Raw genomic sequence first — 48804 nt, forward strand, 5'->3', positions numbered from 1 at the left:
ATGCGGCGAATGCGCGCCAGCAGTGCGTCAGTCAATGGGATAACGTCATCCCCTTGGCGGACATGGCGGCAAATAGACAGCATTTCTTCCAATGCGCCTTTGCAGATTAGCTCGTGATAATCCGATTTGTCCTTGACCACCACGGACATGCGGCGGCGCTCAAAATCAAATGGAATTTCATCGATTTTGCGGTAACCCGCCAGTGTGTCGGCAGATTGAGATTCTGCGGTGGCGGAATCCCTCATGGATGAAAGTACCGCTACATCCAGTAGGTTTTTTAGCCCGGTTTGATAGTAACTATTGAGCCAGACATAGCGCAGTACCCGCTCACAATTGGCGCCAAACACGTCGGTGTGGCTCTCCAGCACAATCTTATCTTGGGTCAAAGTACCGGTCTTATCAGTGCACAAAACATCCATTGCACCAAAGTTTTGGATAGCATCCAGCCGTTTGACGATAACTTTCTGTTTTGACAGCTTCACCGCCCCTTTTGCCAATGTCGATGTGACGATCATTGGCAGCATTTCTGGGGTCAAACCCACGGCGACCGAGAGGGCAAACAGCGCGGCCTCCCACCAGTCACCTTTAGTAAACCCATTGATCAGCAACACAATTGGCGTCATAACCAACATAAAGCGGATCAACAACCAACTGACTTTACTGATGCCGCTTTGGAAAGCATTGGGTTGCTCATCCTGATGAGTTACGCGCTCAGCCAGTAAGCCAAAATAAGTTTGGTTACCGGTGCCGATGACGATGGCGAGCGCAGAGCCACTCACCACATTGGTGCCCATAAAGCACAGGGTATCCCGCTCCAATGGGTTCTGCTCATCACATTCACGGCATTGCGCGACTTTCTCAACCGGCAGGGATTCTCCCGTCAGGGCGGCCTGGCTGATAAACAGGTCTTTTGCCACCAGAATACGGAGATCCGCCGGGATCATGTCGCCGGCAGACAGTTTGATAATATCGCCCGGCACTAACTGGGAAATAGGTAGCTCGCGATGTTCACTTTTTCCAGTATGAGCATCACTGCGCAGCACCGTGGCGGTATTACTGACCATGGCTTTCAGGGTATCTGCTGCGCGGTTAGAGCGGGCTTCCTGAATAAAATGCATCAGGGTAGAAATCAATACCATGGCACCAATCACCAGTGCGGCGGTAAGATCTTCCGTGGCGTAAGAAATCAGAGCCAGAATGGTCAATAGTAAGTTAAAAGGATTGCGATAACAGTGCCATAGATGAACCCACCAAGGGGTAGCTTGCTGATTTTCAATCAGATTACTGCCACTGTTTAGGCGAATGGCCTCGGCTTCCTGCTCAGTCAACCCCTCGGGGTGACTCTGAAAACGTTGATAAAGTTGCTGGGGCGTTTCATTGGCACACTGCAAACGCTGTAGAGTCAGGTCTGCCGGAATATGGGCCGCACTTCCCGCAGAAAGCCCGTCTAGCATGGTTTCCCGGCGGATCAGGCGGCGGGGCAGGTTACGGCTCAATATATTGAGCAATTGCCGAGTGAAATTTTTAACTTGCATGGTTCAAACCTTACTGTCACGCCCTGAAGTTTTTATTGAATGAACTTCAGGCTGTACCCACGGCAAATCTGCCGTAGAAAGGGCAAAATATCATCAGCAGAAACCAACGCAGGGGGGAGATGCGCAGTGACTGCCTATCGGATTGTTATTATCCAATAAGGCAACCACGTCAGACGGAGGATGACCTTATCGGTACACCCAAAGGGTGCAGATCGAGGGAGCAGGGTCCACTGGGTAATTAACCTCCGGTGAGTGAAGAATCGTTTTGCTTAAGTTTTAGCACTCAAGCAGCTATACAAGCAGTAAACAGAATGACTCTTGTTGGTATGGAAAAATGTTGGTATGGCAAAATGTTGCCACGACAAAAATTACCCTGACGGAAATTTCATCCGTTAAGGTAATAATATGTTGCCAGTCATGGAGATATCATGCGCTGAGTCTGATTCTGTGCATGGTATGCTTCCCACTGTTCTGCTAAATATAAATAATACGGCAGCTATCAGTAATAAGTTTATTATATGTATTCAAACCTAAACATTAGGTAAACCATGCAAAACCGTTTGACCATTAAGGACATTGCCCGCATGAGTGGAGTTGGAAAATCCACGGTTTCGCGGGTCTTGAATAATGAAAGCAGTGTCAGCCCACAGACTCGCGAGCGGGTCGAGGCGGTTATTCGTCAGCAGGGATTTACCCCATCGAAATCGGCCCGCGCGATGCGGGGTCAGAGTGATAAAGTGGTGGGGATTATTGTCTCGCGTCTGGATTCCCCGTCTGAGAATCAGGCGGTGCGCACCATGCTGCCGCTGTTCTACCAGCAAGGTTACGACCCTATCTTGATGGAAAGCCAGTTTGACCCCAATTTGGTCAGCGAGCATTTGCATGTTTTACAACAGCGCTATGTCGATGGTGTCATTCTTTTTGGTTTCACCGGCTTAACCGCAGAAATGCTCGCGCCATGGCAGGAAAAAATGGTGGTATTGGCGCGAGAATATGCCGGTTTTTCTTCGGTTTGTTATGACGACGAAGGTGCGGTGCGTCTCTTGATGGATAAACTACGTCAGGCCGGACATCGCCATATCAGTTATATCGGGGTGCAGCCCTCGGATGCCACTACCGGTATGCGCCGTCACCAATCCTATCTCGATTACTGCCAGCAATATGGCCTGACCCCGATTGTCGCGTTGGGTGAATTGAGCTATCAGAGTGGCTTTCTGCTCGCGCCTCAAGTCATAAAACCGGATACCTCCGCGCTAGTTTGTGCCTCTGATACCATAGCCATGGGGGTTAGTAAGTATTTGCAGCAGCAAGGGCAGCAAAATATCCAGGTTTGTGGCATCGGGAATACCCCGCTGTTGAGCTTTTTGTTTCCTAATAGCCTGTCAGTTGAGCTGGGTTACGGTAGCGCCGGTGTGAAAGCGGCATCGCAACTGCTTGATCAACTTAATAATAATCAACCCATTCAACAAATTATCATTCCCGGTCAATTAGCTTGATACTTCTTTTCCCATCGTGATGCTCTCTGCCATTTAATCTTGAGGGGCATTTCTGGCGCGGGTAGATTCTTGACGAAAAATCACACAAAAAATTATCAAATTGTGATCTTGAACCCAAGTTGGGAACGTTCCCATTTCATAAAAATAAATACCTAGCTAATCTTTAATTAGCTGAATATATAATCAGCCTATTATTTTTGTGACCGACGTTTATTTTTAATTTGTTTTTTTGTTCAAGACAGAATGGACAGATTTTTTTAAAAAAAACTTACAATTCAATACGCTATCTCACCTTTACGAAAGGTATGTTGAAATGAGCAAAGTAAAACAACAAGACATCGATCAATTGATCGTACTGGTGGGAGGCAGAGAAAATATTGCCACCGTCAGCCATTGCATTACCCGGTTACGTTTTGTGCTAAATGATCCTGCGAAAGCCTTTCCGAAAGAAATAGAAAAACTGTCTATGGTCAAAGGCTGCTTTACCAATGCCGGGCAATTTCAAGTGGTTATCGGGCCGGAAGTCGATGATTACTACCAAGCGCTGATTGCTAAAATTGGCCAGAATGAAGTAGATAAAGAACAAACCAAGCTGGCTGCGCGGCAGAATATGACCTGGTTTGAGCGCGGTATTTCTCACTTTGCCGAGATTTTCTTCCCCCTGTTACCTGCATTGATCAGCGGCGGCTTGATCCTCGGTTTCCGTAATGTGATCGGCGACATCCCGATGTCCGAGGGCAAAACGCTGGCGCAGATGTACCCAGCGTGGCAAACCATTTACGACTTCCTTTGGTTGCTGGGCGAAGCCATCTTCTTCTACCTGCCAGTGGCTATCTGTTGGTCAACGGTGAAGAAAATGGGCGGTACACCAGTCTTGGGGATTGTACTGGGGATTACGTTGGTTTCTCCGCAGTTAATGAATTCCTATCAACTAGGGCAACAAATTCCTGAAGTTTGGGACTTCGGCTGGTTCACCATCCAAAAAGTGGGCTATCAAGCGCAGGTTATCCCCTCTATTCTGGCTGGTTTAGCTCTGGGCTGGATTGAAACCAATCTGAAAAAAATTATTCCCGCTTATCTCTACTTAGTTATCGTGCCGGTAGTGTCCTTGTTGCTGGCCGTGTTCCTTGCTCATACTTTGATTGGGCCATTTGGCCGCATGATTGGTGATGGTGTGGCATGGATTGTGAAAATGGTGATGACCGGCAGTTTTGCTCCTATTGGTGCCGCACTGTTTGGTTTCCTGTATGCGCCACTGGTGATTACCGGTATACATCAGACCACGTTAGCCATTGATATGCAGATGATTCAGAGTATGGGTGGCACACCCGTTTGGCCATTGATTGCCTTGTCTAATATTGCGCAGGCTTCTGCGGTATTGGGCATTATCATCATCAGCCGTAAGATCAATGAGCGCGAAATTTCTGTCCCAGCGGCGATTTCCGCCTATCTCGGTGTGACTGAACCCGCCATGTACGGTATTAATTTGAAATACCGTTTCCCGATGCTGTGCGCCATGATTGGTTCTGGACTGGCGGGCCTGATTTGTGGGCTAACCGGGGTGACGGCCAATGGTATTGGCGTCGGTGGGTTGCCGGGTATTTTGTCCATCAAACCACAGTTCTGGGCGATTTATAGTTTGGCAATGTTAGTGGCGGTTGTGGTGCCGTTGATTCTGACCATTTTGGTTTATAAACGCAAAGACAGTCGCGGCGAATTGCCGGTCTGAATCCTGAACCTCCGCCAGGGATTATTCTCTGGCGGAATTATATTCAGGTGAAGCTATTTCCTAGTGAACTTAATTTCTCAATTTTTTCGGTTTTTTCTACAAATAAGAGTCTGTTATGAATAATCCCATCCCTTGGTGGCAAAACGGCGTCATTTATCAGATTTACCCGAAGAGTTTTCAGGACAGTACCGGTAATGGCTACGGCGATTTGGCAGGGGTGACGCAACGGCTGGATTATCTGCAAAAGCTGGGGATTGATGCCATCTGGCTGACGCCAGTTTATGTCTCGCCACAAGTGGATAATGGCTATGACGTTGCGGATTATTGCGCCATTGATCCGGCTTACGGCACCTTGGATGACTTCAAAACGCTGGTGGAACAAGCCCATCAACGGGGCATTCGTATCGTGATGGACATGGTATTCAACCATACGTCCACTGAACATGCTTGGTTTAAAGCATCGCAAGACCGCAACAGCCCTTACCGCCAGTTTTATATTTGGCGCGATGGAGAGGGCGACAATTTGCCCAATAACTGGCGCTCTAAATTTGGCGGTAATGCCTGGCAATGGCACGCGGCCAGTGGTCAGTATTATCTGCATTTATTTGCCACCGAACAGGCTGATCTCAACTGGGAACACCAACCAGTCCGCGACGAACTGAAAAAAGTGTGTGAGTTTTGGGCTGATATTGGCGTAGATGGTTTGCGTCTGGATGTGATTAATTTGGTATCCAAACAGCAAGACTTCCCGAATGATTTCGATGGAGATGGCCGCCGTTTCTATACTGATGGCCCGCGTATCCACGAATTTTTACAAGAAATGAGCCGCGATGTGTTTCAGCCACGTGGCCTGATGACAGTAGGGGAGATGTCTTCCACCCGCCTTGAGCATTGCCAGCGCTATGCCGCATTGGGCGGTGACGAATTGTCGATGACCTTTAATTTCCATCATTTGAAAGTGGATTATCTCAAGGGTGAGAAATGGTCGCTGATGTCGCCGGATCGTGTCGAACTTAAACAGATTTTTAACCAGTGGCAGCAAGGGATGCATAACCGCGCGTGGAATGCGCTGTTCTGGTGTAATCACGACCAACCGCGCATTGTGTCGCGTTTTGGTGATGAGGGTGCGCTGCGTTTGCCTGCCGCCAAGATGCTGGCGATGGTGCTGCACGGTATGCAGGGCACGCCCTATATTTATCAAGGCGAAGAGATTGGGATGACCAATCCAAACTTCAGCTCGATTGATCAATATCGTGATGTTGAAAGCCTGAATATGTTTGCTGAATTAAGTGCCAAAGGCCGTGAGCCTGACGAATTATTGGCAATCTTGGCGACCAAATCCCGCGATAATGGCCGCACTCCCATGCAATGGGATAGTCGCCCTAATGCCGGATTCAGCCAAGGGACGCCGTGGATCGAGCCTTGCAGTAATTACACCAATATTAACGTCGAAACTGCGTTGGCAGATGCCGATTCGGTATTTTATGCCTATCAATATCTAATAGCTCTGCGCAAGCAGCACGATGTGTTAACTTTTGGTGATTATCAGGATCTTTCCCCACAACACCCTGATTTATGGTGTTATTTACGGAATTGGCGAGGTAAGAAATTGCTGGTGGTCGCGAATCTGAGTAGTGAATCACGGCAATGGCAGCCGGAGGGCATCGAGCTGGATGGTAACTGGCAATTGTTGATGAGCAGCTATGGCGAAAGCGCTTTTCAGCCGCAGGAGATGGAATTGCGGGCCTATGAAGGGATTTATTGGGTTAGAGAAGATTGATACCCGTCATACTTCAAGCTGCATATGTGTTGGCTGCCTTCGCTCCCCCGGGTCATTGATTGGCGGAAACTCAAATTATTTAGGGTATATACCCATGTAAATGGTAGGTATATACCCATGCAAACGGCGGGTATTCACCCGCTGTGACGCAATGACATCAGAATTAACGACGTACCGCGATAGCTTCGATTTCGATTTTCACATCTTTCGGCAGACGGGCCACTTCGACACATGAGCGCGCAGGGAATGGCGCATTGTGTTCTGCGAAGAAAGCTTCGTAAGTGGCGTTAACGGTACTGAAATCATTCAGATCTTTAACGAATACTGTGGTTTTCACGATATCGGCTACTTTTAGGCCAGCAGCTTCGACAATAGCTTTCACATTTTCCAGTGATTGACGTGCCTGAGCTGAAACGTCATCGGCTACCAGACCGGTTTTCGGATCAACTGGGATCTGGCCGGAAGTGATGATCATGCTGCCCAGATCGACACCTTGAACATAAGGGCCAATGGCGGCAGGGGCGAGTTCAGTGCTGATAATGCGTGACATGGTGACTCCTGGTTATCAAATATCATAATTAATTATCCCCATCATTATAAAGATGGGGCGAATTACAGCAACCCGCGCGCGTCAACTTTGCGGCTAATCTGCTTGTCACTAATCTGCTTGTAACACCACCTGGTGATCAAACTCTTTCTCGCAATATTTGCATTTAAGGTGAATTTCACCCTGCTTGGCTTTCACTTTAAAGCTGGAGTCGACTGGCTCATTGTGGCTGATACAGTTGCTATTAGGGCAGGTGAGTACGCCGTCGATATGCTCCGGTAGACTAAGCGTCAGCTTTTTGACCACTTCATAATTATCAATGCGGTTGACGGTAGCATCCGGCGCATACATCGCTAATTGGTTGGCTTGTTGCTCTGTCAGGAAGGTATTTTCTATTTTAATCAAATCCTTACGACCTGAACGCTTAGAAGGTAAGTTCAACCCGATGGTAATGCGCTGGTCAGTCGCAGTCAGTTTGAACAGCGACAGCAATTTAAACCCGATTTGCGCCGGAATATGGTCAATCACGGTGCCGCATTTAATTGCCTCAACCTGTAGTTTGTAATCCTGAGTCATGTTCAATCCCCCTTAAAGAGCCAAATCTGCGTTGAGTACCAGCGCCAACAGCGCCTGACGTGCAAAAATCCCGTTACCTGCTTGTTGGAAATAGTAGGCGTAAGGGGTTTTATCAACATCGGTGGTAATTTCATCAATACGTGGCAGCGGGTGTAGCACTTTGAGATTATCTCGCGCACCATTCAAATCAGCCGCACGTAGGACAAACTGTGCTTTGACGTTGGCGTATTCTGACGGGTCAAGGCGCTCTTTTTGTACGCGGGTCATATAGAGAATATCCAGCTCTGGCACCACTTCTTCAATGCTTTCGTGCAAGCTATATTCAATACCTTTTTCTTCCAACATTTCAAGAAGATAAGCTGGCATTGCCAGTGCATCCGGGGCGATAAAGAAGAAGCGATTGCCATCGAATTTAGCCAGCGCTTGCGTCAGCGAGTGCACGGTACGGCCATATTTTAGGTCGCCGACCATGGCAATATTGATGTTATCCAGCCGACCTTGGGTTTCCTGAATTGTGAATAAATCGAGCAGTGTTTGGGTTGGGTGCTGGTTGGCTCCGTCACCGGCATTGACCACCGGCACATGGCCAGAGAATTGGGCGGCAAGGCGCGCAGCCCCTTCTTGCGGATGGCGCATGACAATGGCATCGACATAGGTGCTGATGACTGACATGGTGTCAGCCAGCGTCTCGCCTTTCTTACCCAGCGAAGTGTTGCTGCTATCCGAAAAACCGACAACGGATGCGCCAAGGCGGTGAATAGAGGTTTCAAATGACAAACGGGTGCGGGTTGAGGCTTCGAAAAAGCAACTGGCGATCACTTTGTGTTTTAACAACTCAGGTTGCGGATGGCTTTTTAGACTGGCGGCAGTGCGTAATACCAGTTCCAGCTCCTCGCGACATAAGTCGTTAATTGAGATTATATGCTTGTGATACAATGGGTTGACCATTTCGCTCTCCTCTGTGACCCGTCATGCTTCAAGCTGCATGTGCGTTGGCTGCTTTCGCTCATCCCAGTTACTTACTGGTCGTTGACCTTAAAATCAGTAGACTCTTGGGGATTTGCTCAGTTGCCGCCTTCCTGCAACTCGAATTATTTAGGGTATATATTTTAATTGGTGATAATGCTTAATTTGGTGCCGATCGGCAGACAAAAAAAAGCCCCTCAATGAGGGGCCTTTCAGGATCGGTTTAGCAACGGGAGAAAGAACGGCAGTTGGCTGCCTGCTGGCAGTCTATTTTGTCGGCCATCAATAGGGCCATTTTCAACAAAACGACGATGTTTAGCAAAATCCAAGCAGCTTTTCATCATATCTCCCGGCAAATTGTGGCGAATTATACTCGCGTGGGATTTCTCTGCAAGGGGGAAAAGCCGCATTTTTTATGATTAGCAAACGATTACCCAGTACATTTTGATTTCAAATATCTTAAGTTGGGTAATGTTTGTTTAGATGTGATTTGTTCAGTGACTGGTTTGGTTGTTGACGCTGCGGATCATCTTTCGGTTGATAGTCGTTCAGTTATTACCTTACCTCAGCGGCCTCAACCGAGCAGGAGGGCAGGCCGGCCCTCCTGCACCTGCGGCTTGCGCGAAATATTACTGCTTTCGCAGTCTCCTCCGGCAGCCGCTGGCCTTATCGAGCCAGCGCGAGCCGTGCTTGAGCAGGAGGCGAATCACGGCGGTCCGTCAGCCGAAACGATGAGTGAGGGAACCCACGCAGTGGGCAGGCGATACGTGCAAAAGCGCGGGATTCCACAAGGGGGCCGCTGCCCCCTTTGGCGGTTGGTTCATCGGAGATTAAGTAGGCAATGAAGTTCTAACAACCGAACCGGATCACAAATCGAATATCAACTGAACCGCAAAATAAAAACTTAATCTTCATCAAATCCAGAATTAAATAACTCAATCACTGCCGCCAAAGCCTGTATCTCATCAGGCCCGGTCGCCTCAACCTCAATTTGGCGGCCTTTGGCGGAATCGAGCATCAGCAGTGCAATAACACTGCTGGCTTCGGCTTCGGTCCCACTGTCATTGCGTAACATCACTTCTGCATCAAAACTTTGGACCAGTTCGAACAATTTCATTGCGGGTCTGGCATGCATCCCCAACTTGTTTTTGATCTCAACTGTCTGTTTGACGGTCATTATTTACGCTTTTCCAGAGTACGATGACGTGATTGGACATTCTTCCCGCGAGCGCGGAAGTAATCGGCCAGTTGTTCCGCAACGTAGACTGAACGGTGCTTACCGCCAGTACACCCAATGGCAACCGTCAGATAACTGCGGTTATTGGTTTCCAGCATCGGCAACCACAGTTCCAGATAGCTGCGGGTCTGATAAATAAAGTTGTGCACTTCTGTATGGCGATCGAGGAAAGAAGCTACCGGCTTATCCAAACCTGTCATGGGGCGTAATTTCGGGTCCCAGTGCGGGTTTGGCAGGAAGCGTACGTCGAAGACATAATCTGCATCAATGGGAAGGCCGTGTTTAAAGCCGAAAGACTCAAACACCATGGTCAGCTCACGCTCACGTTTACCCAGTAGACGGGTGCGCAGCATCTCAGCCAACTCATGCACTGACATTTCAGAAGTATCAATAATCAAGTCGGCCCGTGAGCGCAAAGGCTCTAACAGGTCGCTTTCTTCATCAATAGCACTTTCTAATGACAGATTTTTGGTCGACAGCGGATGTAACCGACGGGTGTCACTATAGCGACGAATCAAGGTATTGCGATCAGCATCCAAAAACAGCAACTGCGGTGAAAAGCTGTCCGGCAGTTGGGTCATGGCATGTTCAAATACCTCAGGAGATTCAGGCATATTGCGCACGTCTATGCTCACTGCGGCAGAGATGTTCCTATCGGCGAGTGTACTCGCCAATTGCGGCAGCAGAACCACAGGCAAGTTATCGACGCAGTAGAAACCCATATCTTCCAATGCGCGCAAAGCAACAGACTTCCCTGAACCGGAACGGCCGCTGACAATCATCAGCACCATGTGAGTGACTCCCTCTATAGAACCCTATATTCCCGGCCACACAAGCCGGGCATAGCGAATAAAACGGATGTTTCCCAGTGAATTACGCTGTTTCTGGCGGTAATTCAGTCATGATTTGATAAAGCTCATCATCACTTTGCGCCGCCCGTAAACGACGACACACTGTTTTATCAGCTAATCGTTTGGCTACTAAAGACAAAGTGTGTAAGTGAGTTTTACATTGATCTGCTGGAACCAACAAGGCAAATAATAGATCAACCGGTTGATTATCAATAGCATCGAAAGCAATAGGTTGGTCCAAGCGGATAAATACACCTACAGCGCGCAGTGTATCTTCCTCCAGCTTGCCATGAGGTATCGCGATGCCACTACCAATGCCTGTACTGCCCATGCGTTCGCGGGTTAACACAGCATCGAAAACGATCTGTGACGGCAGGTTCAGCTGTTTGGCAGCTAACTCGCTGATAATTTCCAAAGCCCGTTTTTTACTTGAGCAATGTACGGAGCTTTTGGTGCACTCGATATTTAATACCGAGCTTAATTGCAATGCTGGATCGTTGATCATCTCATCTTTCACTTAAGCGCTGTTTTACGCCTGATGCCAGCGGAATATTCTTCTCTGCTGGCATCAGGTTGTGTAGCGAGTGTAGAACCTTTGCTGTGTACCGTCATACTTCAAGCTGCATGTGCTTTCCTGCAATTCGAATTATTTAAGGTAGATAACAGCAACAAGGGCCCCTAATGTTGTTTTAGCTTATCTTTATGTTTGTTCAACTGGCGAGCCAGTTTATCAACCAAAATATCAATTGCGGCGTACATATCCTCCTGCTCTGAGCTTGCGTGCAACTCACCCCCATTCACATGCACCGTTGCTTCTGCAATTTGTTTTACTTTTTCGACACTTAAAACCACATACACTTGGTTAATGCGATCAAAATATTGCTCTAGTTTGGCAAATTTAGTGGTAACAAACTCGCGTAATGCTTCGGTTATTTCGACATGATGTCCGGTAATATTGAGTTGCATAGTGTCTTCCTTCTCAGTTCAGGTCAAACCAACTGTTTCCGCTGGTTTGACGGCGGGATGGATAACGACTCTCGGTACTTCGCGACAGTACGCCGCGCCACCATAATGCCTTGTTCGCATAATAGCGTGGTCAGCTTACTGTCACTCAGTGGTTTGGCAGGATTTTCTGCCGCAACCAATTTTTTCACCAGTGCACGGATTGCAGTGGAAGAAGCTTCCCCCCCGCTTTCGGTATTGACGTGACTGGAGAAGAAATACTTCAGCTCGAAAATACCCCGAGGACTGTGCAGGAATTTCTGCGTGGTCACACGGGAAATTGTCGACTCATGCATATCCACGGCTTGGGCTATGTCTGCCAGTACCATGGGTTTCATAAATTCAGGCCCATTCTCAAAAAAGGCCACTTGCTGCTCTACGATGCAGCGCGCCACTTTTAACAGCGTCTCATTGCGGCTTTCAAGGCTTTTTATCAACCATTTTGCTTCTTGCAGATTGCTACGGATAAACTGCCCATCACTGTCATTACGGGTGCTGCTGCCCATTGCCGCGTACTGTTGGTTGATTTTCAGGCGTGGAATGCTATCGGCATTCAGCTCTACCGTCCAGTGTCCTTTGTCTTTACGCACCAGAACGTCCGGTATGACATACTCAGATTCCCCGGTATTGATGGACTGGCCAGGGCGCGGGTCCAGTGATTGAATCAGAGCAATGGCTTCTTTCAGTGTATCTTCTTTTAGCCGACTTAAACGGATCATCGTGCGGAAATCATGGTTGCCTAGCAAATCCAGATAATCACTAATAACCAAGCGCGCTTCGGCCAGATAAGGCGTGTCTTTAGCATATTGCGACAACTGCACCAATAGGCATTCCCGCAAGTTTCGCGCCGCGACACCAATGGGATCAAAGTGTTGTATCCGCTTAAGCACCGCCTCAACTTCATCCAACCCGACGTTTTCATCTCCCATACTTTCCAGAATGTCTTCCAGTGGCACAGTAAGATAACCGGTTTCATCAACCGCATCGACGATAGAAGTCGCAATCGCAGCATCAGTTTCAGAAAAGGGGGTCAAGTCCACTTGCCACATTAAATAGTCTTGTAGCGTTTGGGTGGTTTCCCCTTGATAGACCGGTAGCTCGTCGTCACTGTAATCATTACCCATACCGGATGGTGTGCCTGCGGTGTAAATTTCATCCCAGGTCGCATCCAGTGGTAACTCTTCCGGCATATCTTTTTGTTCCAGCGCTTCGCGGGTATCAAGCGCTTCACTGTCTACCGTTTCTTTTGCATCTATCTCTTCGTGAAGATCGGTTTGCTCAAGCAGGGGGTTACTCTCCAGCGCTAACTGAATCTCCTGCTGGAGCTCTAGCGTAGAAAGCTGCAACAGGCGAATAGCCTGCTGTAGCTGCGGAGTCATTGCCAGTTGTTGGCTGAACTTGAGTTGCAAACCTTGCTTCATAATGCAGTATCAATTTTCCTGGTGGCTAACAAAATCATCAACAGCGTTTCAGAATGAGAAAATTAAAGACGGAACTCTTCACCCAAATAAACACGTTTAACTTGTTCGTCAGCCAAAATTTCCTGTGGTGTTCCGTGAGCGATTAAACGCCCTTGGCTTACAATATAAGCCCGCTCACAAACGTCGAGTGTCTCGCGCACGTTATGGTCGGTAATCAGGACACCGAGGCCACTGTCGCGCAGGTGCTCAATTATTTTTTTGATATCAATAACAGAAATCGGGTCAACCCCAGCAAACGGCTCATCCAGCAGAATAAATTTAGGATTAGCTGCCAGCGCACGGGCGATTTCAACCCGGCGACGTTCACCGCCAGAAAGTGATTGGCCCAGACTGTCACGTAAATGAGTAATATGGAACTCTTCCATTAACTCATCAGCCCGCTCTTGGCGCTGCTCAGATGAGAGGTCTTTACGGATTTCCAGCACCGCCATCAGATTGTTAAAAACACTCAGGCGGCGGAAGATAGAAGCTTCTTGCGGTAAATAGCCAATTCCGCGCAGGGCGCGTTCATGCAAAGGCAAAAGGCTGATATCTTCGTCATCAATCACAATACGCCCGGCGTCACGCTGAACAATGCCGACGACCATATAAAAAGTGGTGGTCTTACCGGCACCGTTCGGCCCAAGTAAACCGACAATCTCACCGGACTTTACTTTCAAGCTGACGTCTTCGACCACTTTACGGCCTTTGTATGCCTTAGCCAGTTTTTCTGCGATTAATGTTGCCATAAATGATTAGTTACTCTTCTTTTGGCCTGAAGCTGCTGGCCCTTTATCTTGTAATTGGGACGGTAATAGCACGGTGGTGACGCGCTTGCCTTTATCACTGAAGGCTTCCATCTGCTGTTTTTTCACCAAATAAGTGATGCGATCACCTTTGATATTGCTATCAAGCTGCTCCAGATAGGCATCACCGGTCAACACGACAAAATCGTTAGCGACTTCGTAACGCAGTTTCTGTCCATGGCCTTTCACGGGCTTACCACTGTCTTGCATCTGATAGAAAGTGACCGGATTACCAAAACCTTCAATGACCATTTTGCTCTGATCACCACCCGGGCGGGTAACCACCACTTTATCAGCTTTAATCTCAATGGTGCCTTGCTTGATAATCACATTATCAGTAAATGTGATGGTATTCGCTGCCATATCTAGCGCTTGTTTGGCTGAGTCAACCTTGACGGGCTGCTCAGTATCACCCGTTAAAGCCAATGCTGGCAGACTGGCGGCCAAAAGTGAGCTGGCAAGCAAAAAATGACGAATTTTATTTTTGGATTTCATAAGAGGTTTTAACCTTTTCAATCAGCTCGGCGGTTTTATCCCGCAAGTTGCCACGCATTTTCATGCCGTTAGAGGTAAATCCAACACCAAAGAGGGTCACTTCATCATCAGAGGAGACATCCTGAGTGATCAAATTAACTTGGGCGTTATCAGTTTTAATTTTTTGTAACTGTGCGTCTGGGGTTAGGCTATCAACCTCAACATGACCATACAAATAAAGCATCTTATCATTGGTCAGCTTGGCACGGTCCGCACGTACTGACCACGTGGCGACGGCATTCTCATCAAACATTGTCATCACTGGCCGGGTAAACCAGGTCAGCTCTTGTTCGCTGAAATTCTGGACTTCTTCCGCCACCAGTTTATAACTCAACTGCCCAACTGGATTAAAAACCACGGTAACAGTATGTTGGCTTTGCGATGAGGGTTCCTGATCATTCGCCACATTTTGTCTACCTTGTTGATTAAAACCGGAAAAATTCCAGCCAATCAAAGCTAAGGCAATCAGTGCTAAGGATATTGTTATCCATAGTCTTGTTTTACTCATATCGACAATCCTTTAGCACCTTCGAGTTTACCTTGGGCTAATAATATCAAATCACATAACTCGCGTACTGCACCGCGCCCGCCCTTGATTTGCGTGACATAATCCGCTTTGGGAATGAGTAATGGATGGGCATCCGCCACGGCGACAGATAAGCCCACTTGCGCCATTACGGGCCAATCAATCAAATCATCACCAATATAAGCAACGTGCTCAGGCAGACATTTTAATGCGGCCAATAACTCATTATAGGCAACCAGCTTATCAGATTGCCCTTGATAAAGGTGGGTAATGCCTAAGGTGTTGGCACGGTCTTCCAGTAATTTAGCATTGCGGCCAGTGATAATTGCCACCTCAATACCCGAGGTTATCAGGCAGCGGATACCATAGCCATCCCGCACATTGAAAGCTTTCAGCTCTTCTCCCTGATTACCCATGTAAATCAGGCCATCGGACATGACACCATCAACATCACAGATCAATAAGCGAATGTTGGCTGCACGTTCCATAACGTTGCTAGCGACTGGGCCATAGCATGTGTCCAGATATACTGTGCTATCCATAATTTACCTTTTATTAAACAACACCGGCTCTCAGCATGTCATGCATATGCACCACACCCAGTAATTGGTCACCATCGGCCACTAATACCGCAGTAATATGACGTGATTCCATCAGGTTGAGCACATCTACTGCCAACAGGTTTGGACGCACCCGAATACCGCCTTTGGTCATCACATCCGCGATTTTCGCGTTATTTAAGTCAATGCCCATATCGAATACCCGGCGCAAATCCCCATCGGTAAAGATACCTTTAATCATCATCAAATCGTCACAGATTACGGTTAAACCCAGATTTTTCCGAGTAATCTCCAGTAATGCATCGCGTAATGAAGCATCAGGGCTGACGTGAGGAATCTCCGCACCGGTGTGCATAATATCGCTGATCCGCAATAATAATTTGCGCCCTAGTGCGCCGCCCGGATGGGAGAGAGCAAAATCTTCCTGAGTGAAGCCCCGCGCCTGCAGCAAAGCCACCGCGAGGGCATCACCCATCACTAATGTGGCGGTGGTGCTGGTGGTCGGGGCCAGCCCCAGTGGGCAAGCTTCTTGCGGCACCTTGATACACAAGTGAATGTCAGCCGCTTTGCCCATGGTGCTTTCTGGGTTGCTGCTCATGCAAATAAGCTGGATTTTCTGGCGTTTGAGGACGGGGATCAACGCCAGAATTTCGTTGGACTCCCCTGAGTTGGAGATGGCGAGCACGATATCTTGCGGCGTGATCATCCCCAAATCGCCATGACTGGCCTCGCCGGGATGGACAAAAAATGATGGGGTGCCGGTGCTGGCGAAAGTCGCAGCAATTTTGCACCCAATATGGCCAGATTTACCCATCCCCATAACGACCACTTTACCGTGGCAGTTAAATATAGCCTCGCAAGCTCGGGAAAAATCGTCATTAATGTATTGATCGAGTTGCGCCAATCCTTCGCGCTCAATCTGTAATACTTGTTTACCCGCCTGTTGAAAATCAACTTTTGGCTGCAAATCAGAAAAAGACATTCTTGGTTCCCGCTCAATGTTGGTAGGCAATATGGGTTAGGCCGCAGCCAAGGGCAGCCAAAATAGCACCGCCAGATACGCGATAAACCCGCATAATAACAGAGCGCCCGCCATATGGCCGATTCGATGTGTACGCCCCAGACAAAGCACAGTAAATATCACACTAACAGCGAGCATGACCCAATAATCTCGCTGAAAAGCCTCGGGGTTGATATCACCCGGAGACAGCAATGCGGGAACGCCTAACACAATGACAATATTAAAGATATTTGAACCGATGATATTGCCAACCGCCATATCATTTTCACCTTTTAACGCGCCGGCGATAAAGGTGGCCAGTTCAGGTAAGCTGGTGCCAATGGCAATGACGGTTAGCCCGATAACTAACTCACTAACACCGGCGACTCTGGCGATGACCGTGGCATTGTCGATAATCATTTTGGCTGACAGTGGCAAAATAATGAATGCCAGCACCAGCCATAATAATGCGACAGTATTACTGCTGTCTTGTGGTAGCTCAGCCAATTGCTCGCGGGTGAGAATATCATTTCCTTGCGAATGGGCCAGGCGTGCGATTTTTAGTATCAGAATAATAAAAGCCACGGCTGCCAATAGCAAAATAACACCATCTCCCCGGCTAAGATGATTATCAGCCAGCAGGAAACCACATAATATCGTTACGACTAACATCAAGGGCAATTCGCGGCGTACAATCTCTGAGCGCACGGTCAGCGGGCGTATTAGGGCGGCACCGCCCACTATCAGCAATAAATTGGTAATATTGGAGCCCAACACGTTCCCGACGGCCATATCTGTTTGGTTATTTAGAGCTGCGGTTACTGATACAATCAGTTCCGGCAGCGAAGTGCCAATGCCGACAATGGTCATCCCAATAATGAGTGGCGGGATACCGAAAGAGCGGGATAACACGGCAGCGCCATAAACTAATCTATCGGCACCGTACACCAATAAAACCAAGCCAATGATTAATAGTGTTATCGCAAGAAACATGCAGAGTCCTTTTTTCGATATAATCCTGAACCATTGGCAGAAGTTGGCTGTCGGTAAATGTGAGTCGATAGGCAACAATGACTAAAAATACATTTTTTATGTTTTTTTTACTTACCCCCTAATTTTGACTGTGAGTGCCAGAAAAGTAAAACGTATGGCAACTTTGGCTACGAAAAAACGTCAATAAGTTGCCAGAATACTTCTCAATTGCGCTCGCTAGCGCCATTTGCTGTAACATTGGCGGTATACTCGTCAGACTTCAAGCTGCGTGTGCGTTGGCTGCTTTCGTTCACCCCAGTCACTTACTTGTGTAAGCTCCTGGGGATTTACTCAGGTTGCCGCCTTCCTGCAACTCGAATTATTTAGAGTATAAATGAGTCATAAAAGGCCTAAGGGACGAATGATAATGAACCAATTGGCGTCGAATTTGATAGAGATCCGTGGGATGAGTTTTACCCGTGGTGAGCGCCCGATATTCGCCGATATCAACATGACAGTCCCGCGCGGCAAGGTTACGGCGATTATGGGGCCTTCGGGGATTGGTAAAACCACTCTGTTGCGCTTGATTGGCGGGCAACTGGCACCCGATACCGGTGAAATCTGGTTTGATGGTGATAATATTCCGGCTCTTTCTCGTCAGCGTTTGTATGATGTGCGCAAGAAAATGAGCATGTTGTTTCAATCGGGTGCGTTATTCACCGATTTAACAGTATTTGAGAATGTGGCTTTCCCATTACGTGAACATAGCCGTTTACCTGAAGAACTGCTGCATAGCACGGTGATGATGAAGTTAGAGGCCGTAGGGTTGCGTGGTGCGGCTAACTTAATGCCCGCTGAGCTTTCTGGCGGTATGGCGCGCCGCGCGGCACTGGCGCGGGCAATCGCCCTTGATCCCGAATTGATTATGTTCGATGAGCCTTTTGTTGGTCAGGACCCTATCACCATGGGCGTACTGGTAAAACTGATTGATGAGCTGAATCATGCACTGGGGGTCACCTGCGTGGTGGTTTCCCACGATGTACCGGAAGTGCTGAGTATTGCTGATTATGCTTATATTGTTGCCGATCAGCATGTGATTGCTGAAGGAACACCTGAGCAACTACAAGCCAATGACGATAAGCGGGTGCGTCAGTTCCTCGATGGTATTGCCGACGGGCCGGTGCCTTTCCGTTTCCCGGCGGGCGATTATAAAACTGAGCTGTTAGGTTAATGGATGGAGTATTCATGTTAGTACAGGCATTGGCGTCTTTAGGCCGCCGGGGCATTAATGTCTGCGCATCCTTTGGTCGCGCGGGTTTAATGCTGTTTAATGCGCTGGTTGGGCGGCCTGAACCGCGAAAACAGTGGCCATTATTGGTCAAGCAACTGTATAGCGTTGGGGTGCAATCCTTACTGATTATCGTGGTTTCCGGCCTATTTATCGGTATGGTTTTGGGCTTGCAGGGCTTTTTAATCCTCACCACATACAGCGCAGAAGCCAGCCTCGGGATGATGGTTTCTTTATCATTACTGCGAGAATTGGGGCCTGTAGTGACGGCGCTGCTGTTTGCTGGCCGTGCCGGTTCTGCCCTGACGGCAGAGATTGGCCTAATGAAAGCGACTGAACAGATTTCTAGTTTGGAAATGATGGCGATTGACCCTCTAAGACGAGTGGTTGCTCCTCGGTTCTGGGCTGGGCTTATCAGTATGCCATTATTGACGGCTATTTTTGTCGCGGTGGGCATCTGGGGTGGCTCCGTGGTTGGTGTTGACTGGAAGGGGATTGATAGCGGTTTCTTCTGGTCTGCAATGCAAAGTGCCGTCGAATGGCGCACAGATTTACTGAATTGCCTGATTAAGAGCCTGGTATTTGCCATTACCGTGACTTGGATTGCGCTGTTCAATGGGTATGATGCGATCCCAACATCTGAGGGGATTAGCCGGGCAACGACCCGTACTGTGGTGCATTCATCACTGGCGGTATTGGGATTAGATTTTGTGCTGACAGCACTGATGTTTGGGAACTGAGTCGATGCAAACGAAGAAAAGTGAAATCTGGGTAGGGGCGTTTATACTGATTGCTATTCTGGCGGTCGTATTCCTCTGCTTGAAAGTGGCAGATATCAAATCAGTGGGTAATCAGCCGACATATCGGATTTATGCTAATTTTGACAATATTGGTGGCCTGAAAAACAATTCGCCAGTCAAAATTGGTGGGGTTGTGGTTGGCCGAGTGGCTGATATTACGCTGGACACCAAAAATTACAGCCCCCTTGTGGCGATAGATATCCAGCAGCGCTATAACCATATCCCGGACACCAGTTCCCTGGCGGTGCGCACTTCCGGTTTATTGGGCGAACAGTTCCTGGCGCTTAACGTCGGTTTTGAAGACCCGGATATGGGCACCAGTATTTTGAAAGATGGCGGCGTCATCCAAGACACTAAATCTGCTTTGGTTCTGGAAGACCTTATCGGTCAGTTCTTGTACAAAAGTGGCGGTGATGGTAATTCTGATGCACCAGCCAGTGAACCGGCTGCGGCACCTGCGGCAGCAAATGGCAGCTTGCCAGCAACTCAACATCCTTAAGAGGGTATCGAATGTTTAAACGTTTACTTATGGTCGCGTTGTTGGTGGTAGCCCCATTGGCTAATGCCGTCGATCAAACTAACCCATACCGTCTGATGGATGAAGCTGCGCAAAGAACCTTTACGCGCCTGAAAAATGAACAAGCTAACATTAAGCAAAATCCCGAATATTTACGCACTATTGTCCGCGAAGAATTATTGCCATTTGTTCAGATTAAATATGCAGGTGCATTGGTGCTGGGCAGCTATTACAAAGCCGCCACTCCGGCACAGCGTGAAGCTTACTTCAATGCATTCAGTCAATATCTGGAACAGGCATATGGCCAAGCATTGGCGCTATATCACGGCCAAACTTACGATGTCGCACCAGATCAGCCATTGGGTGATGCCAATATCGTCGCCATTCGCGTGACCATCCTTGACCCTAATGGCCGCCCACCGGTACGTTTAGATTTCCAGTGGCGGAAAAACAGCCAAACCGGCAATTGGCAGGCGTATGACATGATAGCCGAAGGGGTTAGCATGATCAGCACCAAGCAAAATGAGTGGGCCTCTATTTTGCGTCAAAAAGGTGTTGATGGCCTGACCCAACAGTTGCTCATTGCAGCGAAACAGCCAATAACCTTAGATAAGTAGTGATTATGGCGGATGAACTGAAATGGCAGTCACAACAGGAAACACTGATACTGCAAGGTGAATTGGATCGCGCAACGCTGTTACCCCTATGGCAACAGCGAGAAGCATTGTTGGCCGATAAGACGCGCATTGATGTCAGCCAATTACAGCGTGTTGATTCCTCCGGTCTGGCGCTGTTGGTTCACTTTCGTGAACTGCGCGGCAAGCAGGGTGTCTCATTAGCGATTACCGGTGTCAGCGATCGCTTGTCTACCTTGATTGAACTGTATAATTTGCGGGAAGTCATCCCGGTAGAAACAGTTATCTCGGTAAAAACGGCCAGTATCTAGCGATTAGAATTATGTTAGTGGCCTTTTGTGTCGCCTATTGCTAAAGCAAAAAGCTAAAGTTTTTAAGCCCCTGAGCGTAATAACGAAACAGGGGCTTTTCTTTAGTTTCAGAGAAAGCCGTATTCTACTAATATGTTCAACTGATTACGATCCTCTTAAAATAGAATGAATCTTATGGATACTAACGAAATTAAAGACGTGCTGATGCAAGCATTGGCATTACAAGAAGCGCATGTTACCGGTGATGGTAGCCACTTTCAGGTGATTGCTGTGGGTGAGTTATTTGCCGATATGAGTCGAGTGAAAAAGCAGCAGGCAGTGTATGCGCCGCTGATGGAATATATTGCTGATAACCGCATTCATGCCTTATCCATTAAGGCCTATACGCCGCAAGAGTGGCAGCGGGATCGCAAACTAAACGGTTTTTGATGCTGTTGGCTTCTGAATTGCCTACAGGTTTGTCAGGCAGTTTCTTAAGCGGGCAGTGAATTCGAATTTGCCGATCAGTATTTTGACAACGATCAGTATTTTGACAACCAGTATTTTGACAACAAAGAGTGGTCACAATGGATAAGTTTCGTGTGCAGGGGCGGACTCGCCTAAGCGGTGAAGTCACCATTTCCGGAGCGAAAAACGCAGCATTGCCGATAATGTTCGCGGCGTTATTGGCAGAAGACCCGGTCGAGTTGCAAAATGTCCCAAAGCTAAAAGACATTGATACCACTATTAAATTGTTGAGCCAATTAGGCACCAAAATCGAACGTGATGCTTCCGGCTCCGTTTTTGTTGATGCCAGTGGTGTGGATGAGTTTTGTGCACCTTATGATTTGGTTAAAACCATGCGCGCCTCGATCTGGGCTTTGGGGCCACTGGTTGCTCGCTTTGGTAAAGGGCAGGTTTCTTTACCGGGCGGTTGTGCTATCGGTGCGCGTCCGGTCGATTTGCATATCACCGGTTTGGAACAGTTGGGTGCTGAAATCAAGCTGGAAGAAGGTTACGTTAAAGCTTCCGTCAATGGCCGCCTGAAAGGCGCGCATATCGTGATGGATAAAGTCAGCGTTGGCGCAACAGTGACCATTATGAGTGCAGCAACCTTGGCTGAGGGGACTACAGTCATTGAAAACGCCGCTCGCGAACCAGAAATTGTCGATACAGCGAATTTCCTGAATACGCTGGGCGCTAAAATCACTGGCGCAGGTACTGACCGCATAACCATTGAGGGTGTAGCTCGCTTGGGTGGCGGTGTTTACCGAGTGCTGCCTGACCGTATTGAAACCGGGACTTTCCTGGTTGCAGCGGCTATCTCTGGCGGTAAAGTGGTTTGTCGTCAGACTCGTCCAGATACACTGGATGCAGTATTGGCTAAGCTGCGTGAAGCGGGTGCTGATATTGAAATCGGCGAGGACTGGATAAGCCTGGATATGCATGGCAAACGGCCTAAAGCCATTACCTTGCGGACTGCGCCACACCCTGGTTTCCCAACAGATATGCAGGCTCAGTTCAGTTTATTGAACTTGGTTGCAGAAGGAACCGGTGTTATCACCGAAACAATTTTTGAAAATCGTTTTATGCATGTGCCAGAGCTTATCCGTATGGGCGCACATGCAGAAATCGAGAGCAATACTGTGATTTGCTATGGTGTTGAGCAGTTGTCTGGTGCTCAGGTCATGGCAACCGATTTGCGTGCTTCTGCTAGCTTGGTATTAGCGGGCTGTGTCGCTGATGGGGTGACCATTGTTGACCGTATTTATCATATCGATCGTGGTTACGAAGGTATCGAAGATAAATTACGTGCGTTAGGTGCCAATATTGAGCGTATAAAAGGCGAATAGACTTTTTCAAAAAAACGCTTTTTCTAACCGCCCTATAAAAAATGCCAGCCGGTGAGTGACATCAGGCTGGCATTTTTTTGCGATTTTTTTTGCAATTAATACATCCGATTAGGATATACAGCCCCTATGACAACGGCGCTGGCTGCTGTTCAAGCAGCTCATTTTGATCCAATTCGGTAATAGTAATTTGTGCCGTGATTTGCTGACCATTGCGTAATAATAAGACCGGAATTGTGGTTCCAGGACGAATTTCTGCCACCTGATCCATGGTTTCTATCACGGACGTCGCAGGCTTATTATTAACGCTTAGAATAATATCACCCACTTGCAAGTTAGCATTCGCCGCCGGGCCATTTGGCGATATCTTATTCACCTTAATGCCATGTATTCGGTCGCCATTATTACCGCTAGCATTGAATGGCGGATACTCCTCGCCGGTAATGCCAATATAGCCACGGATCACCCGCCCATCGCGAATCAATTTTTCCATCACTTTGGTGGCAAGTGCGGTTGGAATAGCAAAACCGATGCCTTCCGGGGTTTCCCCATTGCTACTTTTATCAAATGAAAGTGTGTTGATCCCCACCAACTCGCCAAGCGTATTGACCAGCGCTCCCCCGGAATTACCCTGATTAATGGAGGCATCTGTTTGGAGGAAATTCTGTCGGCCAGAAGAACTCAAACCTATACGCCCGGTGGCACTGATAATCCCCTGAGTGACGGTTTGACCAAGATTATAGGGATTGCCAATAGCCAGCACGACATCACCAATATGTGGTGTCCGGTTAATATTAATCGGAATAACCTGTAGGTTGACGGCATCAATTTTCAACACGGCTAAATCAGTCAGATTATCTGAACCGACCAACAAGGCTTCTGAGATACGGCCATTTTGTAATGCAACAATGATTTGTTCTGCATTATTGATGACGTGTTTATTCGTCAGGATATAACCCTTATCATTCATGATCACGCCAGAACCTAAGGTTCGAATGGCTAATCCTTCCTGATTAGGGCTTAGGCTACGGTTATAAACATTAACAACGGCAGGGGCAGCCCTGCGCACAGCTTGGTTATAACTGACCGGGGCCTCTTCATCTACGCTATCACCATTGCCCGAAAAAAAGTGGCCGGGGCTGCGGAGCATAGGTATTGCGACCAGCAAGATACCGGCAACAATTAGCCCCAAAATAATAGAACGCAATAGCTTAAGAAACATGAAGTTTAAGGCATGAATGAATAGGTAACGGGAGAATAGCATGAGTTTGGCGGACACAGCATTGTGCTGTGTCCGATTTTTCAGCAAATTAGCGGATTAACAGATAAATATTCTCTTCACCGCGAACGATATTCAGTGCAATTACAGCAGGTTTCGCTTCAATAGCTTTGCGTAACTCGGCGATATCTTTCACTCGCACACGGTTTACGGCAATAATCACATCGTCTTTCTGCAAGCCCGATTGCGCTGCCGGTGAGCCTTTGGTTACGTTCTCAACTTTGACACCCTTGCTGCCACCTTTGATTTCGCCATTGCTCAGTGATGCGCCTTGCAATGAAGGTGATAAGGTATCTGCACTGGTCGATGTTGGGCTGCTGTTCTCCAACGTTACAGCCACTTCAAGCGGTTTGCCATCACGCAATAAACCGACTTTAACGGTTTTGCCCGGCCCGGTGGTGCCTACTTTGGCGCGTAACTCAGCAAAGCTGCTAATGGGTTTGCCATCCACGGAAACTAACACGTCGCCTGCTTTGATACCGGCTTTAGAGGCCGCTGATTTTGGCAGCACTTCACTGACAAAAGCACCGCGCTGCGCATCAATATTAAAGGCTTTCGCCATATCAGCGGTCATTTCGCTGCCACGAATACCCAACAGGCCGCGTTTCACTTCGCCAAATTCAATTAACTGTTGGCTGAGGTTTTGCGCCATATTACTTGGAATGGCAAAGCCGATACCGATGTTACCGCCCCCCGGTGCCAGAATTGCGGTGTTAATCCCAATCAATTCGCCATTCAGGTTGACCAGCGCACCACCCGAGTTGCCTCGGTTGATAGAGGCGTCGGTCTGGATAAAGTTTTCTAACCCTTCCAGATTCAAACCACTGCGGCCAAGTGCGGAAATGATACCGGAGGTCGCGGTCTGGCCGAGGCCAAATGGGTTGCCCACAGCGACGGCAAAATCACCGACTCGCAGGTTATCGGAATCTGCAATTTTAATCGCCGTCAGATTTTTGGCGTCAGTTATCTGCAATAAAGCGATATCAGTTTGTTCATCACGGCCCAGCAATTTGGCATCATATTCACGGCCATCATTGAGCTGAACACGAATTTTATCCGCGTTATTGATCACGTGGTTATTGGTCAGCACATAACCTTTTTCCGCGTTAATGATGACGCCAGATCCCAGCCCTTCAAATGGGCGGTTACTCTCTTTGCCGGTTGGCGCATTTGGGCCAAAGAAGAATTTGAATTCTTCCGGCAAACGTTGCTGTTGTACCTGTGTGCCAGAGACATGGACGCTGACGACCGCGGGCAACACTTTCTCCAGCATAGGTGCCAAACTTGGGACTGATTGCCCGGCAACGGCCGCCGGAAGAGCTGCTGCGTTTACCATAGGAACAGATGCGAGACCTAAGCCGACACTCATTGCCAGCGCACTAAGAAATAATGACTTTTTCTTCATTGATTTAAACTCTCTCAATACCTAACGGTGAATGAATAGGGTAGATGGCTACTACAGGCCCGGTGTAAATTCAGACTCTGAATGAGCTAAAAAATTCACTTATTTCAAAAGGCTATTGCTGTTCTAAAAATAAGCACCCTAAGATGTCACTTGATATAGGGGTTAGCGTAAAGCAATTCAAGGAGAGGTAGGTATAGAAGTGTAAATGTGCTGACCGCGGCGATGTGCGCCGCAGTCAGCTTGATATGCCCGTCATACTTCAAGCTGCATGTGCGTTGGTTAAACTCAATAACCCGAATCACTTACGACAGTAAGCTTATCGGAGTTAATGAGCCTCATCCCTGAGACTCACCCAGCGGGCAGCATAAATGCTGTTCAAATCGCTTCCCGACCGATTTGTATCTCGCTTGCCGCCTTCCTGCAACTCGAATTATTTAGGGCATAGATAGAAGTTTAGCTTAGTCCCGGGTCTGATGTTCCGGACGCAGTAAACCGGATGCCCCTTCGGAGTAGTCACGAGGTGGCATTTTGACCGGTGCCTGATCATTATCTGCTTCAGATTCTGTCAGACGGTAGCGGAACGGATTATCTTGCATTGGCAAGTCTGGCAACAAGTTATTGGAGCTTTTCGCCATATGCTGATAAAGCTGGCGATAGTCGCGAGCCATGTTATCGAGCAACTCGGCACTGCGGGCAAAATGCCCAACCAGTTCCTGACGATATTCTTCCAGATCTGATTTACTTTTCTCCAGCTCATTTTGCAGCACTTGCTGCTGACGCAATTTACGATTGCCAAAGCGCATAGCCACCGCGCCAATCACAATACCAACAACCAACCCAATAAGCGCATACTCCCAGGTCATAATGACTCCTTTTTTGACTTCATTGTTCAGCAGGGCTTTTTCACTTAATAATACCCACTATAACCGTTAACCTTGTCTGAGTGGAATCCTGATGCAACATTGCCTATGGTTATCAGGCTTTTTCCGCAGTAGCAGAGTCGGTAAATGCTGCGATTACCCGATAAATCAGCAAGAAAGTACCGCGAAAAGTAGATAACTATTTTATCAGAGATTATTTTTATCAGGGATTATTGATAAACATGCAACCGAGTTCACCTATAGCACTTTACCAGCAAGCAATTGATGTTGGCGACTATCAATCTGATGACGTCCAGCGGCGTACTGTCGCACGGCTGGACACTCTTTATCAGGAATTGAATCAACGCCAAAGCACGCCTGCGGTCAATGTAGGTATCCGAGGGCGTTTGGGCCGCTTACTGGGCCGGGGCGCGTCAAAAACGCCAATACGCCCAGCTCAGGGCTTATATATGTGGGGCGGTGTCGGGCGGGGTAAAACTTGGCTGATGGATATGTTTTTCCACAGCTTGCCGGGTGAACGTAAGCTCCGCCTGCATTTCCACCGTTTTATGTTGCGGGTGCATCAAGAGCTAACAACATTGCAAGGTCATGAAAATCCATTAGAAATTATTGCTGATGGTTTCAAGGCTCAAACTGATGTGCTGTGTTTTGATGAATTTTTTGTTTCGGATATTACTGATGCCATGCTGCTGGCGACATTGCTGGAAGCATTGTTTGCCCGTGGGATCACACTGGTTGCGACGTCCAATATTCCACCGGACGATTTGTATCGTAACGGTTTGCAGCGCGCTCGCTTCTTGCCGGCGATTGAGCTTATTAAGCAATATTGCGATGTAATGAATGTCGATGCTGGTATTGATTACCGCCTGCGCACATTAACTCAGGCTAATCTCTACCTGACACCGCTTAACCCGCAGACTGAACAGGCGATGGAGGATATTTTCGTCAAACTTGCGGGGAAAGAGGGCGAAAAATCCCCGATACTGGAAGTTAATCACCGGCCTTTACCGGCGATTTGCTCTGCGCAAGGGGTGCTGGCGGTTGATTTCCACACATTGTGTGAAGAGGCGCGCAGCCAGTTGGATTACATCGCGCTTTCTAAGCTTTATCACACTGTATTGCTGCACAATGTCCATAAGATGGCGACGCAGGATGAAAACACCGCCCGGCGTTTTTTGGCATTAGTTGATGAATTTTATGAGCGGCGGGTAAAACTTATCATTGCAGCGGAAGCATCAATGTTCGAAATTTATTGCGGCGAACGGCTTAAATTTGAGTATCAGCGCTGTTTATCACGGCTACAAGAAATGCAAAGTGAAGAGTATCTCTCTTTACCGCATTTGCCATAACTGTACTTGCTGTGAAAGTAATCTGCGCCTCAGTTATTCACTTTATGGGCGCTAAAATGCTATTCTGTGGTGGGCGATTATTCTTCGCCCTAACTTAACATGTTTAATTTATACCTTTCTCGCCAAAAACAGTTCGATCTTTGACGTCGACTTCTCTATAATCTTGCGACCCCACGTTACAACAAAGTTTTTTTCCCAGAACTTTGTATAGTGCCAGCATTGGCTATTCGAAGGGGTAGGTTTGCTGGACTGATGGTCGTGTGAGCCTCAACTGTTTTTGAACGTTTGGGTGTTCACCAACGTGTAACTTATTAATTGGGTAAGCTTTTATAATGAAAACTTTCACAGCTAAACCAGAAACTGTAAAACGCGACTGGTATGTTGTTGACGCGAATGGTAAGACCTTGGGTCGCCTCGCTACTGAACTGGCTAGTCGCTTACGCGGCAAGCATAAAGCGGAATACACCCCGCACGTTGATACTGGTGATTACATCATCGTTCTGAACGCAGAAAAAGTTGCCGTAACCGGTAACAAGCGTACAGACAAGATTTATTACCGTCACACCGGTCACATCGGTGGTATCAAACAAGCGACCTTTGAAGAGATGATTGCCCGCAGTCCTGAGCGTGTGATTGAAATCGCGGTTAAAGGCATGCTGCCGAAGGGTCCGCTGGGCCGTGCAATGTATCGTAAACTTAAAGTTTATGCAGGTACTGAGCACAATCATGCGGCACAGCAACCGCAAGTTCTGGACATTTAATCGGGATTATGGCAATGGCTGAAAATCAATACTACGGCACTGGTCGCCGCAAAAGTTCTGCTGCACGCGTTTTTCTTAAGCCGGGTAGCGGTAAAATCGTTATTAACCAACGTAGCCTTGAAGTTTACTTCGGTCGTGAAACTGCCCGTATGGTAGTGAATCAACCGTTGGAACTGGTAGACATGGTTACCAAGTTTGACATGTACATCACTGTTAAAGGTGGTGGTATTTCAGGTCAGGCTGGCGCTATCCGTCACGGTATCACCCGTGCACTGATGGAATATGACGAATCTCTGCGTGGTGAACTGCGTAAAGCTGGCTTCGTAACGCGTGATGCGCGTGAAGTTGAGCGTAAGAAAGTGGGTCTGCGTAAAGCACGTCGTCGTCCACAGTTCTCCAAACGTTAATTTTTTGCCTTTACGGCATCAGATTAATGGTAAAAACCCGGTGTCTCACCGGGTTTTTTTATTTGTTTTAAGCCAGATCAATCGCTAAAAGTACCCTTCCGCTATTTTATTCATTATATTTTTGCCGCTAACCCGTTGTCAGATAGACAATTGTTCATGAAATCGCAGCACCATCCCCACAAAACATGCAAAATCTGGTAAACTATCACTCACTTTTGTGCCTGTTCGGCGAACTGTTGGCGTCCGTGTATCTCCCTGGCTGAATTATTTTCTCGACCAAGGCTTATTTACGGCAGCAACGACCATGATTGCGAACCGGCTGTAAAACGACTCAGGATAGCAACGTCACCGTGGGCTATTCGCATTGTTTTTTCTAGATAATCTTGGAGGTTTTCATGGCTGTCGCTGCCAACAAACGTTCGGTAATGACGCTGTTTTCCGGCCCGACCGACATTTTTAGCCATCAAGTACGCATCGTACTGGCGGAGAAAGGTGTCAGTGTTGAGATTGAGCAGGTTGAAGCTGATAATCTGCCGCAGGATCTGATTGACCTCAATCCCTACCAGACCGTCCCTACTTTGGTTGATCGCGAGCTGACGCTGTATGAATCCCGCATCATCATGGAGTATCTGGATGAGCGTTTTCCTCACCCGCCATTGATGCCGGTCTACCCTGTAGCACGCGGTAGCAGCCGTTTGATGATGAACCGCATTGAGCAGGATTGGTATTCACTACTGGCGAAAATTCAGAAAGGCAATGCGCAAGAAGCGGATGCTGCTCGTAAACAATTACGTGAAGAACTGCTGACTATTGCACCAGTGTTTAATGAAATGCCTTTCTTTATGAGTGAAGAGTTCAGTCTGGTCGATTGTTATCTGGCTCCTCTGCTGTGGCGTTTACCAGAATTAGGTATTGAATTCACTGGCGCAGGTTCTAAAGAGCTGAAAGGCTATATGACACGTGTGTTTGAGCGTGATGCATTCCTGGCTTCTTTGACTGAAGCTGAACGTGAAATGCGCCTGCAAACCCGGGGTTAATTTTATGGCGACGTCTGGTATGACTCCGCGCCGTCCTTACTTGTTGCGCGCATTCTATGAGTGGTTGATTGATAATCAACTGACTCCACATCTGGTTGTGGATGTTACCCGGCCGGGTGTTTCGGTGCCAATGGAGTTTGCCCGTGATGGGCAAATTGTATTGAATGTGGCACCTCGTGCAGTAGGGAATCTGGAATTGGGCAATGAGGAAGTGAGTTTCAATGCCCGTTTTGGTGGTATTCCCCGCGAAGTGACTGTCCCTATGGGGGCGGTGATGGCAATCTATGCGCGTGAAAATGGTTCCGGCACTATGTTTGAACCTGAAGAAGCTTACGATTCTGATGCTGATGGCAATTTTGTCGGCATGGAAGAAGATAACGAGGCTGCGCCGACGGAAAACTTGATGTTGGTAACGGATGAGACTCAAGTGCCTCACGGCGAGGGTAACTCACCGGATGATGAGCCGCCGCAACCGCCACGCAGTGGTGGCCGCCCAGCATTGCGGGTTGTTAAGTAGTCTTTTTTATTTCTCGAGCAAATGTATTATCAGGGCGGCTTTGGCCGCCCTTATTATTTCTGCCAATTATATTGGTCATAGCCAAAATTAAGATAACTTTTTCAGCTCGGCCAGGCAGCTATCACGTTGGCTCATCATGTCACTATTTCTGATGGTTGACAGGGTGTGAGTAGCGCGTTGCTGGAAATTGGCTTTCGCCGCGCTATCTTTAACCTCGGCTGGCGCAGTACAAATCTCTGACAAAGTGAGAGTCTTACTGTTGCTTACTGCTTTGAGTACCGCGGCTGGGTTATAAATTAGCGCGGAGGATAGGGCAGATTTCACCCCCGCAGTGAAACTCGCGTTGCCGGCATCTGCTAATTTAGGAGCCATGGCAATCCAGTTATCATCACCCAGCTTGATATTATTCTCTACAGCAGGTAATTGCCCCGCTTTTGCTAATTCAGCCACCACTGCACGAGCGCCTCGCGCCTCAATATTGTAACCAACTTCTTGATAATTAAGTGACATCGCTAATGCGCTGCTGCTAATAGCCAGCAAGCCGCCAGCAATGAAAAGTAAGTGAGATTTCATAACAGATGATCCTTTCTTTAAAACAAGGCGTAACAACATAATATGCAGACCAGTGAAATTGGCTCATAAAGTATTAATCAATATGAACTCGGCCTTTACTATAGCGCTTTAGGTATAAAATGTTGAAAATAAGGTTGCTGAGATTGTTACAAAATCTTGAGTAAGTGGAGATATGCAGTAGAAAATAGCAATAAAAAGGGGCTGGATAACCAGCCCCTGATTTCTTTGAGTCTATATTGGGATCAAACTTCCAGATAATTCATAATACCTTCAGCCGCTTTGCGGCCTTCAGCAATGGCAGTTACCACCAAATCAGAGCCACGGACAATATCGCCACCGGCAAAGATTTTTGGGTTACTGGTCTGGAAGGCGTTATCCGTGCGCTCTGGTGCTACCACACGGCCTTGTTTATCCAATGCCACGTCGTGAGCCGCCAACCATTCCATGCTGTGTGGACGGAAGCCAAACGCCATCACCACGGCATCTGCGGGCAGAATATGTTCTGAACCTGGGATCTGCTCAGCCACACTACGGCCTTGTGCATCTGGAGCGCCCAGTTGAGTGCGAACCATTTTCACACCACAAACTTTGCCGTTACTGTTCACTTCGATGCTCAAAGGTTGCAGGTTGAATTTAAATTCGACCCCTTCCTCGCGGGCATTTTTCACTTCCCGCTTGGAACCCGGCATGTTGGCTTCATCACGGCGATAGGCGCAAACCACGTCGGTAGCCCCTTGGCGAATGGAGGAGCGCACGCAGTCCATCGCGGTATCACCGCCACCCAGCACCACCACGCGTTTACCTTGCATGTTGATATAGGGTTCGTGAGGTGCAGCCTCATAGCCCATTAACTGTTTTGTATTGGCGATCAGGAATGGCAGCGCATCATACACACCGGATGCATCTTCGTTTTCCAAGCCACCGCGCATGGATTGGTAAGTGCCCACACCGAGGAACACCGCGTCATATTCTTGCAGCAGCGCATCCATGGTGATGTCTTTGCCAACTTCAGTATTCAGTTGGAATTCAATGCCCATCTCGGAGAAAATTTTGCGGCGCTTTATCATCACTTCTTTTTCCAGCTTAAAAGCCGGAATACCAAAGGTGAGCAAGCCGCCAATCTCTGGGTGGCGGTCAAATACCACTGCTTGTACGCCATTACGCGCGAGCACATCAGCACAGGCTAGCCCGGCAGGGCCAGCGCCAATCACCGCCACACGTTTACCGGTGGGGTGAACATGGGACATATCCGGCTTCCAGCCCATTTCAATGGCTTTATCACTGATATAGCGCTCGATGTTGCCGATAGTGACCGCGCCAAACTCGTCATTCAGGGTACAAGACCCTTCACACAAGCGGTCTTGCGGGCACACACGGCCACAGACTTCCGGCAAGCTGTTGGTCTGGTGAGCTAAGTCTGCCGCTTCCATAATTCGCCCTTCGTTGGCCAGTTTCAGCCAGTTAGGGATGTAGTTATGCACCGGGCATTTCCATTCGCAATAGGGGTTACCGCACGACAAACAGCGGTCTGCCTGTGCTTTCGCCTGTGTTTCCGAGAATGGCTCGTAAATCTCAACAAATTCAATTTTGCGGATCTTCAGCGGCTTTTTCGGCGGATCTACGCGCTGTAGGTCGATAAACTGATAAACATTCTGACTCATTTCAACCCCTTACTGCGCTTGAACCCGCAGCTCAGCTGCGGAACGGCTACGGTGACCCAACAGTGCTTTCACATCGCTGGATTTCGGTTTAACCAAAGCAAACTTGGTCACCCATTCCGGCCAGTTAGCCAGAATTTCTTCACCACGGCTAGAACCCGTCAACTGAACATGTTCAGTGATCAGGCCGCGCAGATGCTCTTCATGGATTGCCAGTTGGTCGACGTCGAGCACTTCGACCAGCTCAGGGTTAACGCGTTTACGGAATTCACCATCTTCATCAAGGACATAAGCGAAACCACCCGTCATCCCGGCCCCGAAGTTAATCCCGGTACGGCCCAGTACGCAGACAATCCCGCCTGTCATATATTCACAACCATTATCACCGATACCTTCAACGACAGTAATCGCACCGGAGTTACGCACGGCAAAACGCTCACCGGCTCGACCCGCGGCGAACAATTTGCCGCCAGTGGCGCCATACAGACAGGTATTGCCGACAATGCTGGCTTCATGACTGCGGAAGTTGGAACCCACAGGCGGGCGCACTGCGATGCGGCCACCGGCCATGCCTTTACCGACATAATCGTTGGCATCGCCCGTCAGGGTTAGCTCGACGCCGCCCGCATTCCACACCCCGAAGCTCTGACCGGCAGTGCCGGAGAAGTAAGCTTTGATAGGGTCAGTTGCCAGGCCTTGGTCGCCATGTTTAGTGGCAATCGCGCCGGACAACGCCGCGCCCACTGAGCGGTCGGTGTTGCGAATATCAAAGTAAAACGTCTTGCTGTGTTTCGCTTCAATGTGCGGTTCAGCTTGTGCCAGCAACTCTTTGTTCAATAAGCCTTTATCAAACGGAGGGTTACTTTCAGTGCAATACAGTGCTTTACCCGGATGTGGCGTAGCTGTTTTCAGCATTGGCGACAAATCCAACTTGTTCTGTTTGGCGGAGATGCCATCAAGTTCCAGCAGCATGTCAGTACGGCCAATCAAATCAACCAGTTGGCTAACACCCAGCTCCGCCATGATTTCACGGGTTTCACGGGCGATAAACTGGAAGTAGTTCACTACACGTTCAGGTAGGCCGTGATAATGGTCACGACGCAATTTCTCATCTTGGGTGGCTACACCAGTGGCGCAGTTATTCAGGTGGCAAATGCGTAAGTATTTACAACCCAGTGCTACCATAGGGCCAGTACCGAAGCCGAAGCTTTCCGCACCCAAAATTGCCGCTTTAACAATGTCGACGCCGGTTTTCAGGCCGCCATCCACTTGCAGACGGATTTTATGGCGCAGGCCATTAGCAACCAGTGCTTGCTGAGTTTCCACCAGCCCCAGTTCCCACGGGCAACCGGCATATTTCACCGAAGAAAGTGGGCTTGCGCCAGTACCGCCGTCGTAACCGGCGATGGTGATCAAATCGGCATAAGCTTTCGCCACACCGGTGGCAATGGTGCCGACGCCCGGCTCAGAAACCAGTTTCACTGAAATCAGGGCTTTCGGATTGACCTGTTTCAAATCGAAAATCAGCTGTGCTAAGTCTTCGATTGAGTAAATATCATGGTGCGGCGGTGGGGAAATTAAGGTTACACCCGGCACCGAGTAGCGCAGTTTGGCGATATACGGCGTGACTTTATCACCCGGTAATTGGCCACCTTCGCCCGGTTTTGCTCCTTGCGCCACTTTGATCTGGATAACATCAGCATTCACCAGATACGCCGGTGTCACACCGAAACGGCCAGAAGCCACCTGCTTGATACGGGACACTTTATTGGTGCCGTAACGCGCAGGGTCTTCACCGCCTTCACCGGAGTTAGAGAACCCGCCGAGGCTGTTCATGGCGATGGCGAGTGATTCATGGGCTTCCGGGCTGAGTGCGCCGATGGACATGGCGGCAGTATCAAAGCGCTGGAACAGAGATTCAGCCGGTTCAACTTGATCGACTGGGATCGGGGTGCCTTGCGGTTTGATGGCCAGCAGATCGCGCAATGTGGCAACCGGGCGCTCATTCACCAGCTTGGCATAAACCTGATAATCACTGTATTCGCCGCTGTGAACCGCGGTTTGTAAGGTGCTGACCACATCCGGGTTATACGCATGGTATTCGCCGTTGTGGACAAATTTCAGTAATCCGCCCTGATCCAGCGGCTTGCGTTTCAGCCAGGCGCGTTTGGACAGATTCTGTAAATCCTGTTGGAAATCACTGAAACTGGCCCCGCCAATACGGCTAACCACACCTTGGAAGCATAGGTCGGACAGGTCGCGGTGCAAGCCAACAGCTTCAAACAGTTTGGCGCAGCGGTAGGAGGCGACGGTTGAAATGCCCATTTTGGACATGATTTTGTACAGCCCTTTATTGATGCCGTTGCGATAGTTGAGCATCACATCGCGATACTTTTTATCAATCGCCTGGCTATCAACTAATTTAGCCAATGATTCATAAGCTAAATAAGGGTAAATCGCGGTCGCACCAAAACCGAGCAACACTGCAAAGTGGTGCGGGTCACGGGCGCTGGCGGTTTCAACAATAATGTTGGCGTCGCAGCGCAGATTTTTTTCGACTAAGCGAGTTTGGATCGCGCCGACAGCCATCGGGGCCGGTACCGGCAGGCGGTCAGGGGCGATAGCACGGTCTGACAGCACCAACATCACGGCACCATCACGCACTTTGCGCTCAGCCTCTTCGCACAAGGCCAGCACCGCTTGTTCCAAATCTGTCTCCGCCGGGTTAAAGGTCAGATCCAGCCGATCAGCGCGGTAATGTTCCCCTTCCAAGGTGGTTAATTGTTGGAAATCGGAGAACAGCAAAATAGGCGATTTAAAGCTCAGACGGTGCGCCTGACCTTCGGCTTCGCAAAATACGTTCATTTCACGACCAATACTGGTCGCCAGTGACATAACATGCGCTTCACGCAGCGGATCGATTGGCGGGTTGGTGACCTGCGCAAACTGCTGGCGGAAGTAATCGTAAATAATACGCGGGCCGCTGGAAAGCACGGCAAACGGGGTGTCATCACCCATTGAACCAGTGGCTTCCTGACCAATTTCACCCAATACGCGGATGACTTGATCCAGCTCTTCGCTACTGTAACCAAACTGCTTTTGATAGGTTTCCAGTGTCGAATCATCTAACTGGCGGCTACCCACCTGATCTTCCGGCAGATCTTCAAACGGCACCAAGCGCTTAACGTTCTTTTCCATCCACTCTTTATAGGGGTGGCGGCTTTTCAGGTCGTTATCAGTTTCGGCGGAATGCAGAATTTTACCGCTGCGGGTGTCAATCACCATCAGTTCACCGGGGCCGACACGGCCTTTTTCGATCACTTCATCGGGCTGGTAATCCCAGATACCGACTTCAGAGGCGCAGGTGATGAGTTTATCTTTGGTGATGACATAGCGCGCAGGGCGTAGGCCATTACGGTCGAGGTTACAGGCGGCGTAGCGGCCATCTGACATTACAATCCCGGCAGGGCCATCCCATGGCTCCATATGCATGGAGTTGAAGTCAAAGAAAGCGCGCAGGTCGGTATCCATATCCGGGTTATTCTGCCAGGCCGGCGGCACTAACAGACGCATAGCACGGATCAAATCCATCCCGCCGCTGAGGAACAGTTCCAGCATGTTATCCAGTGAACTGGAGTCCGAGCCGGTCTCATTGACGAAAGGGGCCGCATCCTGCAAGTCCGGAATTAATGGCGTTTTAAATTTGTAGGCACGTGCTTTGGCCCATTGGCGGTTACCGGCGATGGTGTTGATTTCGCCGTTGTGCGCCAGATAGCGGAACGGCTGAGCCAGTGGCCAGCGCGGCACGGTGTTAGTCGAGAAGCGCTGGTGGAACAGGCAAATAGCCGATTCCATGCGCAGGTCAGCCAAATCCAGATAAAAGCGCGGCAGATCCGTAGGCATACATAAGCCTTTATAGATCGTGACCAAGTTAGAGAAACTACAAACGTAGAAGTCTTTGTCGTTGGTAATGCGCTTCTCAATACGGCGACGCGCTACAAACAGGCGGCGTTCCATATCACGTGGACGCCAGCCAGCAGGGGCGTTCACAAAAATTTGTTCAATCCGAGGCAGGGAGGAGAGAGCGATTTCACCAAGAACATCCGGGTTGGTCGGCACTTCACGCCAGCCGATAATCGACAGCGTTTCATTTTGCAATTCTTCTTCTACAATGCGGCGGCTTGCCTTGGCGAGTTCTTCGTCCTGACTGAGAAACATCATGCCGACGGCATAGTTTTTGGCCAAACGCCATCCGCGTTCTTCAGCGACCATCCGGAAAAAACGATCCGGTTTTTGTAATAGCAGACCACAACCGTCGCCGGTCTTGCCATCAGCAAGGATCGCGCCACGGTGTTGCATTCGGGCCAGTGCGTGTATCGCGGTACGCACCACCTTATGGCTAGGTTCGCCTTCTATGTGGGCGATTAGGCCGAAACCACAGTTGTCCCTCTCAAGGGATTTATCGTACAACATATCAGTGAACCTCCCCAGGCTCTGCGAGACTCTCACAAACCGACTCCAGAAGGACATATTGGCATCAGGCGGGGTGGGCTGACAGCCGCATATTTCGCGACAAATCTGCTTTTCCGCCCTCCGGCAATGGCCTCTTGTGACGGTTCTCACAAGTGGTATAAGACTTGTTTTAAGAGGGAGTCTTAAATTACTGCATAATTATGACTAGACGTTTGCCCGTCCAGAAAGCTTCCAGCGGACTTCCAACTTAGCGAGAAAGAATACTCAGGTCAAATATAGGCTTAAGATATATCGTTAATGTAATAATAGGGTTTATCGTAATGATAAATATAAATTTATTGGTGTTTTTTCCCTGCTCAATGCACCATGAGGTAGATACTAAAGTGTGAGCTGTCTCACTATAGTGCAATCGACAAATCGCTGCACCATGCTAGTGCTGGTGGGGATTGCGGAATGATAAACTGGATTTAATATATTTTCTGGTGTTTAAAACTATTTTTCATTGAATTGTAACAGAAGCGCTAAGGGCTGGGTGGAAATAAGAAAATTTAATCATCGGTCAAGTGATTTTATTTGCATTTATAGTGAATGGTTATGCGAAGCTGCACCCAAGGGCTTGGGAGTTGATCTCTGTCATCGCGAATGATATCGCTAGCGGGTAGCCTAAAGCTCTTTTTTGACAGGCAGTGCCAAGATTATGCAGTTGCAGCGATTAGTCAATATGTTTGGTGCGGATTTACAGCGCCGCTATGGTGAAAAAATTCATAAACTCACGCTACACGGCGGGTTTAGCTGCCCTAATCGTGATGGAACTCTGGGGCGCGGCGGCTGCACTTTTTGCAATGTGGCCTCATTTGCTGACGAACAAATGCAGCAGCAGGGCATTGCACAGCAATTAGCGGAACAGGCCAAAAAAGCCAATCGGGCAAAACGCTACCTGGCCTACTTCCAGGCCTATACCAGTACTTATGCAGAGGTCAATGCGCTGGCGGCGATGTATGAGCAAGCTTTGGCTGAAGCTGACATTGTCGGTTTGTGTGTCGGCACTCGGCCCGATTGTGTACCGGACGCGGTGTTGGATTTATTGAGTGGTTATCATCAGCAAGGTTATGAGGTTTGGTTGGAGTTGGGGCTACAAACCGCGAATGATAAAACCCTCAAACGTATTAATCGTGGCCATGATTTTGCTTGTTACCAGCAAACTGCCCGCCGTGCTCGTGCTCGAGGGCTGAAAGTGTGCTGCCATTTAATTGTTGGCTTGCCCGGTGAGAATCAGGCGCAGTGCATGGAAACGCTGGAGAAAGTGGTGGCAACCGGTGTCGATGGGATAAAACTGCACCCGCTGCATATCGTGGAGGGCAGTATCATGGCCAAAGCTTGGCGGGCGGGGCGTTTGCCCGAACTGGCACTGGAAGATTATGTGCTTACCGCCGGTGAAATGATCCGCCATACCCCCGCCGAAATTGTCTACCACCGGATTTCTGCCAGTGCCCGCAGGCCAACCCTGCTTGCGCCATTGTGGTGCGCGAACCGCTGGACGGGTATGAATGAGTTGAATAATTATATGCTGGCCCATGGCGGGCAAGCCTCTGCGCGGTGATCGGCTACTGCGCATCGTCATACTGGGATTGTGCAGTGCTCACAAAATGCATGCATTTTGAATGCCCTTTAGGGCGGCCCGCAGGGGAGCGTAGCGAATAAAATCCTCACGTACTACGTGTACGCTCCGGTTTTTCCGCACTGTACGCACTCAGTCTGACTTAGCTCGCTACGCCGTAATTTTTTACCGCCCACCTTGTTTCTCACACAATACCTCATTGTGATTTGCAATCTTTTCCACACTTCTGAGGAAGCCATCTTATCTCAGCCCAGTTTTGCGGTATGATTTATCAGATAAACACAGACAGGGGTTGCTATGAAGCAAATCAGGGTATTAGCCCAGTACTACGTTGATTTAATGGTTAAGTTAGGGCTGGTTCGCTTCTCACTGCTACTGGCATCTGTGCTGGTGTTGCTGGCCATGGTGGTTCAGATGGCGGTGACCTTTGTATTGAGTGGCTCGGTGGAAACCCTCGATCTGGTGCGTTCCATTTTCTTTGGTTTGCTGATAACCCCATGGGCAGTGTATTTCCTGTCGGTGGTGGTTGAACAACTGGAAGAGTCGCGCCAGCGTTTATCGCGGTTGGTGGATAAGCTCGAAGTAATGCGTTATCGCGATTTAGAGCTGAATAAACAACTGACGGAGAATATTGCTCAACTTAATCAGGAAATCGTCGAGCGCGAGAAAGCAGAGAAAGCGCATCTGCAAGTGGTCGACAAACTGAAAGAAGAGATGGGCCACCGTGAACAGGCGCAGATTGAGTTAGGTCAGCAGTCGGCCTTATTGCGCTCTTTTTTGGATGCTTCACCGGATTTGGTTTATTACCGTAACGAAGATAATGAGTTCTCCGGCTGCAACCGGGCAATGGAATTGCTGACCGGTAAAAGTGAGAAGCAATTGGTCGGGCTGACCCCTAAAGAGGTTTATGCGCCGGATATTGCTGAGAAAGTCATGGAAACCGATGAGAAAGTTTTCCGCCACAACGTTTCGCTAACCTATGAGCAATGGCTGGTGTACCCCGATGGCCGCAAAGCCTGCTTTGAATTGCGGAAAGTGCCGTTTTACGACCGTGTCGGTAAGCGTCATGGATTGATGGGTTTCGGGCGCGATATAACCGAACGCAAGCGCTACCAGGACGCGCTGGAGAATGCCAGTAGGGATAAGACGACTTTCATCTCAACTATCAGCCACGAGCTGCGTACGCCGCTTAATGGCATCGTGGGCCTGAGCCGCATCTTGTTAGATACCGAATTAGATAGCGAGCAATTAAAGTACCTGAAAACCATTCACGTCAGTGCTATTACCCTCGGGAATATCTTCAACGATATCATTGAGATGGATAAGTTGGAGCGCCGTAAAGTTCAGCTTGATAATCAACCGATTGATTTTACTGGGTTTATGGCGGATTTAGAAAACCTTTCTGGCCTGTTGGTGCAGCCAAAAGGGCTGAAGTTCATTATGGAACCGCAGTTACCATTGCCGGAGAAAATCATTACCGATGGCACCCGCTTGCGCCAAATTCTGTGGAATTTGATTGGCAACGCGGTGAAGTTTACCCAGCAAGGCGAAATTGTGGTACGGGTGCGGCGGGAAGGCACTGACCGCTTGATTTTTGAAGTAGAAGATTCAGGGATGGGCATTCCTGAGGATGAACAAGATAAGATTTTCGCCATGTATTATCAGGTGAAAGATAGCAATGGCGGCCGCCCGGCGACCGGAACGGGCATCGGGTTGGCGGTGTCTAAACGTCTGGCACAGAGCATGGGCGGTGATATCACGGTGAAAAGTGCCCAAGGGGCAGGTTCATGCTTTACCCTGACGATTAAAGCGCCAGCCGTGCAGGCCACGTCCAGCACGCCATCAGGTGAGGATCTCCCGTTGCCGGCTCTCCACATCTTGCTGGTGGAGGATATCGAGCTGAATGTTATCGTCGCGCGTTCGGTGTTGGAGAAACTGGGCAACAGTGTCGAGGTGGCGATGAATGGCCACGATGCGCTGGCGATGTTCAAACCGGATAATTTTGATTTAGTGCTGTTGGATATTCAATTACCAGATATGAGTGGGTTGGATATCGCCCGTCAAATTCGGGCTGATTATGGGCAGCAATCCTTGCCGCCATTGGTGGCCTTGACCGCTAACGTGCTGAAAGACAAAAAAGAATATTTAGATGCCGGGATGGATGATGTGCTGAGTAAGCCGTTATCAGTGCCCGCGCTCACGGCCATGATTAAGCAGTTCTGGGATCATAAGCCTTCTTCTGCCGCTAAAAAACAGGAACTTAAAGTGATGCAAACCCATGAATCGTTACTTGATACTGCCATGCTGGAACAATATATCGATTTGGTTGGCCCACAACTAATCCATCAAAGCCTTGAAATGTTTGAACAAGTGATGCCGGGCTATTTGGCGGTATTGGATTCAAACATGACCGCGCGGGATCAGCAGGGTATTACAGAAGAGGCGCATAAAATTAAAGGGGCGGCTGGCTCCGTGGGGTTACGCCATATCCAGCAGCTTGCACAGCAAATTCAGACACCGACACTGCCAGCATGGTGGGATAACGTGCAAGATTGGGTCGATGAATTAAAATCAGAATGGCGCAATGATGTTCAAGTGTTACGTGAGTGGGCAGCGACCGCTGAAAAAAAATAACCCCGACCGAGGCCGGGGTGCGCGAATACTGCGCCAACACCAGGGAAATCGTCAACCTGCCTAATAATTTCGATTTCTAATGGATTCGCAGGTTGTAAGGATTCGTCCATACATCATACAAGCAATAACATAGCAAATGTAAGCGCTCTTGTTACAAGATTCATTAAAATATGTGATAGAGATTGGTCTTTGTTACTAGAACGAGTTAAGCAATTGACAGCGTGAGAAAAGGAGAGGTGTGATGAAAACAGTCGGTGTAGTGCTGAGTGGATGTGGTGTTTTAGATGGCACAGAGATACATGAGTCTGTCTTAACTATATTAGCATTGGATCGTGCTGGAGCTCGTGTTTTATTCTTCGCACCAGATAAGCCGCAACTCCATGTTATTAATCATCTTACTGGTGAAGAATCTACTGAGCAGCGGAATGTTTTAGTGGAGTCTGCGCGCATTGCTCGGAGCCTGATAAAGCCGCTTTCTGTCGCCAATTCAGAGGACTTGGATGCCCTTATTGTTCCTGGTGGTTTTGGTGCCGCAAAGAACCTCAGTGATTTCGCCATTAAAGGTTCTGAATGTTCTATAGATCCAGATTTAGTTAAGCTTACTCAATCAATGCATAAGGCCGGTAAACCAATTGGATTTATGTGTATTTCACCGGTGATGTTGCCAAAGCTGCTGGGGAAACCTGTTCGCCTGACGATTGGTAACGATCCCGATACTCTTGATGCAATTGAAGCTATGGGAGGGCAACATGTTATTTGCCCTGCTGATGATGTAGTGGTCGATGCAGAGAATAAAGTGGTCACAACACCGGCCTACATGTTGGCGGCATCAATTTCCGAAGCAGCAAAAGGAATTGATAAGCTGGTGGCGAAGGTGCTGGATTTAACCGAATGATTTCAGTTCGCCGTGGATTAAATTGGCTTTGGTATTGGGGCAAGCGGGGCATCATTGGCATTGTTGCTCTGTGGTTGGCCGGTATTTTGATTTTTGCTTTCCTGCCGGTTCCGTTTTCCATGGTCATGATTGAAAGGCAGCTCGGGGCCTGGCTGACAGGCGATTTTTCATATGTTGCTCATTCTGATTGGGTGCCGATGGATGAAATCTCGCCTTATATGGCGCTGGCGGTGATGGCCGCGGAAGATCAAAAATTCCCTGAGCATTGGGGGTTTGATGTCGGTGCCATTGAGTCGGCATTAGCCCACAATCAGCGCAATCAAAATCGTATCCGTGGTGCATCCACCTTATCGCAACAAACCGCCAAAAATCTGTTCCTATGGGATGGACGCAGCTGGGTGCGTAAAGGGTTGGAGGTGGGCCTGACCGCCGGTATTGAGTTGGTGTGGACCAAGCGGCGTATTCTGACGGTTTATCTGAATATCGCGGAATTTGGCGAGGGTATTTTTGGTGTGGAAGCGGCTGCGCGCCATTTCTTTAATAAACCGGCCAGTAAATTGAGTGCGTCAGAAGCCGCCCTGTTAGCCGCAGTTCTGCCCAATCCACTACGTTTTAAAGTGAATGCGCCATCAGGTTATGTTGTTTCCCGCCAACAGTGGATTTTGCGCCAGATGCGGCAGTTGGGTGGCAAGGCGTTTTTGCAGGAAAATCAGTTAGATTAAGAAAACGGGCTTAGATTGCGCTAAGCCCGTATCAGTTTGATTCTATGTCAATAAACTGAGTTATTTCACAATAGTAAACGCGGTAGTCACATGCTTAACGCCACTCACCTGACTGGCTATCTGAGCAGCTGATTGCCCTTCCTGCTGAGTCACCAGACCCAAAAGGAACACTTCGCCATTCTCCGTGGTGACTTTCACGTTGGAGGATTTAACCGAGTCGGCGGTCAGTAATTGTGAGCGAACTTTGGTGGTGATCCAAGTATCCATGGATGCGGTGGACAGATCGACCGGCTTACCCAAGCGCATTTCGTTATACACTTCTGTGGCACCATCAACACCGGCTGCAATTTGCTTGGCACGGCTAGACAGTTCAGCTGTTGGCGATTGCCCTGTCAGCAAAACCTTCCCTTGATAAGCGGTCACGACAAAACGTGTTTGGCTCTTTATCTGCTGATCTTTGCTCAGTGCATTGACAACTCTGGCCTCAAGTGTGCCATCGTCGACCTGGGTGCCGACAGAGCGCGGGTCTGTGGCAGATTTAGTTGCAACGGCTGCACTGCCAACCACCACAGCACCGATACAACCTTGTAATAACAGGGCGCTGAATAGCATGGCAAAAATATAACCAACCTTCATTCGTGCTCCTTTAATCGTCCTGATGAGGAAATAGAGTGTTATCAATTAAGTCACACAAGCAATTCACTGTCAGCATGTGTAATTCTTGAACCCGAGCGCTACGGTGCGAAGGTATGCGGATTTCAACATCCTGCTGACCTAACAAGCCCGCCAGCTCACCACCATCATAACCGGTCAGTGCGACGATGGTCATATCACGGGTAACTGCGGCTTCGACCGCTTTCACAATATCACGGCTATTGCCACGAGTGGAAATAGCGAGCAAAACATCACCAGCATGACCCAGCGCACGAACCTGTTTGGCATAGACTTCATCATGCAGGCGGTCATTGGCGATTGCTGTCAGCACCACATTATCAGCATTTAAAGCAATAGCTGGCAGGCTGGGCCGTTCTGTTTCAAAACGGTTTATCATACTAGCCGCAAAGTGTTGTGCGTTAGCCGCAGAAGTCCCATTACCGCAGCAGAGAATTTTATTGCCGTTGAGCAGTGACTGAACCAACGTCATTGCTGCACGGGATATGGCATCAGGCAGAGCCTCAGCCGCGGCAATCTGGGTTTGAATACTTTCTGTAAAACAACCTTTGATTCTATCCAGCACGTTGATTTGACCCACTTAATAAAATTAATATGCCCTTCGTATTTGAAGCTGCAAGGGTGTTGGCTACGTTCATTCACTCGAATCACTTACCTGAGTCAGCTCATCGGGATTCGTTCTCTTGCCGCCTACTTGCAACTCCAACTTCTTTGGGCAGAGCCGGCATAAACCGGAGAAAAATCATCAATCCGCATTGAAGGCGTTTGGCAGCCATTCTAACTGACTACCCGTGATGGCAAAAACATCAAAACGGCATAATGTTGTGGCAAAACATGCGTTTCGTTGTGCCAACCAAAGGGCCGCAGCCCGGAGTAGCCGCTGTTGCTTGCGGTAAGTGACACTGGCGGCAGCGCCACCGAATAGGGTATTGCGGCGAAAGCGTACTTCAACAAACACCCAAGTGGCTCCGTCGCGCATGATAAGGTCAATCTCACCACTTTGATAGGTGACATTGGCCGCCTCAAACACTAAACCCGCCCGCTCAAGATGGTGGCGGGCTTGGTTTTCGTAGTGTGTGCCAGTTTTCCTTTGGCTCATAATTCCCTTCGTCCTTGAAATTGCAGGGTTGTTAGCTGCATTCATTTACCCGAATCACTTACTTGAGTAAGCTCATCGGGGTTCACTCACTTGCTGCCTACCTGCAAACTCCAATGACTTTGGGAATACTTTTCGTCCTTGAAATTGCAGGGTTGTTAGCTGCATTCATTTACCCGAATCACTTACTTGAGTAAGCTCATCGGGGTTCACTCACTTGCTGCCTACCTGCAAACTCCAATGACTTTGGGAATACTTTTCGTCCTTGAAATTGCAGGGTTGTTAGCTGCGTTCATTCACCCGAATCACTTACGCCGCCGGTACTACCATGCCCTGGCGGTATTGCAGCCAAGGTAATTTACGGGTGATAACACAATCGGCTGATGCCGTTAAATCACCGGTGGTGCCGCTGACCTGGAAACCAGGAATTTGGCGCATTTCAGCAAAATGATTCGATAATGTCCACGCATCAATGCCCATGGCGTACAAACGTACCAGCGAATAGTCGTTAGCATATTTGGCTGCCGCTTGTTGCATCAAAGCTGGATTCGACCCGGCCATCAGTGGAATATCACTAAACTGAATGCCTTCCATTTCCAGCCGGTAGTCTGGGCCTGCACCTGCTTGATAGCTGCGTGAGCTGGCGAACAGTGCAGGTTTGCTGCGGGTGCTGGTCGCCATATCAATCATTGGCTTAATCAGTGTCAGCTCGGCCGGTGTCGCGATGATATACACCGCATCAATGTTACCACCAACGGCGGTTGAAACTACCGGTGCATCGACGGGCGGTGCAGGGATGGTCAGGCCAGCAATAGTGACTGATGCTGGTGCAGCCGCCGGTGCGCTTGAAACGCTAATCGGTTGACCGGTCAGGCGGATGCCCGCGCCACTGTTGATAGCTTGTTTTAACTCCGCAGTAGAGCCGAAGTTTTGTTGTAATACCGTCTGACCACCTTGCTTCTGCCACTCTTCAGCAAAGGCTTTGGCGATGCGGTCACCCAAGGCACCACGCGGGGTTAGCAACAGCGGCATTCTTTTTTCCTGGCTCCATAAATGATGCGCGGCATCGCGGGCTTCATCTTCAGGAGAAAGGGCGAAATAACAGATATTCGGGCTATTGGTGCTGACTTCCGGCTGGTTCAGCGCCAGAATATTTAGTGTGCTGGGGGTTGCACTCAGTTGTTCAACTTCGGGCTTCAGCAGTGGGCCAACCACCAATGTCGCGCCATCTTGCTGGGCTTGCGCGAGTAAAGCTGCAATCGGCTGAGTGGTGGTATCGTAGATTTTGACTTGTGCATTGCTGGTGGCGACAGGTACCGGCGCTGGTATAGGCGCAGCCACATCTGTAACCGGCGTCGCCGCGGCATCCGTTGGCGTACTTGCGGTTGCATCTGGCTCTACCGGTGTAGGAGCGTTAACTGGCAAGCCATTCTGTGCGGCAGTAAAACCTTGCTGGATAGCATCGGCAAAGACTTGTGCCGGGCCACTTAATGGCAGCAATAAGGCAATTTTCGCCGTAGACGCCTGGCTGAAGTTGCTGATTTGCGTTAATGCCGTTGGCAGGTTTTTCGCTGCCGGATTTTGCGGATAACGATTTTGCCAATCTTTAATACCGGCTTTCAGCATGTCAGGGTCTTGCTTGTTATCCTGATAGACATGCAGTAAATCCAGCCAACCTTGCAGGACGTTTTCGTCCGCGTTAATCACAATGTTATTCAACTCTTGTGGGGTGAGCTGGGCCAGCGCTTGCCAGGTGCCATCAATATTATCTTGATGGGCTTTATCACTGAGCAGGGGTTCTTGAGCAATGAATGCGCGCACCAGCGGCAAGGTTGCTTTACCCTGATTGGCGGCAATCAGTGCTTGATAAAAGCGCACTTGTTGGTTGGCTGAGAACTTCCCTGCATCCAATTTGGCCAAAACATCCGCAGCAGCAGGATTGTTTTTCTGTGCAACCAGCAGTTCTGCGGTCAGTAATTGCTGTTCCTGGCGCTGTGTGTCATTCAGGTCAGCGGGCAAAGTTCCAAGCAGTTCTGCTGCTTGAGGGACTTTCCCTTCGCGTAACTGGGCACGAATGGCAAGTAATTGCCAGTCAGCCTTGTTATCATCACTGCTCTGTTGCAACTGTTGCAGATAATAGTCAGAGTTAGCGCTTGCTTCGTCCTGTATATTGGCGGGCGGCGTCTGTGGTGCTCTGCCTGAACAAGCTGCCAGTATCAAAGCAGCCAACACAACAGGGACTAGCCCTGCTTTGGAACGAACGAATGTTGAGGAAAGCATACTGTATCCAGTGATGTTTTTTTCAAGATGCTCAATATTAAATCGGTAATTCGGATGAAACAATGAATCAACACGATCGAGCAGTGATTTCTGCATCTACGCTTTATGTGGTACCTACCCCAATCGGTAATTTAGGGGATATAACCCATCGGGCGTTAGAGGTACTGAAAGGCGTTGATTTGATTGCGGCAGAAGATACACGTCATACAGGGTTGCTGTTACAACATTTCGCGATCAACGCCCGCCTATTTGCACTTCATGACCATAACGAACAACAAAAAGCCGATCATTTACTGGCGAAACTGCAAGCCGGCCAGAGTATTGCACTGGTTTCAGATGCAGGCACGCCACTGATTAACGATCCGGGCTACCATTTAGTGCGCCGTTGCCGTGAAGCTGGCATCAGAGTTGTGCCATTACCGGGCGCATGTGCGGCGATTACAGCCCTCTCCGCCGCCGGTATTGCCTCAGACCGTTTTTGCTACGAAGGCTTCTTGCCTGCGAAAACCAAAGGACGTAAGGATACTCTGCAAGCGCTGATTGAGGAACCTCGAACCCTAATCTTCTACGAATCAACCCATCGCTTGTTAGAAAGTTTACAGGACATGGTAACTGTACTTGGCCCACAACGCTATGTGGTACTGGCTAGAGAACTCACCAAAACTTGGGAGTCTATCCACGGCGCGCCTGTTGGCGAGTTACTGGCGTGGGTTCAGGAAGAAGAAACCCGACGCCGTGGCGAAATGGTCTTGATTGTCGAAGGCCATAAAGTACAGGCGGATGATGCTCTGCCTGCCGCCGCCTTGCGTACTCTGGCGTTGTTGCAAAAAGAGTTACCGCTGAAAAAAGCTGCCGCTTTAGCCGCAGAAATCCACGGCGTGAAAAAGAATGCGCTTTATAAGTATGCACTTGAACAGCAAGATGACAGCCAAATGCAAGCGGAAGATGACATTCAACAGTAATGTGACTATAATCCGCCGCGGAGTTGACTAGACAGTCGCCGCTTCGCTGCCGTCCCTTTCGGGGGAGACAGGTGAAGGGGAGGAAAGTCCGGGCTCCATAGGGCAGGGTGCCAGGTAACGCCTGGGAGGCGCAAGCCTACGACAAGTGCAACAGAGAGCAAACCGCCGATGGCCCGCGCAAGTGGGATCAGGTAAGGGTGAAAGGGTGCGGTAAGAGCGCACCGCGCGGCTGGCAACAGTTCGTGGCAAGGTAAACTCCACCCGGAGCAAGGCCAAATAGGGGTTCACATGGTACGGCCCGTACTGAACCCGGGTAGGCTGCTTGAGCCAGTGAGTGATTGCTGGCCTAGAGGAATGACTGTCCACGACAGAACCCGGCTTACCGGTCAACTCCACTCATTCCATAAAACCCCGCTTCGGCGCTGAGGGATCCCCACTAATTCAGCGCTAATAAACCAACACCATACTTCGGTAGGTTTTGGCGAGGTGATTAAGAACTGCATCCAGTGCTGTTCGCGTTAAAATTAGCGGAGAGTGTCGCAAGATATTCTCCGCTAATGTCAGATAAGATATAACCCGTCGTGACTTAAGGCTGTTAGCCTGATACCTCAGATGTAACCCTTTATTT

The 48804-nt window shown here is 49.0% G+C and carries 45 protein-coding genes, 1 other RNA gene and 1 pseudogene (1 of these 47 running past the window's edge); 21 read left to right on the forward strand and 26 right to left on the reverse strand.

Going from position 1 to position 48804, the window contains the following annotated elements; all coding sequences use genetic code 11:
- Nucleotides 1–1535, reverse strand: partial view of a magnesium-translocating P-type ATPase gene (gene mgtA, locus OVO64_RS15750; RefSeq protein WP_267248888.1) — the 5' portion only. The gene continues 1195 nt to the left of window position 1, outside the view; the window shows 1535 of its 2730 coding nt (coding positions 1–1535); its start codon is at nucleotides 1533–1535; its stop codon lies beyond the left edge, outside the window.
- A 548-nt stretch (nucleotides 1536–2083) separates the two neighbouring features.
- Here mgtA and treR point away from each other — a divergent pair.
- The 3 genes from treR to treC all read left to right on the forward strand — a co-directional run bounded on the left by treR (nucleotide 2084) and on the right by treC (nucleotide 6540).
- A complete protein-coding gene (treR, locus tag OVO64_RS15755; RefSeq protein ID WP_038638708.1) occupies nucleotides 2084–3031 on the forward strand; it encodes a trehalose operon repressor TreR in 948 nt (315 codons plus the stop codon).
- 313 nt (nucleotides 3032–3344) lie between these two features.
- Complete coding sequence (gene treB, locus OVO64_RS15760) at nucleotides 3345–4760, forward strand: PTS trehalose transporter subunit IIBC (protein WP_038638711.1); 1416 nt, start codon at nucleotides 3345–3347, stop codon at nucleotides 4758–4760.
- Between the two features lie 115 nt (nucleotides 4761–4875).
- Complete coding sequence (gene treC / locus OVO64_RS15765; RefSeq protein WP_145509834.1) at nucleotides 4876–6540, forward strand: alpha,alpha-phosphotrehalase; 1665 nt, start codon at nucleotides 4876–4878, stop codon at nucleotides 6538–6540.
- A gap of 163 nt (nucleotides 6541–6703) precedes the next feature.
- On the opposite strand, the gene ridA is transcribed toward treC, so the two are convergent.
- The 14 genes from ridA to OVO64_RS15835 all read right to left on the reverse strand — a co-directional run bounded on the left by ridA (nucleotide 6704) and on the right by OVO64_RS15835 (nucleotide 17598).
- The gene (ridA, locus tag OVO64_RS15770; RefSeq protein ID WP_004392344.1) at nucleotides 6704–7090 is read right to left on the reverse strand and encodes a 2-iminobutanoate/2-iminopropanoate deaminase; all 387 of its coding nucleotides are present in this window, start codon (nucleotides 7088–7090) and stop codon (nucleotides 6704–6706) included.
- Between the two features lie 108 nt (nucleotides 7091–7198).
- Nucleotides 7199–7663, reverse strand: a complete 465-nt coding sequence (gene pyrI / locus OVO64_RS15775) for an aspartate carbamoyltransferase regulatory subunit (protein WP_004392342.1) — start codon at nucleotides 7661–7663, stop codon at nucleotides 7199–7201.
- Between the two features lie 12 nt (nucleotides 7664–7675).
- On the reverse strand, nucleotides 7676–8611 hold the full coding sequence (gene pyrB, locus OVO64_RS15780) for an aspartate carbamoyltransferase (protein ID WP_032820756.1): 936 nt from the start codon (nucleotides 8609–8611) through the stop codon (nucleotides 7676–7678).
- A gap of 922 nt (nucleotides 8612–9533) precedes the next feature.
- Nucleotides 9534–9806 carry a PTS phosphocarrier protein NPr gene (gene npr, locus OVO64_RS15785; RefSeq protein WP_005162489.1) on the reverse strand — a complete coding sequence of 91 codons (273 nt, stop codon included), beginning with the start codon at nucleotides 9804–9806 and terminating at the stop codon, nucleotides 9534–9536.
- Entirely contained in the window at nucleotides 9806–10657 is an 852-nt protein-coding gene (gene rapZ, locus OVO64_RS15790) for an RNase adapter RapZ (RefSeq protein WP_004392034.1), read from the reverse strand. The genes npr and rapZ overlap by 1 nt, the downstream gene beginning before the upstream one ends.
- Nucleotides 10658–10739: 82 nt before the next feature.
- Nucleotides 10740–11222, reverse strand: a complete 483-nt coding sequence (gene ptsN / locus OVO64_RS15795; protein WP_032820610.1) for a PTS IIA-like nitrogen regulatory protein PtsN — start codon at nucleotides 11220–11222, stop codon at nucleotides 10740–10742.
- Nucleotides 11223–11395: 173 nt separating this feature from the next.
- The gene (gene hpf / locus OVO64_RS15800; RefSeq protein WP_004392031.1) at nucleotides 11396–11683 is read right to left on the reverse strand and encodes a ribosome hibernation promoting factor; all 288 of its coding nucleotides are present in this window, start codon (nucleotides 11681–11683) and stop codon (nucleotides 11396–11398) included.
- Nucleotides 11684–11706: 23 nt separating this feature from the next.
- Entirely contained in the window at nucleotides 11707–13140 is a 1434-nt protein-coding gene (gene rpoN, locus OVO64_RS15805) for an RNA polymerase factor sigma-54 (protein ID WP_145509835.1), read from the reverse strand.
- Nucleotides 13141–13202: 62 nt separating this feature from the next.
- Nucleotides 13203–13928, reverse strand: coding sequence for an LPS export ABC transporter ATP-binding protein (lptB, locus tag OVO64_RS15810; protein ID WP_038638724.1), 726 nt, complete (start codon nucleotides 13926–13928; stop codon nucleotides 13203–13205).
- Between the two features lie 6 nt (nucleotides 13929–13934).
- On the reverse strand, nucleotides 13935–14480 hold the full coding sequence (gene lptA, locus OVO64_RS15815; protein ID WP_038638727.1) for a lipopolysaccharide ABC transporter substrate-binding protein LptA: 546 nt from the start codon (nucleotides 14478–14480) through the stop codon (nucleotides 13935–13937).
- A complete protein-coding gene (lptC, locus tag OVO64_RS15820) occupies nucleotides 14464–15027 on the reverse strand; it encodes an LPS export ABC transporter periplasmic protein LptC (protein WP_038638730.1) in 564 nt (187 codons plus the stop codon). Before lptC ends, lptA begins: the two co-directional genes overlap by 17 nt.
- Entirely contained in the window at nucleotides 15024–15587 is a 564-nt protein-coding gene (gene kdsC / locus OVO64_RS15825; protein WP_038638733.1) for a 3-deoxy-manno-octulosonate-8-phosphatase KdsC, read from the reverse strand. Before kdsC ends, lptC begins: the two co-directional genes overlap by 4 nt.
- 13 nt (nucleotides 15588–15600) lie before the next feature.
- Nucleotides 15601–16587: an arabinose-5-phosphate isomerase KdsD gene (gene kdsD / locus OVO64_RS15830; RefSeq protein ID WP_038638736.1), complete on the reverse strand. Its 987-nt coding sequence runs from the start codon at nucleotides 16585–16587 to the stop codon at nucleotides 15601–15603.
- Nucleotides 16588–16623: 36 nt separating this feature from the next.
- Entirely contained in the window at nucleotides 16624–17598 is a 975-nt protein-coding gene (locus tag OVO64_RS15835) for a calcium/sodium antiporter (RefSeq protein WP_038638739.1), read from the reverse strand.
- A gap of 406 nt (nucleotides 17599–18004) precedes the next feature.
- Between OVO64_RS15835 and mlaF the strand changes: the two genes are divergently transcribed.
- The 7 genes from mlaF (at nucleotide 18005) to murA (ending at nucleotide 22960) form a co-directional block, all read left to right on the forward strand.
- A complete protein-coding gene (gene mlaF, locus OVO64_RS15840; protein ID WP_050112200.1) occupies nucleotides 18005–18808 on the forward strand; it encodes a phospholipid ABC transporter ATP-binding protein MlaF in 804 nt (267 codons plus the stop codon).
- A gap of 14 nt (nucleotides 18809–18822) precedes the next feature.
- Complete coding sequence (gene mlaE / locus OVO64_RS15845; protein ID WP_038638744.1) at nucleotides 18823–19605, forward strand: lipid asymmetry maintenance ABC transporter permease subunit MlaE; 783 nt, start codon at nucleotides 18823–18825, stop codon at nucleotides 19603–19605.
- 4 nt (nucleotides 19606–19609) lie between these two features.
- The gene (gene mlaD / locus OVO64_RS15850; protein WP_050292042.1) at nucleotides 19610–20164 is read left to right on the forward strand and encodes an outer membrane lipid asymmetry maintenance protein MlaD; all 555 of its coding nucleotides are present in this window, start codon (nucleotides 19610–19612) and stop codon (nucleotides 20162–20164) included.
- Nucleotides 20165–20175: 11 nt separating this feature from the next.
- Nucleotides 20176–20799, forward strand: coding sequence for a phospholipid-binding protein MlaC (gene mlaC, locus OVO64_RS15855; protein WP_038638750.1), 624 nt, complete (start codon nucleotides 20176–20178; stop codon nucleotides 20797–20799).
- 5 nt (nucleotides 20800–20804) lie between these two features.
- On the forward strand, nucleotides 20805–21128 hold the full coding sequence (gene mlaB, locus OVO64_RS15860; protein ID WP_038640008.1) for a lipid asymmetry maintenance protein MlaB: 324 nt from the start codon (nucleotides 20805–20807) through the stop codon (nucleotides 21126–21128).
- Between the two features lie 174 nt (nucleotides 21129–21302).
- Nucleotides 21303–21557, forward strand: coding sequence for a BolA family iron metabolism protein IbaG (ibaG, locus tag OVO64_RS15865; RefSeq protein ID WP_004710915.1), 255 nt, complete (start codon nucleotides 21303–21305; stop codon nucleotides 21555–21557).
- 137 nt (nucleotides 21558–21694) lie between these two features.
- The gene (gene murA, locus OVO64_RS15870) at nucleotides 21695–22960 is read left to right on the forward strand and encodes a UDP-N-acetylglucosamine 1-carboxyvinyltransferase (RefSeq protein WP_038638756.1); all 1266 of its coding nucleotides are present in this window, start codon (nucleotides 21695–21697) and stop codon (nucleotides 22958–22960) included.
- A gap of 124 nt (nucleotides 22961–23084) precedes the next feature.
- On the opposite strand, the gene degS is transcribed toward murA, so the two are convergent.
- The 3 genes from degS to zapG all read right to left on the reverse strand — a co-directional run bounded on the left by degS (nucleotide 23085) and on the right by zapG (nucleotide 26504).
- A complete protein-coding gene (gene degS / locus OVO64_RS15875; protein WP_038640010.1) occupies nucleotides 23085–24179 on the reverse strand; it encodes an outer membrane-stress sensor serine endopeptidase DegS in 1095 nt (364 codons plus the stop codon).
- An 88-nt stretch (nucleotides 24180–24267) separates the two neighbouring features.
- Nucleotides 24268–25641, reverse strand: a complete 1374-nt coding sequence (gene degQ / locus OVO64_RS15880) for a serine endoprotease DegQ (protein ID WP_038638759.1) — start codon at nucleotides 25639–25641, stop codon at nucleotides 24268–24270.
- A 458-nt stretch (nucleotides 25642–26099) separates the two neighbouring features.
- Nucleotides 26100–26504 (reverse strand): Z-ring associated protein ZapG, encoded by a 405-nt coding sequence (gene zapG / locus OVO64_RS15885; protein WP_004392014.1) that lies wholly within the window; start codon nucleotides 26502–26504, stop codon nucleotides 26100–26102.
- A 239-nt stretch (nucleotides 26505–26743) separates the two neighbouring features.
- On the opposite strand from zapG, the gene zapE reads away from it, so the two are divergent.
- From zapE to sspB, 5 genes are all read left to right on the forward strand, one after another.
- Complete coding sequence (zapE, locus tag OVO64_RS15890) at nucleotides 26744–27871, forward strand: cell division protein ZapE (RefSeq protein ID WP_267248890.1); 1128 nt, start codon at nucleotides 26744–26746, stop codon at nucleotides 27869–27871.
- A gap of 332 nt (nucleotides 27872–28203) precedes the next feature.
- Nucleotides 28204–28632, forward strand: a complete 429-nt coding sequence (gene rplM, locus OVO64_RS15895; protein WP_004710905.1) for a 50S ribosomal protein L13 — start codon at nucleotides 28204–28206, stop codon at nucleotides 28630–28632.
- 14 nt (nucleotides 28633–28646) lie between these two features.
- Nucleotides 28647–29039, forward strand: coding sequence for a 30S ribosomal protein S9 (rpsI, locus tag OVO64_RS15900; RefSeq protein ID WP_005162424.1), 393 nt, complete (start codon nucleotides 28647–28649; stop codon nucleotides 29037–29039).
- A 395-nt stretch (nucleotides 29040–29434) separates the two neighbouring features.
- Nucleotides 29435–30076 (forward strand): stringent starvation protein SspA, encoded by a 642-nt coding sequence (gene sspA, locus OVO64_RS15905; RefSeq protein WP_004392010.1) that lies wholly within the window; start codon nucleotides 29435–29437, stop codon nucleotides 30074–30076.
- 4 nt (nucleotides 30077–30080) lie between these two features.
- On the forward strand, nucleotides 30081–30593 hold the full coding sequence (sspB, locus tag OVO64_RS15910; protein ID WP_145509837.1) for a ClpXP protease specificity-enhancing factor: 513 nt from the start codon (nucleotides 30081–30083) through the stop codon (nucleotides 30591–30593).
- A gap of 87 nt (nucleotides 30594–30680) precedes the next feature.
- Here the strand turns inward: sspB and OVO64_RS15915 are convergent, their stop codons facing one another.
- The 3 genes from OVO64_RS15915 to gltB form a co-directional block, all read right to left on the reverse strand.
- Nucleotides 30681–31166, reverse strand: a complete 486-nt coding sequence (locus OVO64_RS15915; RefSeq protein WP_038638769.1) for a hypothetical protein — start codon at nucleotides 31164–31166, stop codon at nucleotides 30681–30683.
- A 242-nt stretch (nucleotides 31167–31408) separates the two neighbouring features.
- Nucleotides 31409–32827: a glutamate synthase small subunit gene (locus OVO64_RS15920; protein WP_004392007.1), complete on the reverse strand. Its 1419-nt coding sequence runs from the start codon at nucleotides 32825–32827 to the stop codon at nucleotides 31409–31411.
- Nucleotides 32828–32836: 9 nt separating this feature from the next.
- Complete coding sequence (gene gltB / locus OVO64_RS15925; protein WP_038638771.1) at nucleotides 32837–37297, reverse strand: glutamate synthase large subunit; 4461 nt, start codon at nucleotides 37295–37297, stop codon at nucleotides 32837–32839.
- 697 nt (nucleotides 37298–37994) lie between these two features.
- On the opposite strand from gltB, the gene OVO64_RS15930 reads away from it, so the two are divergent.
- The 4 genes from OVO64_RS15930 to mtgA all read left to right on the forward strand — a co-directional run bounded on the left by OVO64_RS15930 (nucleotide 37995) and on the right by mtgA (nucleotide 43166).
- Nucleotides 37995–38897, forward strand: a complete 903-nt coding sequence (locus tag OVO64_RS15930; RefSeq protein ID WP_050292037.1) for a TIGR01212 family radical SAM protein — start codon at nucleotides 37995–37997, stop codon at nucleotides 38895–38897.
- A 315-nt stretch (nucleotides 38898–39212) separates the two neighbouring features.
- Nucleotides 39213–41549: an aerobic respiration two-component sensor histidine kinase ArcB gene (gene arcB / locus OVO64_RS15935; protein ID WP_038638778.1), complete on the forward strand. Its 2337-nt coding sequence runs from the start codon at nucleotides 39213–39215 to the stop codon at nucleotides 41547–41549.
- 241 nt (nucleotides 41550–41790) lie between these two features.
- Complete coding sequence (gene elbB / locus OVO64_RS15940) at nucleotides 41791–42444, forward strand: isoprenoid biosynthesis glyoxalase ElbB (protein WP_267248891.1); 654 nt, start codon at nucleotides 41791–41793, stop codon at nucleotides 42442–42444.
- Complete coding sequence (gene mtgA / locus OVO64_RS15945; protein WP_038638783.1) at nucleotides 42441–43166, forward strand: monofunctional biosynthetic peptidoglycan transglycosylase; 726 nt, start codon at nucleotides 42441–42443, stop codon at nucleotides 43164–43166. The genes elbB and mtgA overlap by 4 nt, the downstream gene beginning before the upstream one ends.
- 60 nt (nucleotides 43167–43226) lie before the next feature.
- Here the strand turns inward: mtgA and dolP are convergent, their stop codons facing one another.
- The 4 genes from dolP to OVO64_RS15965 form a co-directional block, all read right to left on the reverse strand.
- Nucleotides 43227–43802, reverse strand: a complete 576-nt coding sequence (gene dolP / locus OVO64_RS15950; protein ID WP_038638786.1) for a division/outer membrane stress-associated lipid-binding lipoprotein — start codon at nucleotides 43800–43802, stop codon at nucleotides 43227–43229.
- Nucleotides 43803–43812: 10 nt separating this feature from the next.
- Nucleotides 43813–44403, reverse strand: coding sequence for a DnaA initiator-associating protein DiaA (gene diaA, locus OVO64_RS15955; protein ID WP_004710884.1), 591 nt, complete (start codon nucleotides 44401–44403; stop codon nucleotides 43813–43815).
- 180 nt (nucleotides 44404–44583) lie between these two features.
- Complete coding sequence (locus OVO64_RS15960; RefSeq protein WP_038638788.1) at nucleotides 44584–44937, reverse strand: YraN family protein; 354 nt, start codon at nucleotides 44935–44937, stop codon at nucleotides 44584–44586.
- A gap of 306 nt (nucleotides 44938–45243) precedes the next feature.
- Nucleotides 45244–47214 carry a penicillin-binding protein activator gene (locus tag OVO64_RS15965; RefSeq protein WP_038638789.1) on the reverse strand — a complete coding sequence of 657 codons (1971 nt, stop codon included), beginning with the start codon at nucleotides 47212–47214 and terminating at the stop codon, nucleotides 45244–45246.
- Between the two features lie 62 nt (nucleotides 47215–47276).
- Here OVO64_RS15965 and rsmI point away from each other — a divergent pair, with 62 nt between their 5' ends.
- Nucleotides 47277–48176 (forward strand): 16S rRNA (cytidine(1402)-2'-O)-methyltransferase, encoded by a 900-nt coding sequence (rsmI, locus tag OVO64_RS15970; protein WP_038638792.1) that lies wholly within the window; start codon nucleotides 47277–47279, stop codon nucleotides 48174–48176.
- A gap of 19 nt (nucleotides 48177–48195) precedes the next feature.
- Nucleotides 48196–48574: RNase P RNA component class A (gene rnpB, locus OVO64_RS15975), an RNA gene on the forward strand.
- Between the two features lie 49 nt (nucleotides 48575–48623).
- On the opposite strand, the pseudogene OVO64_RS15980 reads toward rnpB, so the two are convergent.
- A pseudogene (locus OVO64_RS15980) lies at nucleotides 48624–48804 on the reverse strand (IS4/IS5 family transposase); the annotation flags it as partial.

Origin of the sequence: Yersinia sp. Marseille-Q5920, assembly GCF_946902935.1 — a bacterium.
GTDB classification, from domain to species: domain Bacteria; phylum Pseudomonadota; class Gammaproteobacteria; order Enterobacterales; family Enterobacteriaceae; genus Yersinia; species Yersinia rochesterensis.

Excerpts from the sequence above, each read along its gene's own strand:
- lptB (WP_038638724.1), bottom strand. The coding sequence starts at position 13,928 with ATGGCAACATTAATCGCAGAAAAACTGGCTAAGGCATACAAAGGCCGT.
- lptC (WP_038638730.1), bottom strand. The coding sequence starts at position 15,027 with ATGAGTAAAACAAGACTATGGATAACAATATCCTTAGCACTGATTGCC.
- mlaB (WP_038640008.1), top strand. The coding sequence starts at position 20,805 with ATGGCGGATGAACTGAAATGGCAGTCACAACAGGAAACACTGATACTG.
- OVO64_RS15835 (WP_038638739.1), bottom strand. The coding sequence starts at position 17,598 with ATGTTTCTTGCGATAACACTATTAATCATTGGCTTGGTTTTATTGGTG.
- arcB (WP_038638778.1), top strand. The coding sequence starts at position 39,213 with ATGAAGCAAATCAGGGTATTAGCCCAGTACTACGTTGATTTAATGGTT.
- sspA (WP_004392010.1), top strand. The coding sequence starts at position 29,435 with ATGGCTGTCGCTGCCAACAAACGTTCGGTAATGACGCTGTTTTCCGGC.
- npr (WP_005162489.1), bottom strand. The coding sequence starts at position 9,806 with ATGACCGTCAAACAGACAGTTGAGATCAAAAACAAGTTGGGGATGCAT.
- rsmI (WP_038638792.1), top strand. The coding sequence starts at position 47,277 with ATGAATCAACACGATCGAGCAGTGATTTCTGCATCTACGCTTTATGTG.
- OVO64_RS15920 (WP_004392007.1), bottom strand. The coding sequence starts at position 32,827 with ATGAGTCAGAATGTTTATCAGTTTATCGACCTACAGCGCGTAGATCCG.
- hpf (WP_004392031.1), bottom strand. The coding sequence starts at position 11,683 with ATGCAACTCAATATTACCGGACATCATGTCGAAATAACCGAAGCATTA.
- ibaG (WP_004710915.1), top strand. The coding sequence starts at position 21,303 with ATGGATACTAACGAAATTAAAGACGTGCTGATGCAAGCATTGGCATTA.
- mlaE (WP_038638744.1), top strand. The coding sequence starts at position 18,823 with ATGTTAGTACAGGCATTGGCGTCTTTAGGCCGCCGGGGCATTAATGTC.
- mlaC (WP_038638750.1), top strand. The coding sequence starts at position 20,176 with ATGTTTAAACGTTTACTTATGGTCGCGTTGTTGGTGGTAGCCCCATTG.
- mlaD (WP_050292042.1), top strand. The coding sequence starts at position 19,610 with ATGCAAACGAAGAAAAGTGAAATCTGGGTAGGGGCGTTTATACTGATT.
- OVO64_RS15915 (WP_038638769.1), bottom strand. The coding sequence starts at position 31,166 with ATGAAATCTCACTTACTTTTCATTGCTGGCGGCTTGCTGGCTATTAGC.
- rpsI (WP_005162424.1), top strand. The coding sequence starts at position 28,647 with ATGGCTGAAAATCAATACTACGGCACTGGTCGCCGCAAAAGTTCTGCT.
- gltB (WP_038638771.1), bottom strand. The coding sequence starts at position 37,297 with ATGTTGTACGATAAATCCCTTGAGAGGGACAACTGTGGTTTCGGCCTA.
- pyrB (WP_032820756.1), bottom strand. The coding sequence starts at position 8,611 with ATGGTCAACCCATTGTATCACAAGCATATAATCTCAATTAACGACTTA.
- OVO64_RS15960 (WP_038638788.1), bottom strand. The coding sequence starts at position 44,937 with ATGAGCCAAAGGAAAACTGGCACACACTACGAAAACCAAGCCCGCCAC.
- elbB (WP_267248891.1), top strand. The coding sequence starts at position 41,791 with ATGAAAACAGTCGGTGTAGTGCTGAGTGGATGTGGTGTTTTAGATGGC.
- zapE (WP_267248890.1), top strand. The coding sequence starts at position 26,744 with ATGCAACCGAGTTCACCTATAGCACTTTACCAGCAAGCAATTGATGTT.
- rapZ (WP_004392034.1), bottom strand. The coding sequence starts at position 10,657 with ATGGTGCTGATGATTGTCAGCGGCCGTTCCGGTTCAGGGAAGTCTGTT.
- degQ (WP_038638759.1), bottom strand. The coding sequence starts at position 25,641 with ATGAAGAAAAAGTCATTATTTCTTAGTGCGCTGGCAATGAGTGTCGGC.
- pyrI (WP_004392342.1), bottom strand. The coding sequence starts at position 7,663 with ATGACTCAGGATTACAAACTACAGGTTGAGGCAATTAAATGCGGCACC.
- murA (WP_038638756.1), top strand. The coding sequence starts at position 21,695 with ATGGATAAGTTTCGTGTGCAGGGGCGGACTCGCCTAAGCGGTGAAGTC.
- OVO64_RS15930 (WP_050292037.1), top strand. The coding sequence starts at position 37,995 with ATGCAGTTGCAGCGATTAGTCAATATGTTTGGTGCGGATTTACAGCGC.
- zapG (WP_004392014.1), bottom strand. The coding sequence starts at position 26,504 with ATGACCTGGGAGTATGCGCTTATTGGGTTGGTTGTTGGTATTGTGATT.
- mtgA (WP_038638783.1), top strand. The coding sequence starts at position 42,441 with ATGATTTCAGTTCGCCGTGGATTAAATTGGCTTTGGTATTGGGGCAAG.
- mlaF (WP_050112200.1), top strand. The coding sequence starts at position 18,005 with ATGAACCAATTGGCGTCGAATTTGATAGAGATCCGTGGGATGAGTTTT.
- treB (WP_038638711.1), top strand. The coding sequence starts at position 3,345 with ATGAGCAAAGTAAAACAACAAGACATCGATCAATTGATCGTACTGGTG.
- dolP (WP_038638786.1), bottom strand. The coding sequence starts at position 43,802 with ATGAAGGTTGGTTATATTTTTGCCATGCTATTCAGCGCCCTGTTATTA.
- rplM (WP_004710905.1), top strand. The coding sequence starts at position 28,204 with ATGAAAACTTTCACAGCTAAACCAGAAACTGTAAAACGCGACTGGTAT.
- rpoN (WP_145509835.1), bottom strand. The coding sequence starts at position 13,140 with ATGAAGCAAGGTTTGCAACTCAAGTTCAGCCAACAACTGGCAATGACT.
- degS (WP_038640010.1), bottom strand. The coding sequence starts at position 24,179 with ATGTTTCTTAAGCTATTGCGTTCTATTATTTTGGGGCTAATTGTTGCC.
- treR (WP_038638708.1), top strand. The coding sequence starts at position 2,084 with ATGCAAAACCGTTTGACCATTAAGGACATTGCCCGCATGAGTGGAGTT.
- kdsD (WP_038638736.1), bottom strand. The coding sequence starts at position 16,587 with ATGTCTTTTTCTGATTTGCAGCCAAAAGTTGATTTTCAACAGGCGGGT.
- treC (WP_145509834.1), top strand. The coding sequence starts at position 4,876 with ATGAATAATCCCATCCCTTGGTGGCAAAACGGCGTCATTTATCAGATT.
- kdsC (WP_038638733.1), bottom strand. The coding sequence starts at position 15,587 with ATGGATAGCACAGTATATCTGGACACATGCTATGGCCCAGTCGCTAGC.
- sspB (WP_145509837.1), top strand. The coding sequence starts at position 30,081 with ATGGCGACGTCTGGTATGACTCCGCGCCGTCCTTACTTGTTGCGCGCA.
- OVO64_RS15965 (WP_038638789.1), bottom strand. The coding sequence starts at position 47,214 with ATGCTTTCCTCAACATTCGTTCGTTCCAAAGCAGGGCTAGTCCCTGTT.
- ptsN (WP_032820610.1), bottom strand. The coding sequence starts at position 11,222 with ATGATCAACGATCCAGCATTGCAATTAAGCTCGGTATTAAATATCGAG.
- lptA (WP_038638727.1), bottom strand. The coding sequence starts at position 14,480 with ATGAAATCCAAAAATAAAATTCGTCATTTTTTGCTTGCCAGCTCACTT.
- ridA (WP_004392344.1), bottom strand. The coding sequence starts at position 7,090 with ATGTCACGCATTATCAGCACTGAACTCGCCCCTGCCGCCATTGGCCCT.